Genomic DNA, 56,592 nt, shown 5'->3' with positions numbered 1-56,592 from the left:
TCGGCGGCCGACAGGGCGGGCGAGAACAGGTACCCCTGCGCGACACGATAGCCTTGCGCAACGAGCAAATCTCGCTGGGCTTCGTCTTCCACCCCTTCCGCCACCACGGTGAGATGCAGATTGCGGCCGATGCTGATGATGGCGTTGGTCAGTGCCTGCACCGTTTCGTCGCGCGTGACGTCATGCACGAAACTGCGGTCGAGCTTCAGTTCCGAGACCGGCAGGCGGCGCAAATAGCCCAGACTCGAGTAGCCGGTGCCGAAATCGTCCATCGACAGGCGCACCCCCATGCCCTGGACCTCGTCGATGATGCGTAGCGTGCTCGGATTGTGATCCATCAACACGCTTTCCGTGATCTCGATGGCCAGGCAGGACGGCGGCAGTTCGTGATCGGACAATGCCTCGGCAATCATGCGCGGCAGATTGTGATCGTGGAAGTTGGTCGGCGAGAGGTTGACCGACACATTGCTGATACCTACACCGCGCCGCCGCCAATCCGCGAGTTGACCGCACGCTTCGCGCAACGTCCAGATTCCTAGTTCGCCGATCAGACCGCATTCCTCGGCCAGCGCAATGAAGCGCGACGGCGGTATGTCGCCATACTGTGGATGTGTCCACCGCGCCAGCGCCTCGGCACCGTATACCGACTCGTCGGGCAGATTGATCTGTGGCTGATAGAAGAGCTGGAGCTTGCCGCACAGCAGGGCGTCGCGCATGGCGGTCTCCAGCTCGAGCCGCTCCTGCGCGCGGATGTTCAGGTCTTCGCTATAGAAGCGCACACTGCCTGGGCTGGTCATCTTCGCCTGATACATCGCCATGTCGGCACGTTGCAGCAAGATGTCGAATTCCGTGCCGTGCGCCGGATACAGGCTGATGCCGAAGCTGCCCGACGGCACCAGCGTCACGCCATCGACCTGGCATGGCGCGCGCAACGCGCCGCGCATGCGCTCCAGGGCAATATCGAGCCGTTCGGGGTCGCATTCGGTGAGCATGGCCACGAACTCGTCCCCCGACAGACGCGCAACGATATCTGCGCCGCGCAGCGAGCGCCGCAGACGCTGGGCGATCGTGCGCAGCAGCGCGTCGCCGGCCTGATGGCCGAGCGAGTCGTTGACCTGTTTGAAGCGATCCAGATCGATGAAGATGACAGCCATGCGCGTGTTCAGCTCTGCGGCGCTGGCGATGGCCTGCGCCGCGAGCACGCTCAGCATGCTTCGATTGGGCAGGCCGGTGAGGTTATCGGAGAAAGCCAGTTGACGGATGCGCGTGCGCGACTCGTCGCGCTCGAAGGCCAGCTTGCACAAGTGCACGCACACGTCGACGAGTCGCTTATGCAGGGCGTCCGGACCGCGTGCCGTGCGGTAATAGAAGCCGAGCACACCGAGTACGCGTCCATCGTTTGCGATGATCGGCATGCCCCACGATCCGGCCAGTCCGAACTCGGCTGCCATGTCGCGGAAATCGGCCCAGCGCGGGTCGTGCGCAATGTCGGTCACGATGACCGGCCGGGCCAGGAAGGCCGCCGTGCCGCACGTGCCCACGTTCGGGCCGATGGCCAAGCCGTCGATGGCCTTGTGGTATTGCGCCGGCAGGCTCGGCCCTGCCTGCGGGCGCAGCCGGCCTTCGGCGTCGATGCGCACGACCGAGGCCACGACCTCGGGGGCGATCTGCTCGAGCTCGCGGCAGATGAGCGTGAGCACTTCCACGAGGGGCGCATCGCGCACCATTGCGGCGAGCGCCTTGTGCTGGAGCACTTCCTGAATCTTCGATTGCGTGATGTCCGTGAACAGCACCACGGCATTGATGAGTTTGCCGTTCGCGTCGAGGATCGGGTTCGTCACGACAGACACCCAAAGCGGCTGATGCTGCGCTGTGCGAACGAGCACTTCGCAATGGCAGCTCCGGCCGTCGCGCGCGGAAACGAGGCAACCCTTGAGGGCCTCGTTGACGTCGACCGCCGATGCGCTCTCGGCGAAGTGGCCGACCGACGCCTCGCCCGATACGGTGTGTGCAGACGGATCGACGACCTCGTTCGCGGTGTAGCCGAGCATGCGCGTGAAGCCTGCATTGACGTAGCACACGCTTCCGTGTGCGTCCGTGATGAGCACGGCGTTGTCGGTCTCGTCGACGCCGAGCGAGAGCAGGTGCATGCGCGCGTCATCGGCCGCCTGACGCTCCACATGGGCAGTCACGTCGACCGCGAGCTTGATGATGAAGGCGAGCGCGCCGTTGTCGTCGAAAACCGGGTTGTAGGTGGCTTCAAGCCAGACCGGGTGACCGTCGCGCCGACGGCGGCGGACTTGTCGGGTGTTCGGACTTCGGGTGTTCGCGACATCCGCGAGGGCGTCGCCGCAGGTGGGATCGCCGGGCTCGCACAACACGCCGTGCGACTCGCCGAGCAGGTCGGCGCGCGCGTAACCGAACATGCCGAGCAACTTGTCGTTGACATCGACGATGATGCCGTCCGGCGTGAGCGTGAGCATGCCCAGCGAGCGGTCGAGCGCCGCCAGCAACGCGTCGCGCCCCAGCGCCGGCGTGGCACCGGCGGCAGTCGGTGAACCGGGCACGACCATTGCGAGGGCCTCCTCGGACGTCCTGCGGACATTGTCGGGTGTGACTTGGGCTAACACACTAGAAAGCGCTTTCAAGTATAGCGACCTGCGGCCGCGCGAGGCGTCACGCTGCCTTGACGCGAATGCGCACCCCATCGACCGACACCGTCTGCCCGACGCGGATTTTGCATGTCTTGCGTGTTTCGAGCCGGCCATCGACGCTGACCGCGCCGCTTGCCACCATGGCTTTGCCTGCGCCGCCCGAATCCACGAGGCCGGTGAGCTTGAGCAAGTCGTTCAGGGCGACGAATTCGCCCGTCAGTTCAAAGATTACGTTTTGCATGATGGGGCGGATACTACGTAAAAACCCGTTGCGCGTCGACTGTCAGCGCGTGTTGCTCTGCGCGCCCGCCGACGTCTTATTGTGAAATCACGTGCTCGATCCGGCGATCCGGAATCAGCCATACGGCGGCGACCAGGGCGTACAGCGCGAGCGAGGCCGCCGGCATCACGAACGCCAGCCCGATGGCCAGCGCATAGGCCACCACCGACAGCTTGCCTTTGATGTCGCGCCCCACGGCTGCGGCAAGCTTCCCGTTACCGCCTTCGCCATGCACGGCGAGCAGCGCACGCGTGAGGATGTAATACGCCACGGCCGCCATGAACAGTACCGCGCCGTAGAGCGCCGTCGGCCAGGCGGTGAAATGGTTCTCGCCCAGCCAGAGCGTGACGAACGGGACCAGCGACAACCAGAACAGAAGATGCAGGTTGGCCCAGAGCACGCCGCCCGAGACGCGCTGAACGACATGGAAAAGATGGTGATGATTGTTCCAGTACAAGCCGACGTAGACGTAGCTCAGGACGTAGGTAAGGAACGTCGGTGCGACCGGCAGGAGATCCGCCAGTTCGCTGCCGTGCGGCGCTTTCATCTCCAGCACCATGATCGTGATGATGATGGCGATCACACCATCACTGAAGGCTTCCAGTCGACTTTTGCCCATTATGTTCTTTGCTTTCGTCAGTCGCGGGTGAAGGGTTACATGACGGCCACGCGGTTGCGGCCGGCCTGCTTGGCCGAATACAACGCCCGGTCGGCGCGTTGAAGCAAGGTGCCGAAATCGGTGTCCTCCGGGGCGAGGCTGCCGATGCCGATGCTCGCGGTAAAACGCACCGGCCCGTTGGGGCCGGGCACGCTGGCGCCACCGATCGCGACGAGCAGGCGCTCGGCGGCCTGTATGGCGCGTTGTGCGTCGGCTTCGGGCAGCAGCACGGCGAACTCCTCGCCGCCCAGCCGGCCGATCACCGTGCCTTTGCGCAGCGTCGCCCGCAAGACCAGCGTCAACGCCACGATGACCCGATCGCCAATTGCATGGCCCCACGTGTCGTTGACCCGCTTGAAGTGGTCGATGTCGAGCATCAGCACGGAAAGGCGACGCTGTTGAGCGCGGATGCTCGAAAACAGCCGTTCGGCTTGCATGAGGAACGCGCGGCGATTGAGTGCGCCGGTCAGACCGTCGCGCATGGCCATGTCGCCGAGCACCTGATTGACGCGCCGCAGCTCGAGGGCGTCCACGACCAGCGCCGACAGATCTGCGAGCAGGGCGCGTTTCTCGTCGTCGAGCGTATGGGGGCGGCGATCGAGCACACACAGCGTGCCCAACCGATGACCTTCCGGCGTGCGCAGCGGGGCACCCGCGTAGAAGCGAATATTCGGTGCGCCGGTGACCAGCGGGTTATCGGCGAAGCGCCGGTCGGCACGGGCGTCGGGCACGACGAGTACGTCGTCGCCGAGAATCGCGTGTGCGCAGAAGGCGATCGAGCGCGGGGTCTGCGAGACCTCGAGGCCCTGACGCGCCTTGAACCACTGGCGGGATTCGTCAATGAGCGAGACGAGCGAGATCGGCGCGCCGAGCAAGTGGGACGCCAGCCGCACGATGCGATCGAACGCGGGCTCGGGGGGCGTATCGAGAATGGCGTAACGCCGCAGCGCCGCGAGACGTTCGGCCTCGTCGGGGCGCGCGCTGGACGTCGGGGCCTGACTCGATGAGGGCATGGGCACGTGCGGTGAGGAGGATTCGACGCCGGATGCGGTCATGTCGCAACGGGTGGGCGAGGCCCAGCGGGTGGACGATTGCAGTGCCGGTAGCGCGGGAACTGGCCGCGAGTCCGGCAACTGCCCGAAAGGGTTTGCTGAGTTTGCAAACTGTTCGGCGGGCGCTGGCGACCGGGGAGGCGCCAAAGGCGACTCGTGATCGATAACGTTCGCAACGGCGTCAATTCTGCCGTGCCTGCCGTCACTTGGCAAATGCGGTAGCGTCGATCGGTTTGTGCGGTCCGTGCCTTTCAAGCGCCAAAGGGCGCGAGCGGCCTGCGCGATCTCGTGGGCGCTGTCGTGCACGGTGTCGGGGTGACGCGAATCGGGCGGCGCGTGGTTCATGATTTGACGTCGAACGCTTCGCCCGTTTCGAAGAAGTTGCCACCGGCAATGTAGTGAAGACTGCGCGACGCGCCGGGCTCGAACTGCCAGTGCCCATCGCGAAACGCGCGCGGATCGGCCCAGGCCGCCACGACCTCACCGAGAAACAGATCGTAGCGATCCTGGGTGTGAGGCTCCGGAATCACGCGGCACTCGAGCCATGCGAGGCATCCACCGATAAGCGGTGCAGCGATATGCGAGCCCTCGAAGGCCTGCAGCCCGACGCCCTCGGCAAACTTGTCGGCATCGCGTCCCGAGACCGAGCCTGCAGCCAGCGTTTCACGGGCGATGGTGCGCGCGGGCACGCTCAGCGAAAACTCGCCCGAGGCCTGCACCAATTCGCGCGTGAGCGTGTTGCGGTCGATGACGACGGCAACCTTCGGCGGCGAGAAGTCCAGCGGCATCGACCAGGCGGCGGCCATGACGTTGCGGCGTCCGTCGTGGGCGCTTCCCACGAGAACGGTCGGGCCGTGGTTGAGCAGGCGGTACGCTTTGGGGAGTTCGACGGGCAGGCGTTCGGTCATGGCGGGCACTTGGCAGGCGTGGCGTTATATCGGGCGGCCCATGATAGCGCGGCAGGCGAGATGCCGGCGACACCCATGTCGAAGGTCGACATCCGAAAAAGCGGCCCGCAGGGTGAGCCGCGGGCCGTGCAAACGGCACGGCGCGGGGACGCGCGTGCCGGATCAGATGTGCATGCAGTGTGCCATGCGTTCGTCCCAGTCCGGTCCCCATACGATGCCTGCCCGCGCCCTCTATACTGGTGCAGAACCCTCCAACGACTGCCGTTACGGGAGACCTTCGGATGCACGAATCGCGATCGTCAATCACGAGCGACACCGATCGGGCGACGAACGATGCGCCCGGCGTCGCAGCGAGCGCGGAAGCAGTTGGCCGCAACGTGTATGTCGGCACCGCGTCGTGGACGGACAAGTCGCTCATTGCCTGTAAGCGTTTCTATCCGGCGGGGCATACGTCGGCCGAGGCGCGCCTTCGATACTACGCGAGCCGGTTTCCGATGGTGGAGGTCGACAGCAGTTACTACGCCATGCCGTCGGCCGCCAACGCGCAGCTTTGGGTCGAGCGCACACCGGGCCCATTCGTCTTCAACGTCAAGGCATTCCGTTTGCTCACCGGGCACCCGACGCCTCGCATTGCGCTGCCCAGGGATCTGCAGCCCGAGCTTGCGCCGGGACCGCGCGCGAACGTCTACTACAAGGACATTCCCGAGGCGCTCAGAGACGAGATCTGGCGGCGCTATCTCGACGCGCTCGCACCGCTGCGTCGGGCGGGCAAGCTCGGACTGGTGCATTTTCAGTTCCCCCCGTGGTTGACGGGAGATCGTGCAAGCCGCGCGCACGTCGAGGCCTGTGCGCAGCGGATGCGGGGCTACGGCGTGGCCGCGGAGTTTCGCCATCGCGGATGGTTCGATGGGGCGCACGGCGACGCAACGCTGGCGTGGCTGCGTGGGTTGGGCTGGGTCAACACCGTCGTCGACGAGCCGCAGGGTTTCGCGAACAGCATTCCTCAGGTCTGGGCGACGACCACGCCGCTTGCGGCCGTCGTGCGACTGCATGGGCGCAATCACGCGACGTGGAATGTGCGTGAGATGACGGCTGCGTCGGACCGCTTCAATTACGACTATCGCGACGCGGAACTGGCGGCGCTCGTCGATCCGATTCGCGTCATCGCCAGGGAAGTCGCCCGGGTGTATGTGGTGTTCAACAACAACTACGAGGATCAGGGACAGCGCAATGCGCTCACGTTGATGCGGATGCTCGGCGATGCCGGGGTCTCGATGGCGCATCTCGACCGGTAAGCGATCTGTGCGGGCCGGGTGCGATGAAGTAACATTTTCGGTGACCCGACGACGATGGCCGAAAAACGGTTCAGGACATATCGATGTCCTTGCCGCCCGACGGGCTCTTGACTGGAGACACCCCGATGACGACTGACCGACGCATCACGTTCTATCACGCCCCCAATACGCGCTCCTCGGGCGTGCTGGTGCTGCTCGACGAGTTGCAGGCCGAGCACGAGCTTCGCCTGCTGCGTTTCGCCACGGGCGAGCAACGCGGCTCCGAGTATCTGGACGTCAATCCGATGGGCAAGGTGCCGGCCCTGCGCCATGGCGATGCGATCGTGACCGAGCAGGCGGCCGTCTATATGTATCTCGCCGAGCTGTACCCGGAGAAAGGGCTCGCGCCGATGCCGGGCGATGTGCGTCGGGGTCCCTATCTGCGCTGGATGGTCTACTACGGCTCGTGCGTCGAGCCGGCCGTGGTCGACAAGTCCCTGGGGCGCGAAAGTGCCGAGCGCTCACGCTCGCCGTATGGCGACTACGATTCGGTGATGTGGACACTGGAGCGGCATCTTTCGCGGGACGCCGGGCCGTGGTGGCTGGGCGAGTCGTTCACGGCGGCCGACGCCCTGTGGGGCAATGCCATGCACTTTCTCACCCAGTTCAAGCTCGTACCGGAGACGCCGGCCGTGAAGGCCTATGTGGAGCGCTTTCGCGCGCGCGACTCGTTCGTGCGCGCGCAGCACCGCGATGCCGAACTGGCGAAGCAACTCGCCGCGTAATGTGACGCTTAAGTAACGCTTAAATAACGCTTAACTCGTAACTCGCGACCTGCCGTCGCTCGATCGCCCCGTCAGCCCGGCAGCACCTCGATGCGTGGCTCGCAGTCGATGGGGAAGTTGACCGAGTTGGCGATGTAGCATTTCGCGTGCGCCTGGTGATGCAGCGCTGCCGCCAGCGCGGCGTCGCTGCCCGCGCGGATCGTCACGTGCGGGCGCAGCACGATGCGCGTGAAGCGGCCTTGCTGCGCGGTATCGACCATGGTGCCGAGGGCGTTGTCGGCATACTGGTCGACGACCACGCCCGCTTCGGCGCACAGGTGCAGATACCAGAGCTTGTGGCAGGCGCTTGCCGACGCCACCAGCAGGTCTTCGGGATTCCAGCGCGCCGCGTCGCCGCGAAAGGCGGGGTCGGCCGAGCCGGGGATGGTCGGCTTGCCGTCGACACGGATGACGTGATTGCGCCCGTACTCGCGATAGCCCGACGTACCGCTGCCCTGATTGCCGGTCCACTCGACGCTGACCGTGTACTGATGTTCGCCTGATGCCATGCCATCTCTCCACAAAGGGCCGGTAGCCAATGAGGTTGGGGAACTGGGGATTGCGCGCGCTGCCGGACCCGCTCGCGATTTTCGCAGAGCTGCGCCTTCGGGGCTGGCCATTTTCGGCCATCGCTAGCGATGCCGACCGTGAGGGAACGACTCCGACTACTCCGACGATTCCAGCGACTCCAGCGACTCCAGCGACTCCAGCGACTCCAGCGACTCCAGCGATTCCGGTCCGGCGCCACCGGTCGATAGCCGTCAGGCCAGCGGCTCGGTCGTGAGCGCGCGGGTGAGGCCGTGCATCGGACGGCGCATGGCGACGTCGAACGGATTGGTCTGCGGGCCGATCAACTCGGCCTGACGCCGCAGCAATTCCACCACCATCGGCAGGCGGTCCTGAGACAGGCGCGCCGCCAGCGTGCCCACGCTCAGCGCGGCCACCGCGTGCCCAGTGCGATCGAATACCGGTACGGCGACCCCGGCCATGCCGTCGAGCACGCCGCTGTTGCTGCCCGCATAGCCCAGTTGGCGCACGCGCTCGATCTCGGTGCGCAGGTACACCTCGTCGAGCACGCCGTAACCGCGCAGACGCGGCACGTTGAAGCGAATGATCTCCTCGCGCTCAGCCTCCGGCAGGAAGGCGAGAATCGCCAGACTTCCCTGACCGACCCCCAGCGCGACGCGTCCGCCGATGTCGCCGGTAAACGAGCGAATCGGAAAGGGGCCTTCGCACATGTCGAGACAGACGGCGTCGAAGCTGCTGCGGACCAGCAGGAAAATGGTGTCGCCGAGGCTTGCGCAAAGGCGCAGCAGCGACGGACGGCACAGCGTGCGCATGCCGCTCGGATTGCCGGCCTGCGCAGCCATCGCGAAGAAGTCGATGCTCAGCCGGTAGAGCTTGGACGTCTCGTCCTGCTCCACAACCTGTTCGGCGATGAGCGCATGCAGGATTCGGTGCACCGTCGCCTGACTCAGGCCGACGGCTTTGGCGATGTGCGTGACACGCTCGCCTTCGGGCTTCGCGTCGCCCAGCGCGCGGATGACGGCAAAGGTGCGTTGCAGAATGCCCGTGCCAGCGGTTTCCAGCGTCGACGACTTCAACGTGCGCGGTGAATCGGAGATGATCATTGGAGGCTCTAATATTCCGTCAAATGAAATACTACAGTAAGCCGACATCGATTGGAAACTGGCGAAGTTCATCGGACCAGGCAAAAACAACCAATGCTTATTGCATGTTAGGGATTGTCCCGACACGTCGACACGAAACGAAATCGAATGCCCATTCGCCAAACATTCCGTCAATTGAAATAATTGGAATATTTATCTCGTTTCGTGGAATCGTTGTCTTGCGACAAGCAATTTGGCTCGCTACTGTTCGATGCAATTGCATTTCTTGCGGCGCGCATGTGCCCGAAGGTCGTGATCATGTCTTTTCTGACTTTGACGGATGTTTCCAAGACGTTTGGCGAGTTGAGCGCTGTCTCGAACGTCAATCTCTCGGTGGAGAAGGGCGAGTTTGTCTCACTGCTCGGCCCCTCGGGCTGCGGCAAGACCACCACGTTGCAGATGATCGCGGGGTTTGTCGACACCACGACCGGGCGTATCACGCTCGACGGGCGCGACATCACTCGCATGCGTCCGAACAAGCGCGGCCTGGGCATTGTTTTCCAGAGCTACGCGCTGTTCCCGCATATGACGGTGGCGGACAACGTCGGTTTCGGTCTGGAGATGCGTGGCATCGATAAAGCCGAGCGTCAGGCACGTATTCGCGAGGCGCTCGCCCTCGTGCGCCTCGACGCGCTCGGTCATCGCTTTCCGCGCGAACTCTCGGGCGGTCAGCGTCAGCGCGTGGCGATTGCCCGTGCGGTGGTGATCGCGCCGCCGGTGCTCCTGCTCGACGAGCCGATGTCCAACCTCGACGCCAAGCTGCGCGAAGACATGCAGTTCGAGCTACGCGCCATTCAACGCAAGATCGGCACGACCACGATCATGGTCACGCACGATCAGTCCGAAGCGCTGTCGATCAGCGATCGTGTGGTGGTGATGGAGGCCGGTCGCATCACGCAGGTCGATACACCGTACCGTGCCTACGAGCGTCCGCAGACGCCGTTCGTCTCGAAGTTCATCGGCAAGGCCAACATGCTGGCCGGCCGTGTGGCGGCGCGCGACGGCGAGCATCTGCACGTCGAGCTGGGCGCCCAGCTAACCCAGCGGGCGTTGCTGTCCGATCTCTCGCCGAGCGAGCGCAACATGGCCGTGGGCGACGCGATCACGATTTGCCTGCGTCCCGAAAAGGTCCGTCTTTGCGCGCCGTCGGCCGGTCGCGTATCGGCCACGGTAACGAGCCGCTTCTTCCTCGGCAGCCAGTGGCTGTACCGCGTGGAGAGTCCGCTCGGAGAGGTGCTCGTGTGCTGTCAGAACGAAGGCGGCGAGCCGCTTGCCGAAGGTGCGCCGGTCGGCCTCGATTGGCAGGCCGAGGCGGTGCGCTTCATTACCCCGAACGCAGGAGAGCACGCGCATGGCTGAGACGCTGCAAGTCGCGCCCACAGAGACTGCGCGCGTCACGCGAGCCCCCTGGCATGCGTATCTGCCAATGTGGGTAATGAGCGCTCCGGCCTTGCTGCTGTTCGTGGCGCTCGTGCTGATCCCGCTGCTCATGACGCTCGCGCTCACGTTCTATCGGTTCGATCCCGCGAGCGGACCGATTGCGGCGTTCCAGCTCCAAAACTACGCCGACGTGCTGTTCGATCCGTACTTCCACACGATCTTCCTGCGCACGTTCGGCATCTCGCTCACTGTCACGGCGGTGTGCGCCGTCGTTGGCACGTTCGAAGCCTATGTGCTCTCGCGCATGGGCGATCCATGGCGTTCGCTCTTTCTGTTGGTGATTCTCTCGCCGTTGCTCGTGTCCATCGTGGTGCGTGCGTTCGGCTGGAGCATGCTGCTCAGCGCGGGCGGCCTGATCAATCAGACGTTCGGCCTGCTCGGCATGGGACCGTACAAGCTCGAATACACCAACTTCGCGATTGTCATTGCACTCGTGCACGTGATGCTGCCGTTCATGGTCATTCCCGTGTGGACGTCACTGCAACGGCTCGATCCGCAAACGGAGAACGCTGCCCTGTCGCTCATGGCGTCGCCCGCGACAACGCTGCGTCGCATCGTGTTGCCGCAACTGGTGCCGGGCATTCTGTCGGGCAGCCTGATGGTGTTTGGGCTTTCCGCGAGCGCGTTCGCGATTCCGAGTCTGCTGGGCGGACGCCGCCTCAAGGTGGCCGCCACCGCCGTGTACGACCAGTTCCTGAGTTCGCTGAACTGGCCGCTGGGCGCGACCATCGCCATGCTGCTGCTCGCGGCGAACCTCATCGTGATGCTGACGTACTATCGCCTGCTCGAGCGCCGCTATTCGCGCAGCATGGGTTAAGGCCAGGGCACGTCTTCCGCAGAACAGAACCCACTCGCCATCATGCGTAAAAACAGTCCTCTGGCCCTTGCGTTCCATACGCTCGTTATCCTCTTCGTGCTCGCGCCGATGATCATCGTCGTGCTGGTCGCATTCACGCCGGAACAAACGCTTTCGCTGCCCACACGCGGGGTATCGCTGCGTTGGTTCCGCGCGATTCTCGACTACCCCGATTTCATCGACTCGTTCTTCACGAGTCTGAAGCTGGCGTTCCTGTCGGCAACGTTCTCGCTCGTGATCGCGTTGCCCGCAGCGCTCGCCATCGGCCGCTCGCGCTTTCCGGGGCGTAACTTCCTCAACGGCTTGCTGCTCTCGCCGCTGGTGATTCCGGGCCTTGTGCTTGGCATTGCGCTGCTGCGCTTTTTTGCCATGATCGGCGTGACCGGTTCGTTCGCGGCGCTCATCTTCGCGCACATGATTGTTGTGACGCCGTTCATCATGCGCCTCGTGCTGGCGTCGATCAGCGGGCTCGACCGCAGTGTCGAACACGCGGCGGAGTCGCTCGGCGCGGGCGCATGGACGACCTTCCGGCGCGTGACGATGCCGATGATTCTGCCCGGCATCACCGGTGGCTGGCTGCTCGCATTCATCAACAGTTTCGACGAACTGACGATGTCGGTCTTCATCACCTCGCCGCAGACCGTCACGCTGCCCGTGCGCATGTACATGTACGCGACCGAATCGATTGATCCGATGATGGCATCGGTCTCGGCGCTGGTCATTGCCGTGACGCTGGGGGCCATGCTGCTGCTCGACCGCATCTACGGCCTGAACCGCATTCTGATCGGCCAGCATTGAACGTGCGCTCAAAGACGATTCTCATGTCCCGTTCTTCCTCTGCTTCGCAAGACCCGCGCGCACCCGTTCATCCGCAACTGGTGCGACTGGCCGAGACGGCACGCTCGCCCGTCACGTTCTATCTCGACGGCGAGCCGGTGCAGGCGCTCGCGGGCGACACGCTGCTCACCGCGATCCTCACGCATCAACGCCACGTGCGTGTGAGCGAATTCAGCGGTGCGCCGCGCGCGGGCTTTTGTTTGATCGGCGCGTGTCAGGACTGCTGGGTACGTTGCGAGACCGAGCCTGCGCCCGAGGGTGACGCACAACTCACGCGTTTGCGTGCCTGCTCGACCCTGGTGCGTGCCGGCATGCGCGTTCTGACGCACGCGGCCGACGTTGACGAATGTCACGGAGGCTCGCATGTCTGAGCGCGCCGAGATCGTGATCGTGGGGGCCGGTCCTGCCGGCGTTCGCGCCGCGCAGACGCTCGTGGCAGCCGGCCTGCGCCCGATCGTGGTGGATGAGAACGTTCGGTGGGGCGGGCAGATTTATCGTCAGCCGCCGGCCGGCGACGGGTTCACGCGGACCAAGCAAGCGCTGTACGGCTTCGAGGCGGCCAAGGCCGACGCCATTCACCGCACGATGGCCGCGTTGCTGCCGCAGATCGACTATCGGCCCGAGACCCTCGTGTGGGCGTGCGATCCGAAGCGGCTCCACACGCTGCACGGCGGCTGCGAAATGCCGGTGCCGTTCACGCATTTGATTATTGCGAGCGGCGCGACCGATCGCGTTTTCCCCCTGCCGGGCTGGACATTGCCGGGCGTCTACACCTTGGGCGGTGCGCAAGTGGCCCTCAAGGCGCAGGGGTGCGCGATTGGCGAGCAAGTGGTGTTCGCGGGCACGGGGCCGCTGCTGTACCTCGTGGCGTACCAGTACGCCAAAGCCGGCGCGAACGTGGCGGCCGTGCTCGATACGAGTGCGTTCGCACGTCAGGCCAAGGCCATGCCGCGTATGTTGAATCAACCGGCCACGCTCGCCAAGGGACTCTATTACGTGGGATGGCTGCGCGCGCATGGCGTGCGCATCGAGCATGGCGTGACGCTCGATGGCATCGAGGGCATCGAGGGCATCGAGGGCATCGAGGGCATCGAGGGCGCGGCGGGGGTGAGCGCCATTCGCTGGCAGCGTGACGGCCGCCGGCAGACGCTCGAGTGCAGTGCCGTGGGACTGGGCTTCGGCCTGCGTCCCGAGACACAACTGGCCGATCTGGCGGGTTGCCGGTTCGTCTTCGACGACCTCAACCAGTGCTGGTTGCCTGAGCGCGATGCCGCTGGCCGCAGCTCGCAGCCCGGCATCTATCTGGCCGGTGACGGCGCCGGTATTGCCGGGGCAGACGCGGCGGAACTCGCCGGCCGCCGCGCGGCACTCGCCTTGCTCGACGATCTCGGTAGTGTGGCGCCAACCCTGCCTGAAGGGCCCGGCGCCGCGCGCATTGAACGCAAGCTGGCGAGCATTCAGCGCTTTCGCGTGGGGATCGAGCAGGCGTTTGCCTTGCCCGACAATCCGGCGGCGCGTTGGCCGGGCGACATGCTCGTGTGTCGATGCGAGGAAATCGACGCGCAGACGTTACGCGATTGCGTGCGTCACGACGGCGTGACCGAAATCAATCGCCTCAAGGCGCTCACGCGCGTCGGTATGGGCCGCTGTCAGGGGCGCATGTGTGGCGAAGCCGCATGCCATCTTCTGGCGCAGGCGAGCGGGCAGACGCTCGCCGAGGTGGGGCGTCTGCGCGCGCAGGCGCCGATCAAACCGATTCCGATTGCCCCGATGTTGTTCGACCAGGACGTTGCGGCCATTCCCGAGGAGGCGCGCGATGAGTGATGCATTGCATTACGACGTCGTCGTCGCCGGTGGCGGGCTCGTCGGTGCGTCGGCTGCGCGCGCGCTGGCCGAGCGGGGCTTGCGCGTCGCGTTGTTCGAGCGGCGCTATTGCGGCGCGCAGGCCAGCGGCGTGAACTACGGTGGCGTGCGTTGCCAGGGTCGCCCGGAAGAACAACTGCCGCTCGCCATGCGCGCGCGCAGCCTTTGGGACCGCCTGCCGGCGTTGATCGGCATCGACGGCGAATTCGTGCGCTCGGGACATCTGCGCCTCGCGCGTCGCGAGAGCGATCTCGAACCGCTCGACACCTGGTCGGCGATGGCAAGCGGTTACGGTCTCGCGACTGTCGTGCTGCGTGGCGCCGAATTCCGCCAGCGTTTTCCGTGGTTGGGCGAGGGCGCCGTTGGCGGCTCGCTGTGCTTGAGCGATGGGCATGCCAATCCGCGTCTCGTGTCGCCTGCGTTTGCTCGGGCCGCCCGCGCGCTCGGTGCGCACGTGCACGAGTGCACACCTGTCGCGTCGGTGGCCCACGACGGCGTGCGCTTCCAACTCACCGCGCAGCCCGCCGAAGGCGAGGCGTTGCACGTGAGCGCGGACTGGCTGCTCAATACGTCGGGCGCTTGGGCGAATCACATCGCGGACACGTTCGGCGAGCGAGTGCCGATGCATGCCATCTACCCGAACATGTGGGTCACCGAACCGCTGCCCAAATTCATTGGCCACAACCTGGGCGTGTATGGGGGCGGTGTTTATGCGCGGCAGGTGGCGCGCGGCAACTGCGTGATCGGCGGCGGGCGCGGAACCGGCGACGGCGAGTATGCGCAGGCATCGGCCGACACCACGCGCGCGGTGATGCGCGAAGCCTGCGCGTTGCTGCCGGCGCTGCGCCACGCCTTGCTCATTCGTACCTGGAGCGGCGTGGAAGGCGAGACCCCCGACGGCAACCCGATCATCGGCATGAGCCGCACGACACCGCGCCTGGTGCACGCCTTCGGCTTCTCGGGGGGCGGCTTCCTGCTCGCCCCCGGCGTTGGCGAAGTGCTGGCGGATCTGGTCACGCACGGCGAGAGCGCGACACCGATCGCGGCGTTTGCCGTCGACCGGTTCGCGCCCGCCATGGCCGAGGCCCGGTAGGCAAACGACTTCCCTGAATTCTGAGTCCGTCCCGAAACAACCTTCCTTACACCCTGGAAACGCAAGGAGAACCACGATGAAGCTATCCCGAAAGGTCGTCATGTGCGCTGCGGCGCTGGCATTGGGCACAAGCGGCGCGGCCTGGTCGCAATCGAAAACGCTCTACATCGGCATGAACGGCGGCCCGATGGAGAAGGCCTACACGAGTCAGGTCTTCCCCGAGTTCGAGAAGGCCAACAATGTGAAGGTTGTGGTGGTGCCCGGTACGTCGTCCGACGTGCTCGCCAAACTGCTCGCCAACCGTAACAGCCCGCAGATGCACGTGGTGTTTCTGGACGACGGCGTGATGGCGCGTGCCATCAGCATGGGGGTGTGCCAGAAGCTCGACGATTCGCCCGCGCTCAAGGAGCTGTATCCGTTCGCGCGCGTGAAGGATGACATGAGCGCCGGGGTCCAACTGGGCATGACCGGTATCGGCTACAACACGAAGATCTTCAAGGAAAAGGGCTGGGCGCCGCCGACGTCGTGGAGCGATTTCGCCGATCCGAAGTACAAGGGCAAGGTTGTCTTCCAGTCGGCCTCGAGCAGCACGTTCGGATTGCATGCTTTTTTGGCGCTGAACCGGATCTGGGGCGGCAGCGAGACCAATGTCGAGCCGGGCTTCACCAAGTGGGCGACTACCGTGGGTCCGAACGTTGTCGAGTACATTCCGAACTCGGCGAAGCTCTCCGAAATGATTCAGACGGGTGAGGCGGCGATCTTCCCGCTGACCCCGACGGCCGTGAGCGAGCTGCAGGACAAGGGCATTCCGGTGGCGTATGTGGCACCCAAGGAAGGTGCCGTGCAACTGCTGGTCGACTTGTGCGTTGTGAAGAACAGCCCGGATAACGCCATGGCGCAGAAGCTCGCGCAGTACCTGCTGTCGGCCCGAGGGCAGACGCTGGCCGCCGCTGCAGGCGCGTACATTCCGACCAACCCGCAAGCCACCGTGCCGCCCGCGATGCAAAAGCGTCTGGGCAAGATCGACGATCTGGTGAAAAACATCAAGACCGTGGATTGGGACGCCATCAACCAGCGTCGCGCGCAGTGGGATCAGCGCTGGAACCGTCAGATCGAGCAGTAAGCGACCGGGCAGTCAGCTCGACGCCGTTGCCCTCGCGCGTGTCTCTCATGCGCGGGCACGATGGATAGCGCCGGGTGCCTCGGGGCGCCCGGCGTTGCGCTTGTTGAGGCCGACGGGCTGTGACTTGGCGCGAGATTGACGTCGACGTCAGGTCAGCGCGCATTAGAATATCGATGTGCGACGCTCGAGACCTATGCGACATGCCAATCAAATATCTCCGTGGATTCACCCAGCCGGTGCGCACTGACGCGGCGAACCGGCGTCTGGGCTGCTCGCTCGCCTTTGTGGCGGGGGCGGCCAATGCCGGCGGCTTTCTCGCTGTTGGGCAATACACGTCGCACATGTCGGGCATTGTGGCTTCGCTCTCCGATAACCTGGCGCTCGGGCAACTCGTGTTGGTGTTGGCCGGGTTCAGCGCCTTGCTGGCGTTTCTGCTCGGCGCGGCGACCTCGGCCGTACTGATTCATTGGGGGCGGCGCCATCGCACGCATAGCGAATACGCCGTGCCCTTGATGCTCGAAGCGCTGCTCTTGCTGATGTTCGGCGTGATGGGCGCCAATCTCGAAGACCATCGGTTGTTATATGTCCCGGCGACCGTCGGCTTGCTTTGCTATGTGATGGGGCTGCAGAACGCCATCATCACCAAGATCTCGCGGGCCGAGATTCGGACGACGCACGTCACCGGTCTGGTGACGGACATCGGTATCGAGCTGGGCAAGCTGGGCTATTGGAACCGGCCCGGGGTCGCGGGCGATCTGCTGCGCGTGGAGGGGGATCGTCAAAAGCTGCGGTTGCTCAGCATGTTGCTGGGCATGTTTTTTCTGGGGGGGCTGACGGGGGCGCTCGGATTCAAGCATCTGGGCTTCGTTGCGACGGTTCCGCTCGCGGTGGTACTCATTGTGCTGGCCATTGTGCCGCTGCTCGACGATATCGCACCGAAGCGCTGAGACACGGCGGCGACGCGAGCGCAGCGAAAAGCCCCCCCGAAGGGCATCGCGCAAGCGCGCACCCCGTCGCGTCGAAACATCAGCCACGTCCACCGCGTCAAGGGTCAACCGCGTCGAACACGTCGGACACGTCGAACACGTCGAACACGTCGAACACGTCGAACACGTCGAACATGTCGAACGTGTCGAACAATTCAACAGGGAGAACTATGCGTCAAAGCCAATGCGTTGCAGCCTGCCTTTGCATGACGGGCGCATTGATAGTCGGTCACGCGAATGCGCAGTCGTATCTGGGCGCCGGGGAGCTCAAGAGTCTCCGCCAGTCGAATCAATCGCCAACGCTTGGCCCGGCGGCGTCGGCGCTCGGCGTACCGAAGGCCAGCGTGACGGATGCCCAGAGCGCGAGCGACACCATCAACCGCACGGCAGGTGAGCGTAATGGGCCGGCCAAGGGGCCGAGCGACCCGGGGCTCGCAGCAACGCGCCGCGCGCTCGACACACGAGATCTTGAACATCCGCGTCAGACGCGGACGTTCGACAGCCTCCAGCGGCCGTCGAAGCCGCAATAGCGGGCGGGTCAGCGCAAGCGCACTGAGTCGGTCATTAATCGGCCATTACTTGGCCACTCAGCCACTCAGCCACTCAGCCACTCAGCCACTCGGCTACTCGGCTACTCGGCTACTCGGCTACTCGGCTATTACTCGGCCATGGCGGGAATAGCGCCTTCCTGGAAGAGAATGCGCGGCGCATCCATCGTGCCGTCTTCTTCGTCGACCAGGACCTCATACGCCGCAACGCCGGCAAACCCGGACGCCATGGATTGGGCAATGCGTACCGCGCCGAACTCGGTGCTTGCCTGACGCAACTCGCCGGGCTGCAATACGCCGTTCTGATTCTTCCGATACGGTACGACGATGAATTTGATGGATTTTGCGTCGCTCATGGTGTCACTCACGAAGAAGTTGCATGATCGGGAATGTAGCATGAGTACTGTATAAAAATACAGTTATTTTTGACGGCGACATGAGGCGGTGTCGCGGCCGGCGGGTCCAAACAACATCGCGTAATGCCTACATAACTACTAAATGGTCGTATATTCCCGCGCCACTTGATAGCCTGCCGGTCGACTCGCGACTTGCGACCCAGACTACAAGTATTGAGAGCGTGGAATGAATGCAGGCAACCTGATTTCGGCAAACCGGCTGCAAGACGGCTTGGTCGTCTGGCTGGACAAGCAACACAACTGGGTGGATGACCTGGCCAATGCGCATGTGTTCGACGCGCAGGAACTCGATCAGGCGCAAACGGCTGCGCAGCGCGCCCAGGCGGCCAACCTGATCGTCGATCCGATGCCGCGCCCGGCGCACGCAGGCGAGGCCGGCCCGGTCCCGGTGGATTTTCGTGAGCAACTGCGCGCGCGCGGGCCGTCGGTTCGAGAAGACCTGGGCAAGCAGGCCGCGCAAAGCACGGTTCAGGGCGCGCTGGCGCATGCGCCGGCGCTGAACGTCGCACCGGAGCATGCCGGTATCTATCGCTATGACCCGGCCGAGCGCGCGTTTCTCAAGGATCGCGCGAACGAGTTCGGGCAGCAGGTGGCCCGTCGGCTGTCCGGCGAGCTCAGCGAGGACGCGTTCAAGGTCTATCGTCTGATGAACGGCCTGTACTTGCAATTGCATGGCTATATGCTGCGCGTTGCCATTCCGTACGGGACGCTGAGCGCGATTCAACTGCGTCAGCTCGCCTATGTGGCGACCCGTTACGACAAGGGCTATGGCCACTTCACCACGCGCCAGAACCTTCAGTTCAATTGGCCGACGCTTGCGGCGTCGCCCGAGATCCTTTCGGTGCTCGCCGATGTGGATCTGCACGCCATTCAGACGAGCGGCAACTGCATTCGGAACGTGACGACCGATCAGTTCGCGGGGGCGGCGGAGGATGAAGTCGTCGACCCGCGCGTGTATGCCGAGATTCTGCGTCAATGGTCGACCGACCATCCGGAATTCACGTACCTGCCCCGCAAGTTCAAGATCGCGATCACCGGCGCTCAGACGGACCGAGCCGCTGTGCGCTTTCACGACATTGGCATTCTCGCGCGCACGAACGAGCGTGGCGAGGTGGGCTTCCGGATTTACGCGGGGGGTGGCCTGGGGCGCACGCCGATCGTCGGCACGCTCGTGCGCGAGTGGTTGCCCGAGGCGGATCTGTTGCGCTTCGTCGAGGCCATTCTTCGCGTGTACAACGCGCTGGGGCGGCGCGACAACATTTACAAGGCGCGTATCAAGATCCTCATCAAGGAGATGCAGCCCGCGAAGTTCATCGAGATGATCGAGGCGGAGTTTGCGCGCATTGCGCTCTCGCACCGGCCGCTGGGCGACGAAGTCGTCGAGGCGATTCGCGCGCGTTTCGTCGTGCCCGAGTTCGAGACGTTGCCGGGCGAGTCCGCAGCGTTTGCACAGGCGTGTGAGCGCGAGCTCGAATTTCGCCACTGGGTCGATACCTGCACGCACGCGCACAAGGTGCCCGGTTATATCAGTGCGGTCGTCTCGCTCAAGCCGGCTGGCGGTATTCCGGGCGACGCCAGCGCGCAGGAGATGTTGCTGCTGGCCGATCTGGCGGAGCGTTACTCATTCAATGAACTGCGTGTTACGCACGAACAGAATCTGGTGCTGCCACACGTGAAGCGCGACGAACTGCATGCGTTATGGTTGCGCTTGAAAGAAGCCGGTCTGGCGACGGCCAACATTGGGCTGATATCGGACGCGATCGCTTGCCCGGGCCTGGACTATTGCGCGCTCGCCAATGCGCGCTCGGTGCCGGTGGCGCAACGCATCGCGCTGCGTTTTTCCGAGGCGCAGCAACGCGATATCGGGCCGGTCACGCTTAACGTGTCTGGGTGCATCAACGCGTGCGCCCATCATCACGTCGCGCATATCGGCATTCTCGGTGTGGACAAGGCGGGCAAGGAAAATTATCAGATCACCCTGGGCGGATCGGCCGACGAGAACGCGGCCGTCGGCAAGATTCTCGGCCCGGGCGTCACCTACGAGGCGGTGCCACAAGTGATCGAGAACATTCTCGAGCGATACCGCTCGCTGCGAAACGAGGGCGAGCGCTTCATCGACACGCTTGGACGCGTCGGCGCGGAAGAATTCAAGGGAGCTTTGCATGTTGATTGATCGGAACGGATTGCCTGTGGCCGACGTGTGGACGTATCTCGGTGCGGACGTGCCGGAAGCACCGGCACAGCAAAGCAACAAAGGTGTACTGCCGCTCGATGCGTGGCTCGCTGCGGACGAGCGGGGCGTGGCGCCGGCCGGTATTCACGTGCAGGGGCACGACGAACCGGCGCGCATTGCGCCGTTATTGCCGCGGCTTGAACTCATCGTGATCGAATTTCCGAAGACGCGCGACGGGCGCGGTTTCACGCTGGCGAAGATTCTGCGCGAAACGTGGCATTTCGAAGGGGCGATTCGCGCCTCGGGTCCGTTGTTGCCCGATCAGTTGGCGATGCTGTGGGCGTGCGGCTTTGATAGCCTGCTCTCGCCGTTGGACGTGCCCACGGCACGCTGGCACGAGGCGGCGCTTGCCGCGGCCGGTCGCGCTGGGCGTCCGAGGACGCTGCTCGAGCGCCTGACGGCCTGAGCGCCGAGTGTGACGGGGCGGGGCGCCAGGGGGGGCTGGATGGTCCCGGCGAAACGCGCCGAGATTTCACGCTTGCGTAGCATTCCTACGCGGTGCCTCGAACATTGGGTGACACCCGATGTCGGGGTATTCGGTGCCATCACCCACGCCATACGAAAAAACCCGCACAGCCAATGACTGTGCGGGTTTAATTCTGGTCGGGGCGAGAGGATTTGAACCTCCGACCACCTGCACCCCATGCAGGTACGCTACCAGGCTGCGCTACGCCCCGTGAGAAATGCGTCGTCTAGAAGCATTGCTCGAAAGACCGCGATTATAGCAGAGCTTTTCGCAGAAAAGAAAGAGGACGCGCGCATTCGACGCACATTTTTTGTGGTCGGCCGGCCTTCCATCGCCGCATCGATCGTCGGTCTCGCGACCACTGCTCGCCGCGCGCTTTCCCGCCTCGCCTCGTGATGGTTATCCCGAATGTCGCATTCGGGAGGGGCCACGATAATGGAATTCTGCCCAATCCTGTCCATTGGGGCTCGGAGACAAGCGATGCCGCAGATCCAGGGATTCGAGGCCGCACGCGATCTTTTGCTCGCGCAGCGCGCCCACTACGATGTGGCGTACCGTGATTTCCGTTGGCCCGTGCTCACCCGCTTCAACTGGGCGCTGGATTTCTTCGATCCGCAGGCCCGCGGCAACAATCATCCGGCCCTCTGGGTCGTCGAGGAAGATGGGCGTGAAGTGCGTCTGTCATTCGACGCCATGTCCACCCGCTCCAATCGCGTCGCCAATTTCCTGCGCGAGCAGGGCGTCTCGCGCGGTGAGCGCGTGCTGCTCATGCTGCCCAATCAGGTCGAACTCTGGGACCTCATGCTCGCCTGCATGAAGCTCGGCGCCGTCATGATTCCCGCCACCACGTTGCTCGCCGCAAGCGACCTCGCCGACCGGCTCGAACGCGGTCGTGTGCGCCATGTCGTCACCACCGCACGCGACGCCGACAAATTCGCCGACTTGCCCGGCGACTATAGACGCATCGCCGTCGGCGATCAGCCGCCCGACGGATGGACGCCGCTCGCGCCAGCCTACGATGCCTCGGATCAATTCATCCCCGACGGCGCCACGCTCGCGACCGATCCGCTGCTGCTCTACTTCACCTCGGGCACCACGTCGCGTCCGAAGCTCGTGCTGCACACGCACCAAAGCTACCCCGTCGGCCATCTCGCCACCATGTACTGGCTCGGCCTGCAACCCGGTGACATCCACTGGAACATCAGTTCGCCAGGCTGGGCGAAGCACGCATGGAGTTGCTTCTTCGCGCCGTGGAACGCCGGCGCAACCATTTTCATCTACAACTTCTCGCGCTTCGACGCCCGTGCCGCCCTGGAGACGGCCGCGCGCTGCGGCGTTACAACGCTGTGCGCGCCCCCCACCGTCTGGCGCATGATGATTCAGGAAGATCTCTCGCGCCACGCGGTGAAGTTCCGAGAATTGATCGGCGCGGGGGAGCCGCTCAATCCCGAAGTGATCGATCAGGTCCGGCGCGCCTGGAACATCACGATTCGCGATGGCTACGGCCAGACCGAGACCTGCTGCCAGATCGGCAACTCGCCGGGGCAGACCGTCAAGGCCGGGGCGATGGGGCGTCCGATGCCAGGGTATCGCGTAGTGCTGCTCGATCACGGCGGCGCCGAAGCCGACGAGGGGGAAATCGCCCTCGTGTTGGCATCGCGTCCGACCGGCCTGATGCAAGGGTACGAGGACGACCGGGAGAAGACCGTCGAGGTCATGCGCAATGGGTACTACCATACGGGCGACGTGGCCATGCGCGACGAGCGCGGCTACTTCACGTACATCGGACGCGCCGACGATGTCTTCAAGGCGTCCGACTATCGCATCAGCCCGTTCGAGCTCGAAAGCGAACTCATCAAACATCCCGCCGTGGCCGAAGCGGGTGTCGTGCCGAGTCCCGATCCGGTACGGCTGGCCGTGCCAAAGGCATTCATCACCCTGCGCGCGGGTTTTCACGCCGACCACGAACTCGCACTCGACATTCTGCGCTTCTGCCGCGATCACCTCGCGCCCTACAAGCGCATCCGGCGCATCGAATTCTGCGATCTGCCGAAGACGATCTCCGGCAAGATTCGTCGCGTTGAATTGCGTCGCACAGAAGCGGGGCGCAACCTGGAAAGCCGCCGCGAGAGCGAGTTCTGGGACGTCGATTTCGCCGAACTCAAGTGACGTCGCCGGAGCGAGCCGATCGCGTCGCGCCCGCGCTCAGCGCATGTGCTGAATCACCAGCTCTGCCCCGAGCATGGCGAGCCCCACGAAGAAGCACCGCCGAAAGGCGGACGCACTCACGCGTGCACGTACCCACTGCCCGATGCACATGCCGCCCAGCGCGGGGACCAGCGCCAGCAGTGAAGCGCCGATGGCATGCGCGTGGAAGATGCCGTCGTGCGCCAGCCCGGCGGCGAGCGCCACGGTCGACACCGTGAACGACAGACCGAGCGCTTGCACCAGATCGTCGCTGTCCAGATCGAGCGCCTGCAGGAACGGCACGGCGGGAATGACGAACACGCCGGTCGCCGCCGTGACCAGCCCGGTGATCACACCAATGCCGCCGCCCAGCGCGCTCACGCCTGCGGCGGGCCAGCGGGGCGGCACACGCAGGCGAACCGCTGCGAGTCCCAGCACTGCATAAGCGAGAAGTGCCACGCCCAACGCTATTCCGGCAAGATGGCCGCCGCCGGCCAGCCATCCGCTGCCCGCCCACGTACCGGCGCAAATGCCCGTCAACATTGGCCACAGACGTCTCGCGAGCGCGGCAAAGCGCGGACCCGCCAGCAACTGCCAGACATTGGTCACGAGCGACGGCACGATGAGCAGCGCAGCGGCCTCGGCCGTGGGCATGGCCAGCCCGAGTAGTCCGACGGCTACCGTCGGCAGGCCCAGCCCGATTACGCCTTTGACGAAGCCGGCGAGCAAAAATGTCACGAGCCCCAGCGCGAGCAGGGGGATGAGGCCGGTCAGGTGTTGGGTATGCATCATGGCGCCAGTATCGACGCGGCGCACCGGGCCGCCAATGCGGCATTCGCGCAGGCGGGCTCAGGCAGCGCCTGAGGCTGCGACGGCGTCCGACGCGCTTTGGCGTTTTCAGTTATGCTCAGGCCAAATTCGCGCGGTGCCACGTATCGAGCGTTCAAGCATTGCGCCTGCCCAGAGGGATGGAAGTTGGAAAAACAGAATCGTCAACACGAACACACCGAACACACCGGAGAGCATGCCGCTCACGAGCCGCTCGACCGGCGCCTGGCCCTCATCATGCAGCCCGCCCACCGTGGGCTGCTCGGCGAGGGCTTGTCGGGCATCGAGCGCGAAACCCTGCGCGTCGAAGCCAATGGCGCGCTCGCCCTGACGCCGCATCCGCGCGCGCTCGGCTCGGCGCTGACCAACGACGAGATCACGACCGATTACTCCGAGTCGTTGCTCGAGTTCATTACGCCGCCCCAACGCGACGCCGCCGATGTCATCGCGCGTCTCGACGAAATCCATCAGTTCGCCTATCGCAAGCTCGGCGAAGAATTGCTGTGGAGCGATTCGATGCCGCCTGCGCTGCCGCCGGAAGACGTGATTCCGATTGCCGACTACGGCACGTCGAACATCGGCATGCTCAAGCATGTCTACCGACGTGGCCTCGCGCTGCGATATGGCAAGCCGATGCAATGCATCGCCGGCATTCACTACAATTTTTCGCTGGCCGAGCCGCTGTGGGAACTGCTGCGAGCGCGTGAAGGCGCCACGCAGTCCGCGCGCGACTATCAGTCGGCCCGCTACGTCGCCCTCATTCGCAATTTCCGTCGCTATAGCTGGCTGCTGATGTATCTGTTCGGCGCGTCGCCAGTGCTCCACGCCGAGTTCCTGCGCGGACGTGCCCATGGACTCGATGCGTTCGACGAAGGCACGCTCGGCCTGCCGTATGCGACCAGCCTGCGCATGAGCGACCTCGGCTACCAGAACAGCGCGCAGTCCGAAGTCTCGCCTTGCTACGACTGCCTGCCCAGCTATATCGACGCGCTCACCCAAGCCGTGAGCCAGCCGCATCCGGCCTATGAGGCGCTCGGCACCCATCGCAACGGCGAATGGATTCAGCTCTCGACCAATCTCCTGCAAATCGAGAACGAGTTCTACGCGACCATTCGTCCCAAGCGTGTAACGCACAGCGGCGAGCGGCCGGTGCAGGCGCTTGCGCGTCGCGGGGTGCAGTACGTCGAAGTCCGTTGCATCGACATCGATCCCTTCGAGCCCGTCGGCATCGATGTCGACACCGCACGTTTCATCGACGCCTTCCTGCTGTTCTGCGCGCTCGAAGACAGCCCGTCATGCTCCAACGCCGAGAACATGGAGAATCGCGATAATTTCGCCCACGTCGTCAAGGAAGGTCGAAAGCCGGCCCTCGTGCTGCATCGCGGGGGCGCAGAGATCACGCTGTTCGATTGGGCCGAGACATTGCTCGATCGCATCGACCGCACGGCAGCCGCATTCGACGCACAGCGCGGCGGTGCGCACTACGCGCATACCATGTCGCTGCAGCGCGCGAAGGTGCAGGACGTGTCGCTCACGCCGTCCGCACGGGTGATGGCCGCGCTCGAACCGCTGCGTGGCACGGAAGGCGGCGCGTTCCAGGCGTTCGCGCTCGAACAGAGCAAGCGGCATGCCCAGACACTGCGCGACAGGCCGCTCGCGGCGAGCGTTGTCGAGCACTTCGAAACGCTGGCGCGCAAGTCGCTCGATGCCCAGGCAGAACTCGAACGCACGCAGGTCGGTGACTTCGATGCTTTTGTCACCGCTTATCGCGCAGGGACGCTCGACACCGCAGCCCTCTGACACGCTGTACGCCGTTGCATGGCAGATGCACCAAGCGCCACGCGTCTCACGCGAGGCGCTTTTTTTTGATGCATGACGCGGACGATGCGAATGACGCGAATGACGCGAGCCAAGCGCTTTAGCGCTTCGGCGCTTTAGCCCAGCACCCCGAACTGCCACGCGAAGAAGACGGCCAGCCCGGCGCCGATGGTGAGCAACTGGTGACGCGTCGCCGCGCATACGGCAATCGCCACAAGCGCCGCGACGAGTTGCGGATTGCGCCACGTCAACTCGAGTCCGTTGCCGTGCGGGGCAAGCGTCATCGGCACGATGATTGCCGTGAGCACGGTCACCGGGACGAACGACAACGCTTCGCGCAGCCACTCGGGAAACCGCACGCGGTCGCCCAGCACGAAGATGCCGGCCTTGACGGCGAACGTCACCGTCGCCATGCCGAGAATCGCCAGCGCAAAGTTCATTGTGCGCCTCCCGCAGAGGTGTCCTGCGAGCGCGCGCCGGTACGCTTGTCCGACCGGTTCGTGGCGACGCTGCCGTCTCGCGCCGGGCGCGACGGCCGCGCACCGTCGCGGCGCTTTGCATGCAGCGCCAACATGCCGGCCGCAATGCCGAGCGCCACGGCGACGAGCAAGCCGAGCTTGTACGGCAAGTCGTGACACAGATACGAGGCCGCACCTGCAACGACGGTCGCGATGGCCCACGGCGCGCGAGCCATCTGCGGCACGATGATCGCGATGAACGTGGCGACCATTGCGAAGTCGAGGCCCAGCGTTTGCAAGCGCGGGAACGCGGCGCCGAACAGCAGTCCGGCAAGCGTCCAGACTTGCCAGTTCATGTACATCGACAGCCCCGAGCCAAGGAAATACCAGTGGCCCATGGGGTCGTCCGGATGACGGTGAAAATGGCTGCTGGTGACGGCGAACGTTTCGTCCGTCAACAGGAACCCCAGCAAGACGCGCCAGCGCAAATTCAGATGCCCCACGTGCGGCAACAGGTTGGCCGCGTACAGCATATGCCGCAGATTGACGATCAGCGTCGTCGCCCAGAGCACGAGATAGCCCACGCCGGTGGCGAACAGCCCGGCGGCGATGAACTGACTCGATCCGGCAAAAACGGTGAGCGACATGAGTTGCCCATGCCACATCGCCAGCGGTGTGGTGGCGACCAGCGCACCGAAGATCAGGCCGAACGGGGCTGCGCCGACGATCATCGGCAAGGTGTCACGGGCGCCTGCGGCAAAACTTGCCGCACGGGTCGGAGCCGGCATGGTGAGACTTTCCTGAGGAGGGACGGTTGAAGGTGGACGCCGTGAGCATAGCGTGCGCGCCGGGCCGCGCGCTTGTACGTTCTTGCGCTTGTGGCAGGGAACGGGCGTCCTTGTGAAAAACGGCCACCCGTCAGGTGGCCGTGCCTTGTGCGCGTCGCGATGACACCGGGCGGACGTCAGGTCGCGATCACGGACGCTTGAACATATCGAGAATGCGCGCTTTCTCGCTGGCATCGACCCCGCCCGGCGACGGAGGCTGTGCAGCCGCAGGCGGCGGGGCGGCGGGTGAAGGCGAGGGCGCATTGTTGCCGAAGAACGGCAACGAGAAGCCGCCGCTGTTGTCGTCGATACCAATGCTTGCAACAAACCCATTGCCCGGCATCTTGTCGCTCTCGTAAAGCTCGCCGTTCACGACGCTGACCCCATCGGGCATGGCCATTTGCTGCTGCGGCACGCCATTGAGCGCCACGCCCATGTACTTGATCCACACCGGCAACGCCAGTTGCGCACCGAATTCGCGGCTGCCGAGCGTTTTAGGCTGGTCGAAGCCGAGCCACGCCACGGCGACGAGCGAATGTTGATAGCCGGCGAACCAGCCGTCGAGTGCGTCGTTGGTGGTTCCGGTCTTGCCTGCCAGATCGGTGCGCTTGAGTACGTTCGTGCCCGAGCCGGTACCGCGCTGCGCCACCGTTTGCAGCAAACTGTTCATGATGTACGCATTCGGCGCGGAAATGGCGCGAGCGGCGTTCACGCCTGCAACCACCGGCGTAGCCTTGTTAAGCACGTTGCCGTGCGCGTCGCGGATCTCGCTGATCAGATACGGCGCGACACGGTAGCCCCCATTCGCAAACACCGCGTACGCGCCGGCCAGTTGCAACGGCGTGGTCTGCCCGGCGCCGAGGGCCATCGGCAGATACGGTGGCACCTTGTCGGCGTCGAAGCCGAAGCGCGTGGCGTAGCTCTGCGTATATTGCGTGCCGGCAAATTGCAGCAGACGAATCGCCACGAGGTTCTTCGAGCGTTGCAGACCTTCGCGCACGGTCATTGGACCGCTGAAGGCGTCGTCGTCATGCGGATCCCACGCCTGACCGCCGGTCTGGGCGGGTGGCAGATTGAGCGGGCCGTCCATGACCATCGTCGCCGGGCTCACGCCTTTCTCGATGGCCGCCGAGTACACGACCGGCTTGAAGGTCGAGCCTGGCTGACGCCATGCCTGCGTCGCACGGTTGAACTTGCTCTGATTGAAATCGAAGCCGCCGACCAGCGCACGAATCGCACCGTCGTCCGGCGAGAGCGAGACGAGCGAGCCTTGCACCTCCGGCAACTGCGTAATGCGCCACTTGCCGCGCGCATCTTTCATCACGCGGATGACCGAGCCCGGACGGATGCGCACCTTTTCGCTGGCCCTGGCCGAGAGCGCGGGGGCGGCAAAACCGATGCCGTCGCCGCTCACGACCACCGCGTCGCCCGAAAGCGGCACCGCGGTGACCTGCGACGTACTGGCGGACACCACCACCGCCGCAATCAAATCGCCATTGTCGGGATGCTCCAGCAGCGTGTCTTCGATCACCTGCTGGCGATCGGGCATTGCGGCCGGCAGCTCGACGAAGTCCTCAGGGCCGCGGTATGCGTGGCGGCGCTCGTAGTCGAGCACGCCCATGCGCACGGCGTCATACGCCGCTTCCTGCTTTTTGGAGTCGAGCGTCGTGATGACCGTCAGGCCGCGTGTGTAGGCGTCTTCCTTGTACTCGTCGTACACGGCTTGGCGCACCATCTCGGCGACGTACTCGGCATGCACGTTGTACTCGTTGCCGGAGGTACGGGTGCGGATCGACTCGTGCAACGCGTCTTCGTATTGACTGCGCGAGATGTAACCCAGATCGAGCATGCGCTTGAGGATGTATTCCTGACGAATCTTCGCGCGTTTCGGGTTGACGATCGGATTGTAGGCGGACGGCGCCTTGGGCAATCCGGCAAGCATGGCCGCCTCGCCGAGCGTGATGTCCTTCAGGTCCTTGCCGAAGTAAATGCGCGCGGCGCTCGCGAAACCATAGGCGCGTTGCCCCAGATAGATCTGGTTCATATACAGCTCGAGGATCTTGTCCTTGGACAGGGCCGACTCGATCTTGTAGGCGAGCAGCATTTCGTAGATCTTGCGCGTCGCTGTCTTTTCCCGCGAGAGGAAGAAGTTGCGCGCGACCTGCATCGTGATCGTGCTGGCCCCCTGCGCCGCACCGCCGTGCAGCACGTCCGACACGCCGGCACGCAGAATGCCGATGAAGTCGACGCCGCCGTGATCGTAGAAACGATAGTCCTCGATCGCGAGCACGGCCTTCTTCATGACGTCCGGAATCTGATCGATGGTGACCAGATGGCGGCGCTCTTCACCGAATTCGCCAATCAGCACGTTATCGGACGTATAGACGCGCAGCGGCACCTTGGGCCGGTAATCGGTAATGACGTCCAGCGAGGGCAGGTTCGGACGCATGACGATCAGCGCGTAACCGACGAGCAGGGCACCCACGACCGCCAGGCCTACCAACGTGGCAAGGACGGCGGCGAGCGTGCCGAAGCCGCGTTGCCCACCGGGAGCGGAGGGCGAGGCGGCGTGCGGCGACAGCGCCTGGGGCGTAACGACGGGAGACTTGCGGTGCGCCGGATGAGACGGTGCACGAGGCGGCAAACAATGCTTCAAGGACATACCCAACGAAAATTGCAGGATGGGAACAGGCCAGCCGGCCAGCGGTAAGTGGAACCCCGCCGAGCGGCGAAATCGGAGCAGTATGCCACGCTTCGGGGCGAACACGCGCGATTGGCGCTCGGACAATGGCTCGGCCGTCGCCCGGTTTGTGCGCCTGCCAGGCAAGCCAAGTCGAGGTTGCAGGCATGTCGATGGCATCTCAACAGGGCAAGCCGCACGATACCACGTCAGCAACGTACACGCCGGTTGAGTGAATTTCGCACGTCGATCGAGACGGCGTCAGCCCAGCCGCTTGAGAAAGACGGTCATTTCTTTCTCGGCCTGCCGGTCGCCGTGCGCCTGCGCGGTCGCGATTCCTTGTGTCCATGCCTCACGCGCGCCGTCCCGATCGCCTGCGCCCTGCCGCGCTTTGCCCAGCAACTTCCAGGCGGCCGTGTACGCCGGATCGAACGCCACGCAACGGGTCAGATGATCGGCCGCGACCGGGAAGTCGTGCGCGTCCAGATAGGCCTTGCCGAGTCCGAAGCGCAGCAACGCGTTGTCTTTACCGGCGGCCAGCAGTTTTTCCAATCCTTCGATCATGATTCGAATATATCGCAGGTATCTATAAAAATGACATAAGATCGAGCCCACTCCCCGTTGTCATCGGCGGTGACGCGTCGCCGCTCATCGACACTGACTGTTTCGAGGTGCGAGACGGGCGGCGCGTGGTGCATCGCTCGCCATCGCTCGACATTGCTCGATCGCGGTCGCTCGATTCGCACCGAACGCCTGTGGATCGATGCCTTGGCGCATGGGCACGTAAACCCGCACGATGCTCAAGTCTGGCGTCCGACGCGCCGATGTGACACATAGTACCGGCCCGACAGAGGCCGGGCAGGGGATGGAACCCACTACGTACGACGGAGACAACAGCATGTTGCGTAGCTTCTCGATCAAGGCACGCCTGGGCATGACGATGGCGTTGCTGGCTGCATTACTGATTCTATTGGGCGCACTGGGGATTGCCGGCATGACACGCACCGGCGACGCGCTTCGCGAAACCTATGCCCATCACCTCGCCGCCACCGTCGAGCTGGGCAAAGACAACGCGACGCTTGCACGCACGCGGGCCATTCTCGATCGCGTGGTGCTTCATCCCGAATCGCCCGATGGGGACAAGATCGCCGCGCGTGCACGCGGCATGATCAAGGACGCGAACGCGGCATGGCTCGCCTATCAGGCGTTGCCGCGTGGCGCCGAGGAGCAGCGCATGGCCGACGAAGTTGCCGCCCGGCGCACGCGATTCTTCGACCAGGGCATGACGCCGATGCTCGCCGCCATCGACGCGCGCGATCGAACGGCCATGGATCACCTTACGATGGACGTGCTGCCCAAGCGTTACGCGGAACTCACGGCGGCCAGCGATGCGCTCGCCGCGTACAAGCTGAAGCTCGGTCACGATACCTACGACGCGTCGATGGCGACGCTGGCGGCGTTTCGCTGGTTGAGCATCGGCGCGACGGCGCTCGGCGTACTCATGGCCATCGCCTGCTACTTCTCGTTGCGTGGTGCGATCATGCGCCCGCTGAGCGAGGCGCTGGCGCACTTCGAGCACATTTCGGCGGGCCGGCTGGACAATGCGGTACAGGTGCGCGGCAAGGACGAAATGTCGATGCTCATGCGCGGACTCGAAGCGATGCAGGCGCGTCTCGCGGACACGATTCGCGGCGTGCGCCGCAGTTGCGATGCGATGGCGACGGCCACGGCGGAAATCTCGGCGGGCAATACCGACCTTTCGGCGCGCACGGAGCAGCAGGCTGCGTCGCTGGAGGAGACGGCTTCGTCGATGGAAGAACTGACGGCGACGGTCAAGCAGAACGCCGACAACGCGCGTCAGGCGAGCCAACTGGCCGTCAACGCCTCGGATATCGCGTCGCGCGGCGGTCAGGTCGTGGCCCGCGTGGTCGACACGATGCAAGGCATCTCGGCCAGTTCGTCGCAGGTGGTCGACATCATTGGCGTGATCGACGGGATTGCCTTCCAGACCAACATTCTCGCGCTCAACGCCGCCGTGGAGGCCGCGCGCGCAGGCGAGCAGGGACGGGGTTTCGCCGTGGTGGCGGGTGAAGTGCGCACGCTGGCGCAGCGCAGTGCGACCGCTGCACGCGAGATCAAGGCGCTGATCGAGACCTCGGCGCAGAAGGTCGCCGATGGTTCCACGCTGGTGGCGGAGGCCGGGCGCACGATGGACGACATTCTCCAGGCGGTGCAACGGGTGACCGACATCATGGGGGAGATTTCTGCGGCGTCCGACGAGCAGAGCGGCGGCATCGAGCAAGTGAATCAGGCGGTCACGCAAATGGATACCGTCACGCAGCAGAATGCGGCGCTTGTGGAGCAGGCCGCCGCCGCCGCCGCGTCGCTGGAGGACCAGACGAACGTGCTGCGCGAGGAGATGGCGCGATTCCGCTTGGGCGACGACGCGCCGGCATCGGGCGGCGCGAGACGGCCCGCATTGCGTGCCGTGCCGCTGTCCCTGGCAGCTTGAGGCAGGCAAGGCGCGGCGTCGCAAAACGGCGGCGGGACGGGCGTGTTCATGGCGGCGGCGCGCCGAACCGGGTAACATTGCCCATCTTTTGCTCAGTTTAGGGTGTCGAAGTATGAAGCGAGTGGCGCTGATGGCGGCAGTGGCGGTTCTGGCCGGCGGAGTGGCAGGATGTGGCCCGATCAACCAGATGAGCCGGCCCGATCCGGCAGCGGGGCGACTGCTCGACCAGGGAACCGGCGCTGACCGGTTCATGGTGCTCAACTGCGTCTATCACGGCTGGAGCGAGCTGTCGCCGAACGTCGACTCGACGTCGTATGCCCGTCAAGGGGCCGATCGCGTGCGCGTGTATCGCGGTCAGAACGCCGAGGGCAAAGCCATCTACAACCCGTACGTCGACATCATGCAAGGTGGCTACGGCGCACGGGTGCAGTACTTCGAGATTCCCGGCAGCCATTTGTCGCGCGACTACGAGGCGACCGTCAAGCACTGCATGGTGCCGTATTCGGGCAGCAGCGACTGAGTGCCAGCGAGGGGCAGCGAGGGTCAGCGGGCCGAACGCGCGAACGTCCGCACGTTCGCTCATCCGCTCGTTCTACGCACGCTCACCGATCGCGTAGCGACTCCGGCGCGCGCAAGTGTTCAACCGTGGAAGTCCTCGCGGGCTTCGATCACTTCCTTGACCACGCCCTCCCGCACGAGGAAATCGCCGAACTTCTCGCCGGCATTACGTTCCTTCGCGTAACGCTGGAAGAGCGGCGTGAGTTCCGTGACGATCTGGTCTTCGCTCACCGACTCTTTGTACAGCTTGTTCAGACGCTGGCCATGGAAGCCTGCGCCAAGGTACAGGTTGTACTTGCCGGCCGATTTGCCGACCAGACCGATTTCCGCAATGTACGGTCGGGCGCAGCCATTCGGACAGCCTGTGGCGCGCAGCGTGATCGGCTCGCCCGCAAGACCCGCGTCGTCGAGCACTTTCTCTAGCCGTGTGACCAGGCCGGGCAGGGCACGCTCGCTCTCGGCCAGCGCCAGCCCGCACGTCGGGAAGCCGACGCAGGCCATCGAGTTGACGCGCAGCGCGCTTTGGTGTTTGCCGTCGAGCAGGCCGAACTGCTTCACCAGCGCGTCGATTTGCGGCTTCTGCGCCTCGCTCACGCGGGCGACGATCAGGTTCTGATTGCCGGTGATGCGGATGTCGCCGTCATGCACCTTGGCGATTTCGCGCAGCCCCGTCATCAGGCGGTAATCCTCCCAATCCTTCACACGGCCGTTCTGGATGAAGAGCGTGAGATGCCACAGATCGTCCGCGCCCTTGAGCCAGCCATACTGATCGCCGTTCGTCGTGAACGCGAAGGCTCGCTCGGGCGCCAGATCCCAGCCGAGATAACGGTTGAGCGTTTCCTTGAACCACGCCACGCCGCGGTCATCGATGGTGTATTTCAGTCGGGCATGCTTGCGGTTCGTGCGGTCGCCGAAGTCGCGTTGCACGAGCAGCACTTTCTCGGCCACGTCGACGATGCGATCGGCCGGCGTATAGCCGATGACCGTCGCCGTACGCGGGTAGGTTGCGGCGTCGCCGTGGGTCATGCCCATGCCTCCGCCGACCGTCACGTTGAAGCCTTCGAGCCTGCCGTCGCTGCCCACGATGGCGATAAAGCCCAGATCGTTGGCGTAAAGGTCGACGTCGTTGTTCGGCGGAATCGCAATCGCGATCTTGAACTTGCGCGGCAAATAGTGCTTGCCGTAGATCGGTTCGTGATCTTCCTTGCCCGCGCCCAGGCGCTTGTCGCCCAGCCAGATTTCGCGATACGCCGTGGTCTGCGGCAGCAGGTGCTGGTCGATCTTCAGGCACCAATCGAGCGCCTCGGCATGCGCAGGCGAGCGGTGCGGGTTGTTCGAGACGAGCGTGTTGCGATTGACGTCGCCGCATGCGGCAATGCTCGTCATCGCCACTTCGTCGATCCCCCGGATGAGCGGGCGCAGTTGGTGCTTGAGCACGTTGTGGTACTGCACCGTCTGACGTGTCGTCAGCCGGATCGTGTTGCCGCCATATTTCTGCGCAAGGTCGTCGAGCTTGAGCCATTGCGCGGGCGTGCACACCCCGCCGGGCATGCGCAGGCGGATCATGAACTGGTATGCGGGCTCGAGTTTCTGCTTCTGACGTTCGCCGCGCAGGTCACGGTCGTCCTGCATGTACGAGCCGTGGAACTTGAGCAGTTGTGCGTCCTTCTCGAAGATCGCACCCGTGAGCGGATCGGCAAGACCCTCGGCAATCGTGCCGCGCAGGTAATTGCTGACGTCCTTGATCTTCTCGACTTCGGAGCGCGCCGCCGATGGGGCGGCGCTGGCTTGCGTAGTTTGCGTCATGAGGTCTGCTGTATCGGTGAGCGCGGGCGGAGCGCGCAGGTCTTGTCGGGAGGACCGTTGATCGGTGAGCCGGTCGGCAATCAGTACACGTCACGCTGGTAGCGCTTTTCGCGTTGCAGCGTCTTCACATACTCGGCGGCGGCGTCCGAGGGCACCCCCCCGTGCTCCGCAATGATGTCGATGAGCGCGGTGTTCACGTCGCGCGCCATCTGATCGGCATCGCCGCAGACGTATAGATGGGCGCCTTCCTGCAACCATGCATAGAGTTCCTTGCCCTGTTCGCGCATGCGGTGCTGCACGTAGACCTTGTCTTCGGTGTCACGCGAGAACGCGAGGTCGATCTTCGTGAGCGCGCCGTCCTTCACGTAGCGCTGCCATTCGCGCTGGTAGAGAAAGTCGGTGCGGAAGTTGCGATCGCCGAAGAAGAGCCAGTTCTTGCCCGGCGCGTCGAGTGCCTGGCGTTCCTCCACGAACGCGCGGAACGGCGCGATGCCGGTGCCCGGGCCAATCATGATGACCGGCGCGTGGCTATCCGAGGGCAGCTTGAAGTTGCGGTTCGCTTCGATGTAGACGGGCACCGTCTCGCCTTCGCGGGCGATGTCGGCGAGGTACGTCGACGCCACGCCCCGACGCGAACGGCCGTGGCTCTCGTAGCGCACGGCGCCCACGGTCATGTGCACGGCGTCCGGATTCGCGGCCAGACTCGATGCAATTGAGTACAGGCGGGGTTGGAGCGTGCGCAGCGTGCCGACGAACTCGGCCGCCTTCACCTTGCGGGCGGGGAACTGGCGTACCACGTCGATCACGTCGCGCCCATGGAGGTAGTCGCGCAAGGCCGTTTCGTTGCCAGCGCCAAGCAGCGCCTTGAGTTCCGTCGATTCCGCCAGCGCGGCGTACTTCTCGAGGAACGCGCGCGAGAGTGTCGTGATGTCGTACGCGCGCAGGAAGGCGTCTCGCAACGACAGTGTGCTGTCGTGCGTGGTCGTCGTGGCCTGCGGGTCGAGCGCGAGCGTATCGATGAGCGTGTCGACGAGTGTTGCGTCGTTCTGCACGACCACACCCAGTGCGTCGCCCGGCTCGTACGTGAGGCCCGAGCCTTCGAGCGAGAGTTCGATGTGATGGACTTCCTTCGACGAGCCGCGCCCGGAGAGCGTGATGTTCTCGATTACGGTGGCGTCGAAAGGGTGCTTGCGACTGTATTGACTCGACGCGGCGGCCGGCGCGACACTGCTCGCGAACGAGGCGAGGGTGAACCCCTCCGTGACGCCTGTGCCCCGGCCGGCCTCGGCCGGTGCCGCCACGCGTTTGACGGCCTCGACGGTCTCTTCGATCCAGCGCTCGGCGGGGGCGTCGTAGTCGACGTCGCTATCGACGCGCGCGACGAGCCGTTCGGCGCCCAGTGCGTTCAGCCGGGCATCGAAGTCCTTGCCCGCCTGGCAGAACTTCTCGTAGCTGGAATCCCCCAGTCCGAGCACTGCAAAGCGGGTGCCTTCGAGCCTGGGCGCCTTTTCACCGTGCAGGAAATCGTAGAAATCGCGGGCATCGTCGGGCGGCTCGCCTTCGCCTTGCGTCGACACGGCAACGAGCAGCAGCTTGTCGTTCTTCAGACGCGACGCCTTGTAATCGCCCATCGCAAACAGATCGACCTTGAAGCCAGCGGCGACTGCACGCGCTTTGGCATGCTCGGCCACTTCCTGCGCATGACCCGTTTGCGACCCGTACAGAATCGTCAACTGCGGTGCGGCTGCACCGGACGCTGCCGCGACGGGCGCCGCCTGAGCGCCGGCCTGGCGCACCGAGTGATTGATACCCGCGAGGAAGCCTCGCACCCAGGCGAGTTGCTCGGTGGAAAGACCGTCGACCAGTTGGCTGAGTAACTGGGCCTGCTGGGCGGAAAGGGGCGTCGTCTCGTGCATGTCGTTCTTGGCTCCAAGGGCCGGGCCCGCGCGGCAGCTCGGGCGGGTCGAACCCGTCGAGCCACCCCCAGACGGACCGGCAAGGGGATACTCAACACGATATCGGCGAGTTCTTAGAAATTAAAATAATAAAATTTAATTTCTATATTCCCAATTGACATATGGACGTGAGGCGCGTGCCGTAGGGGGTTCGTTTGACGACGTTTGGCGTCCGTTTGCGTCGTTTTGCGCCGCGTGGACGCCCACGCGATGACGGCATGTTCGCAGCCCATTCGATGGCAGGCGATGGGGAATCGGGGGCGGATGCGAGCACGATGCGTGCGTCCTGTGCGGGCTTTGGGTCGCTCGGGACGCCCAGATGGGGACCCATGCGGCGGGCACGCCGCAAGGCCCCGTGCGACGGCTTTCCGGCTCGGTGGCGGCGCGCAAAACGTGCTATGCTCCTCGCCGTGATTGATCAGGTCCTTCCAAGCACCACTTGATTCTCGCAATCCGCTAATCGGTCAGGCCGTGTCGCGGAAGGTTTCGTAACCCGCTATTTCTCGAGACACTCGTAGAAAAGGTGAGCGCAAAATGAGTTTGATGGAACAATTCCAAGCGAACTCGTACCTCTTCGGCGGCAATGCCCCCTACGTCGAAGAACTGTACGAATCGTATCTTGATAATCCGGCTTCCGTGCCGGACAACTGGCGCCAGTATTTCGACGCGCTGCAAAACGTTCCCGCTGTTGATGGTTCCAACGCCAACGACGTGGCCCACGCCCCGATCGTGGAGTCGTTCGCCCAGCGCGCCAAGGCCAACGCCTTCGTGTCGCACGCCGGTGCCTCCGATCTGGCCGTGGCCCGCAAGCAGGTGCATGTGCAGTCGCTCGTCGCAGCCTACCGCTTTCTGGGGGCACGCTGGGCCAACCTGGACCCGCTCAAGCGTCAGGAACGTCAGGCCATTCCGGAACTGGAACCCGCGTTCTACGACCTGACCGAAGCCGACATGGATAGCGTGTACTCGGCCGAGAACACGTACTTCGGTTTCGAACAGGCCAGCCTGCGCGACCTGCTCAAGTCGCTTCGCGATACGTACTGCGGCTCGATCGGCGCCGAGTACATGTATATCAGCGATCCGGTGCAAAAGCGCTGGTGGCAAGAGCGTCTGGAGAAGGTGCGTGCAACGCCCAACTTCACCGCCGAGAAGAAGAAGCACATCCTGGAGCGCCTGACGGCCGCCGAAGGTCTCGAGCGTTACCTGCACACCAAGTTCGTCGGCCAGAAGCGCTTCTCGCTCGAAGGCGGCGAATCGTTCATCGTGGCGATGGACGAACTCGTCCACCACGCCGGCGCCAAGGGCGTGCAGGAAATCGTGATCGGCATGGCCCACCGTGGCCGCCTGAACGTGCTGGTCAACACCCTCGGCAAGATGCCGTCGGATCTGTTCGCCGAATTCGAAGGCAAGCATGTCGACGATCTGCCTGCGGGCGACGTGAAGTACCACAAGGGCTTCTCGAGCGACGTCTCGACGAGTGGCGGTCCGGTGCACTTGTCGCTGGCGTTCAATCCGTCGCACCTGGAAATCGTGAACCCGGTGGTCGAAGGCTCGGCCAAGGCCCGCATGGACCGTCGCGGCGACGCCGACGCGGCCAGCGTACTGCCGGTGCAGGTTCACGGTGACGCCGCTTTCGCGGGGCAGGGCGTCGTGATGGAAACGCTGAACCTCGCACAAACGCGCGGATACGGCACGTACGGCACGGTGCACATCGTCATCAACAACCAGATCGGCTTCACCACGTCGGACCCGCGTGACGCGCGTTCGACGACGTACTGCTCGGACGTGGTCAAGATGATCGAGGCCCCGGTGCTGCACGTGAATGGCGACGATCCGGAAGCGGTCGTGCTGGCGATGCAACTGGCGCTGGACTTCCGTCAGGAGTTCAAGAAAGACGCCGTCGTGGACATCGTTTGCTACCGCAAGCTGGGCCACAACGAGCAGGACACCCCGGCGGTCACGCAGCCGCTGATGTACAAGAAGATTGCTCAACACCCGGGCACGCGCGCGCTATACGTCGAGAAGCTGGTCACGCAGGGCGTGATCACCGCCGAAGAGGGCGAGGGCTTCGTCAAGGCCTATCGCTCGGCGATGGACGACGGCCATCACACCATCGACCCGGTGCTCTCGAACTACAAGAGCAAGTACGCGGTTGACTGGGTGCCGTTCCTGAACAAGAAGTGGACCGATGCCGGCGACACGGCCGTGCCGCTGAACGAACTCAAGCGCCTGGCCGAGCGTATCACCACGATCCCGGCGAACTTCAAGGTGCACCCGCTCGTCGAGAAGGTGATCAACGACCGCCGCAAGATGGGCGCGGGCGAACAGCCGCTCGACTGGGGGATGGGTGAACATCTGGCGTTCGCATCGCTGGTCTCGTCGGGCTTCGCTGTGCGCCTGACCGGTCAGGATTCGGGTCGCGGTACGTTCACGCACCGCCACTCCGTGCTGCACGACCAGAACCGCGAGCGTTGGAACGACGGTACGTACGTGCCGCTGCAACACGTGGCCGACGGCCAGGCCAGCTTCACGGTGATCGACTCGGTGCTCTCCGAAGAGGCCGTGCTGGGCTTCGAATACGGTTACTCGACTGCCGAGCCGAACACGATGGTGTTGTGGGAAGGCCAGTTTGGCGATTTCGCCAACGGTGCGCAGGTCGTGATCGACCAGTTCATCTCGAGCGGCGAAGTGAAGTGGGGCCGTGTCTCCGGCCTGACGATGCTGCTGCCGCACGGCTACGAAGGTCAGGGCCCGGAACACTCGTCGGCACGTATCGAGCGCTATCTGCAACTGTGCGCCGACACGAACATGCAAGTGGTTCAGCCGACCACGCCGGCGCAGATCTTCCACCTGCTGCGTCGTCAGATGATTCGTCAACTGCGCAAGCCGTTGATCGTGTTCACGCCGAAGTCGCTGCTGCGCCACAAGGAAGCCGTGAGCGACCTGTCGGAACTCGCCAAGGGCGGTTTCCAGACGGTCATCGGCGAAACCGATGCGTCGATCGACGCCAAGAAGGTCAAGCGCGTTGTCGCCTGCTCGGGCCGCCTGTACTACGACCTGATCGCCCGCCGTCGCGAAGACAAGTCGAACGACGTCGCGATCGTGCGTGTGGAGCAGCTCTACCCGTTCCCGCACAAGGCGTTCGAGAACGAGTTGAAGAAATACGAAAACCTCACCGAAGTGGTGTGGGCCCAGGACGAGCCGCAAAACCAGGGTCCGTGGTTCTACATCGAACACCACCTGATCGAGAGCATGAGCGCCGGTCAGAAACTGGCTTACGCGGGTCGCGCGGCTTCGGCCTCGCCTGCCGTGGGCTACTACGCCAAGCACTACGAACAGCTCAAGCAGTTGCTCGATACGGCTTTCGGTCGCCTCAAGGGCGCGACCGTGGTGCAGTAACCGGTTAGGTCTTACAGCGGTCGTCCTCCCCCAGGGACGGCCGCTGCCGTATTTCCGAATTGAACGTTTATCGAATCCAGGATCCAGAAATGGCCATTGTTGAAATCAAAGTCCCCCAGTTTTCAGAGTCCGTTTCCGAAGGCACGCTGCTCGACTGGAAGAAGAAAGTCGGCGAAGCCTTCGCCCAAGATGAAACCGTGATCGAAGTCGAGACCGACAAGGTCGTGCTCGAAGTGCCGGCACCCGCCGCCGGTGTGCTCGTCGAAGTGAGTGCCGCCGCTGGCGACACCGTGACCTCCGAGCAGATCATCGCCAAGATCGACACCGAAGCCAAGGCAGGCGCCGCTGCGCCGGTCGCCGCCAAGCCGGCGGAAGCCGCCGCGCCGGCAGCCGTCGCCACGGCCGCTGCACCCGCCGCCGGTGGGGCTTCGGGTGGCATCGCCAGCCCGGCCGCCGCCAAGGTGCTGGCCGAGAAGAACCTGTCGGCCACCGACGTGGCCGGCTCGGGCCGTGACGGTCGCGTGACCAAGGGCGACGCCCTGTCGGCCGGTAGCAAGCCGGCAGCAGTCGCTGCGCCGATTCCGGCGCCGGCACCGCGCGCTGCGCTGCCGTCGGTGGCCGCTTCGGTGGGCCGCGACACGTCGCTCGAAGGCCGTCCGGAACAGCGCGTGCCGATGTCGCGCCTGCGCGCTCGCATCGCCGAGCGCCTGCTGCAATCGCAACAGACCAACGCCATTCTGACCACGTTCAACGAGGTCAACATGAAGCCGGTGATGGATCTGCGCAACAAGTACAAGGACAAGTTCGAGAAGGAACACGGCGTGAAGCTGGGCTTCATGTCGTTCTTCGTGAAGGCTGCTGTCCACGCCCTCAAGAAGTACCCGGCCGTCAACGCCTCGATCGACGGTAACGACATCGTCTACCACGGCTACTTCGATATCGGTATCGCCGTCGGTTCGCCGCGCGGTCTGGTCGTGCCGATCCTGCGCAATGCCGACCAGATGAGCCTGGCCGACATCGAGAAGAAGATCGCCGAGTATGGCAAGAAGGCTGCCGACGGCAAGCTGTCGATCGAAGAAATGACCGGCGGTACATTCTCGATCTCCAACGGCGGTGTGTTCGGCTCGATGCTGTCGACCCCGATCATCAACCCGCCGCAGTCGGCCATTCTGGGCGTGCACGCCACGAAGGATCGCGCTGTCGTGGAGAACGGCGAGATCGTCATTCGCCCGATGAACTACCTGGCCATGAGCTACGACCACCGCATCATCGACGGCCGAGAAGCCGTGCTGAGCCTCGTCGCCATGAAGGAAGCGCTGGAAGATCCGGCGCGTCTGCTGCTCGACCTGTAAGCGTTAGCGCGCACTGCGCGGTGCCCGGCCATGCATGGCGTGGCCGGCACATTGCGCCTCCCCCTGCCGTCTACCTTCAGTGAGTCACAATCAAAATGGCAAAAGAATTTGATGTAGTCGTTATCGGCGCCGGCCCTGGTGGTTATATTGCCGCCATCCGCGCCGCACAACTCGGTTTCTCGGTCGCTTGCGTCGAGGAGTGGATCAACCCGGCCGGCAAGAAGGTGCTGGGCGGCACTTGCCTGAACGTCGGTTGCATTCCGTCGAAGGCGCTGCTCGCCTCGTCGGAAGAGTTCGAGAAAGTCGGTCATCATCTGGCCGATCACGGTATCACCACGTCGGACGTCAAGATCGACATTGCGACGATGCTCGCGCGCAAGCAGGGCATCGTCGACAAGATGACGGGCGGTATCGAATACCTGTTCAAGAAAAACAAGATCACTTGGCTCCAGGGCCACGGCAAGATCGTCGCCAAGAACGACGGCGGCTATCAGATCGATGTGTCGGGCGCCGCGCCCGAGTCGGTCACCGCCAGGAACGTCATCATCGCCACGGGGTCGAAGGCCCGTCACTTGCCGGGCATACCGGTCGACAACAAGCTCATCTCGGATAACGAAGGGGCGCTCTCGTTCGATACCGTGCCGAAGAAGTTGGGTGTGATCGGCGCTGGCGTGATCGGTCTGGAGCTGGGTTCGGTGTGGCGCCGTCTGGGTGCCGAAGTCACCGTGCTCGAAGCCATGTCCGAATTCCTGGGTGCCGCCGATGCCGGCGTCGCCAAGGAAGCGGCCAAGCAATTCAAGAAGCAGGGCCTGGACATCAATGTCGGCGTGAAGGTCACTGACGTGAAGACCGGCAAGAACAACGTCACGATCAACTATACGGACAAGGACGGCAACGCCAAGACGCTCGACGTCGACCGCCTGATCGTGTCGGTCGGCCGCGTGCCGAACACCGACGAACTGGGCCTGAACAACATCGGTCTGGCGACCGACGAGCGCGGCTTCATTCCGGTGGACGACCACTGCCGCACCAAGCTGCCGAACGTGTACGCAATCGGTGACGTGGTGCGTGGCCCGATGCTCGCCCACAAGGCGGAAGACGAAGGCGTGCTGGTGGCCGAAGTCATTGCGGGACAAAAGCCGCACATCGACTACAACTGCATTCCGTGGGTCATCTACACGTCGCCCGAGATCGCCTGGGTCGGCAAGACCGAGCAGCAGTTGAAGGCGGAAGGCCGTGCGTTCAAGCCGGGGCAATTCCCGTTCGCGGCGAACGGCCGTGCGCTGGGCATGGGGTCGTCGGATGGCTTCGTGAAGGTGTTGGCCGATGCCACGACCGACGAAATCCTCGGCGTGCACGTGATCGGTCTGAACGCCTCCGATCTGATCGCCGAAGCCGTGGTGGCGATGGAGTTCAAGGCCGCGTCGGAAGACATCGGCCGTATCTGCCATCCGCACCCGTCGTTGTCGGAAGTGATGCGCGAAGCCGCCCTCGATGTCGAGAAGCGCGCGCTGAACAAGTAAGCTGCTTTTCGCTGACGCGTACGAACAAAGGCGAGGCGACTCGCCTTTGTTTTTTCCCGATTCCATCTGCCCCCCGGCCGGTCGCCGCACCGCATGAACGTTCGCGAATACTACCAACAGGAACTGGCCGCGCGCGGCTACGAGCCCGACGAGGCGCAGGAGCGCGCGGTCGAGCGTTTGCAACAGTGCTACGACGAATGGGCGGCATACAAGGCCAAGCGTTCGAACACGCTCAAGAAGTGGCTGGTGCGCCCTGATCTGCCCAAGGGGGTCTATCTCTGGGGCGGGGTGGGCCGGGGCAAGAGCTTCCTGATGGACAGCTTCTACTCGGTGGTGCCGCTACAGCGTAAAACGCGCTTGCACTTCCATGAGTTCATGCGCGAGGTGCATCACCAGTTGCAGGCGCTCAAGGGGTTGCCCGATCCGCTTGACGAACTGGCCAAGCGCATCGCCAGGCGGTATCGGCTGATCTGCTTCGACGAATTCCACGTCTCCGATGTGGCCGATGCGATGATTCTGCATCGGCTGCTGTCCGAGTTGTTCAAGAACGGTGTGCAGTTCGTGATGACGTCGAACTACCGTCCCGATACGCTATACCCGGACGGCTTGCATCGTGACCGTGTCCTGCCCGCCATCCGGCTGCTCGAAGAACAGCTCGACGTGCTCAACGTCGACGCCGGCATCGACTATCGTCGGCGCACGATGGCGCAGGTGCAGGTTTATCATTACCCCCTGGGGAACGAAGCGAATCGCGCATTGCGCTCGGCGTTTGCCGAGATCGCCGGTGTGCCCGACGAGAGTCCGCTGTTGCATATCGAGCAGCGTGAGCTCAAGGCGTTGCGTCGTGCCGGTGGCGTGGTGTGGTTCGATTTCCGCACGCTGTGCGGCGGCCCGCGCTCGCAGAACGACTATCTGGAATTGGCCAACCGTTTCCATACCGTCGTGTTGTCGGACGTGCCGAAAATGACGCCGCGCATGGCCTCGGAAGCGCGCCGTTTCACATGGCTCGTCGACGTCTTCTACGACCACAAGGTCAAGCTGTTGATGTCCGCCGAAGTACCGCCCGAGGGGTTGTACACGGAAGGCACGCTGGCCAACGAGTTTGCGCGCACGGTGTCCCGTCTCGTGGAGATGCAGTCGCGCGAGTATCTGGAAGCCCCGCGTCGCGTGGTGGATACTTCGCTGACCTGAGTGTGCAGCACGCTGATCCCGGCGCTTCAACTATCGTTCGCTCAGCGGTTCGCTCAGCGCGTGTGTGCGCCGCGATCGCGCTGGCGCGGGTCGGAGGCAGGTGGTGACGCTGGCGGTCGGCGCTGCTCGCGGAGATGGTTGTAGATGTCGCCGCGCAGGTCGCCCTGCGGCCGCACTTCTTGCGGTTGCGGCTGGGGTTGCTGCGGCCGTGCCGAGCCGGGCTGCGCGCCGCCCTGGCGATCGCCGCGTCCGCCCGGACGTTCGGCGCCTTGCGCAAACCAGCCGTGAAAAAAGCGGCTGCTCGACGGCGGTTGGGCCGCTGCACCCAACGAAGCGCCGGCCAGCATGATGCAACACATTATCCGGACAAGTCGGACGTGACGCATGGTGCCACCTCCTTGTCGGTTGAACTGCCGCGTGCCGTGCATGTCGTGCCCGGCGGGATCGGCGGACGACGGAGCGTGTCGCGGAATTGCGGCTACGCTTTGAGAGTACGAGGGTGACGGGCCGCGTGCTGTAATGATTTGTAAAGCAATGTAAGCCGGCAGGCGTGCATTGCGATACGTCGCCTACCATGCCTTGTTTGATCGACGGAGTTTTGCAATGCGTAAGGTGTCAATTGCCGCGATTTCCATGGGGACGCTGGTTGTCGTGCTGGGTCTGCTCTTCGGCACGCCGTATTACACGTTGTGGCGCGCGCGCGATGCCGCCAACGCGCGCGACGCCAATGCGCTCTCGTCGTATGTCGATTATCCGGCCGTACGCGAAAGCCTGAAAACGAGTCTTCACGACCAACTCGCACGTCAGATGGATAAGCAGCGGGGCAACGCCTTCGGGGCGCTGGCGCTCGCGCTGGGCGGCTGGGTGTCCGATCGTGTCGTCGAAGCGTTGCTGACGCCGGAAGCCGTGGCTGCCATGCTGCGCGGCGACAGCACCGGACTGCCGCCTGTGCCGGGCGCACCGGCGCCGCGCGATTCGGTGCCTCAGCCGCCGCAGGTCGACGGCAACACGCCGACGGCCCCAGCAGCGCCTCCGGCAGCGGCTGCGTCCTCGGGCAGTGGCGAGTCGCTCGCACCGGACAATGCGCGTGCGCGCACCACCACGCGCACCGAGTTTCAAGACTTCAGCCATTTTCTCGTGCACGTCTCGCGCAGCGATCGTCCGGCGCGCGTGGTGACGTTCACGCTGACACGACGCAATCTCGTGCAGTGGCGTCTGACCGCGATTGCCTTGCCACCGCTTTAATTAATCGTCGACATCGTTCTTGCATTGGGTACGAAGACACACTGGCGTGCGATGCTGAGTGCAGCGTCATGGCGGCGATTGTGCGTCGCAGGCGTCTTGTCGGCCAGCACCATTGTCGCGACCGCCGCCGCGGCTGCGGCCGGGGACGTGCCGACGCCCGTCGGCGTCTGGCGCATCGTCGACGACAGCGGCGATTCGAAAGCGCTCATCACCATCACCGAGAACGACGGCGAATACGTGGGATCGCTGACCAAGAGCCTGGGCAGGCGCGACGCGCTCGAGCGTCGCTGTACCCAATGCAGCGATGGGCGCAAAGGCAGGAAGCTCCAGGGGCTGGAGATCATTCGCGGCTTGCGCCGCGACGCGCAGCGCGACGAGTACACCGGCGGAAAGATTCTCGATCCGGAAAGCGGGATCGAATACGGCTGCAACGTGAAGGTTGTCGATGGCGGCAAGAAGCTCGAAGTGCGAGGCTACTTCGGCATTTCGTTGCTGGGTCGTACGCAGACCTGGATACGCGAGAACCCTAGCGCCGCTTCCCCATGATTCCCCGCGCTTCCCTGCGCTTCCCGGCGATGTTGTCGACGCCTGACACCGGCGGAGGATCGCCTTTGGGCTAGAGGACTTCCTCAGCACGGCGTAACGCCTTTGGCGTAATCTTCAAAGCGACTCACGCGCGTGGCGGAGCTTCGGTGACGTCCATCGTGAGTCCTACGACAATCAATTCCGTATCCGGGAGGATGACAATCATGAAGCAGATTTCGAACGCGACGTCGTGGCGGCGTCTGGGCGCACATGCGCTCGTCGCAGTGGCGTTGCTGGGCGGTGTAGCCAAGGCGGCGATTGCCGCCGACAACCTGTCGCCGGTCGGTGTCTGGAAGACCATCGACGACAAGACCGGCAAGCCGAAGGCACTCGTGACGATTTCGGAGCAAGACGGTCAATACATCGGCACGATCACCAAGGGCCTAGGCGAAAACGACGATCCGGAGCGCGTCTGCACAGCTTGCACGGACGCACGCAAGGGCCAGAAGATGCTGGGCATGCAGATCATTCACGGCGTGCGCAAGGACGGCGACGTGTACGACGGCGGCAGGATTCTCGATCCGGAGAACGGCATGGAGTACAGCTGCAAAATGAAGGTGGTCGACGGCGGCAAGAAGCTCGACGTTCGCGGCTTCCTCGGGATTTCGCTGCTCGGCCGCACGCAGACCTGGATTCGCGAGCAGTAAGCCGTTTAGGCACGGCATGGCACGCGTTTGCGCGTGCCGTCGGACAAAAGACTCGGACGTGCATTCGTCCGAGTCTTTTGTTTTCATCCGTGCGCTCCCGACGATGCTGCGGCGTGGGCATGCGCGACACACATCAGGCCGACATTTGTGCGATCTGCGGAGCACGACGGATCGTCGGACGATCGACACGGCAACGCCCGGCCAGTGTCGCTTCACTGTCCGGGCGTGACCGTCGTCGTTGGGTGCTACGGCCCCGCAGACGTTCCCCTCTCGCGATCTCTCGGCGACTCGATACCGATGCGTGGCGTCTTACTTGCCCAATCCACTCAGTCCGCTCAGTCCGCCGAGCAGGCCGGTCACCGGTGCGAGCGCACCGCCTGCGCCATTCCCGCTACCCGATCCGGCACTGGCCAGCGTCGTGAGCGGCGCGGTGACGGTGCTCAGAAGCGTCGTGAGGGGTGCCAGCGCACCGCCTGCGCCACCGCCGCTCCCACCCGCCGTATTCGTAATGCCGCTCAACAGGCCGGTCACCGCCCCCAACGGATTGCTACCCGAGGAGCCCGTTGCACTCGTGAGCCCGCCGAGAAGTCCGGTGACGGCGCCCAGCGGGTTGTTGCCGCTCGCTGCGGTAGGTGTCACCGTGGTGTTGCCCACGTTGGCGAGCACGTTACCCAGCGCATTCGCGCCGGTCGCACTGGTGGTGCCCGAGAGTAGGCCGCCTGCACTCGTGACGGTATTGCCCAGTGCCATGAGCGGATTGCCCAGGCTCGCTGCGGCAGCGTTCGGTGCCGAGGCCTTGACCTGCGCACCTGCCGAGCTCAATGCGCCGCCTAGCGTGCCGAGCAGACCCGCCACTGGCGTGCCCAGGCCGGTCGTATTGCCGACGCTCTGCGTGGCTGAGACAACCGTGTTCGTGATCGGTGAGATCGCGGACGAGAGTGCGGACGTTGCCTGGACGACCGGGGCGCTCGTCAGTGCCTGGGTGAGAGCTGCGCCGCCTTGCACACCGCCTTGACCGACGGTGGCGACGGCCGTGCCGAGCACACCGGTCAGCGTGTCGAGCGGCGTGTTCGCGAGCGGGCCGCTCTTGCCGATGCCGGCGATGCCGCTACCGAGCGATACGCCCGCGTTGCCGAGATCGGAAACGACACCGCCGGTACTGGCGAGAGACGTGCCGACCGGGTTGGCGCTGGTGTTGCCGAGTTGGCCGAGTCCGTCGCCCACGCCCTTGCCGAGATCCGTGACCGCGTTGCCGGTTTGCGTGAGCGCGCCGCCGAAACCTTGCGTGGCTTGCGGGGACACACCCGGAATCGTTGTGCTCGCGACTTGATTGCCCAGGGCGCTCACCACCGAGCCGACCGAACTGACGACGCCGGTGCTGCTGGTGGTCGGATTCGTGGGCGGGGTCGGCCCGTTCGGATTCGTTGGGTTGGTGGGGTTCGTCGGTGTGTTGGCAGTGGCACCGCTGCCGCCGCCATCGCTGGAACACCCGGTGACACCGACGACGCCCGCCACCAGCACGGCGAGCATTGTGGGACGCAGAATCTTCGACATGACGTTTCTCCTCGTTGGGGCAGCCGTCGCGTGCGCTCAGACCTTGGTGCGGCTTTGGGAAACCAGGCCCGCGATGTCTTGATCGGCCTCGAAGCGAAGGCGGAAAGTCTCGCTCTTGAGGGTCCGAATGCTCTGCACCAGAAAGTCGTGAATGGCGGCGAGTTCGCTGTGATCGTATGCGGCGCTGACTGCCGTGAGTTCGCGCGAGACCGACGACAGGAACTGTTCGATCTGCGCGCAGCGCTCTTCGATGGGATGAATCATCACCATGCGGCGATCGTGGGGGTTCTTCTCCCGTTCGACGAAGCCCGCGCGCTCGAGCCGGTCGATGACCGTGGTGATGCCACCGGAGCTGACCCCCATGAGTTCGGCGAGTTGGCCTGCGGTAATCGATTCCAGTTCGAGGATCAGATCGAGTGCGTTCAAATCGGTGACGTTCAGACCGAGCTGTTCGGCGAGCGCCGAGTGATAGAGCGCGGTGTACACGGCGAGCCGGCGTCCGAGCGAGCGGACGATGCCGGCGACGAGATCGTTACGGTTCGTATGTCGGTCGCTCATGGTGCCGTGCGTTGCGTTGAGCGGGGAGGCCGTCGGCGTCGCCCCGGAGGGGGCACCGGTATCGGTGCCGTACGTGTTATCGCTGTGGCCGTTGGCGAAACCGTTGCCGGTCTCGCGCATGGCCACGGGTTCGGAAACTTGCGGGGCGGATTCGCCACGACCGCGCATCAGAACGCCGGTGTCGGAAATGAAGCGGGCCATGGCATCTCCTTATCGATGAATCGAGTCGTGTACGCGCGATGTGCGCGACACGACACTGGGCTGACAATTACTTGCCGACGCTGGCCAGGCTGCCGAGCAGGTTGGTCACCGGCGTGAGCAGACCCGTGAGACCGCTCGTGGCGCCGCCCGAACTACCGCCGGCCGCGCTCGTGACACCCGAGAGCAGGTTCGTGACCGGCGCGAGCGGGCTGCTGCTGCCACCCGACGTGGCGCCGCTCAGACCTCCCAACAGGCCCGTGACCGGTGCGAGCGGGCTGCTGCCACCCGAGCCGCCGAGTCCGCCGAGTCCGCCAAGCAGGCCGGTGACCGAGCCGAGCGGGTTCGACGACCCGCCGGCTGCCGTCGTGCCGAGGTTACCCAGCAGCGAGCCGATCGGATTGGCCGAGCCAGAGGAAGTGCTGCCGTTCAGGAGCGAACCGGCATCGGTAACCGTGTTGCCCGTGGCAATCACCGTGTTACCCAGCGCCGTCACGACCGGATTCGACGAGGTCCCCTGCATCGTCTTGCCGACCGTGCCGACCGCGTTGCCGATCGTTCCCAGCAGACCTTGCAGCGGGCCGCCCAAGCCGGTCGTCGTGCCGACCGTGCGGGTGGTGTCGGACACCACGTTGGTGATCGGCGTAATGGCCGACGAGAGCGCGGTGGTGGCCTGAACGACCGGGCCGCCCGTGAAGGCCTGCTTCAGGATGGCGCCGCCGGCAATGCCGCCTTGGCCGACCGTGGCGACCACGTTGCCCAGCGCGCCGGTCAACGTATCGACCGGGGTGCCGGCGAGCGGGCCGCTCTTGCCGATGCCTGCGATGCCGCTGCCCAGCGAGACACCTGCGTGGCCCAGATCCGTCACCACGTTGCCCGTACTGGCGAGCGTGGTGCCGACCGGGTCGCTCGAGGCGCCGACTTGCCCCAGGCCGCTGCTCACGCCATTGCCGAGATCGGTGACGGCGTTACCGGTCTGCGTGAGCGCGCCGCCGAAGCCTTGCGACGCTTGTGACGACACGAGCGGCAGTTGGGTGTTGGCGACCTGATCGCCCAGTGCGCTGACGACGTTGCCCGCAGAGCTCACGATCCCGCCTGCGCCGGTGGCCGTCGTGCCGACGCCATTCGGGGCACTCGACGTGCCGGGCGCAGCGCCACTGCCGCCGCCGCCGCTGGAGCAACCCGTGAGGGCGATGAGGCCGATGGCGGCCGAAGCGAGGAGGGTGCGTTGAAGTGCGTTGGACATGATGTGTATCTCCCTTGATCGTTCTTGATCGTTCTGAATGTGTGCCGGCGAAGCGCCGCGCGGCGATGTCGTTACTTCCATTTGAGGAACCGGGGCCGCTCGCTGTGGTGCCGGTGCGCACCGTCAGCGTGGGGCGTGAGCCGGACCCGGGTCAGCCCGTCCCGATGCGTGAGCCTTGGGGCAAGGGCCGGGTCGCGGCGATCACAGGTGGGCGGAGGAATCGCGCGGGTCATGATCGATCTGCCTTTGGTTGACGTCGTCGATGCAGGGGGGGCCGGTTACTTCTTCGCACCGAGCAGCCCGCCCAGCAGGCTGGTCACCGGAGCGAGCGGACCGCTGGTGCTGCTTCCCGAGCCCGTAGCACCGCCGACGGCACCCGTCACGGAACTCAGCAGTGTGGTGACCGGCGCGAGTGCGCCGCCCGCCGTCGAACCGCCCGCTGCCCCGCCGAGCGCACCGGTCAGACCGGAGACGAGGTTGGTGACCGGGGCAAGCGGATTGCTGCCCGAAGCGCCGCCAGCGGCGCCGCCGAGGGCACCCGTCAGACCGGAGACGAGGTTGGTGACCGGAGCGAGCGGATTGCTGCCCGAAGCGCCACCGGTGGCGCCGCCGAGGGCGCCCGTCAGACCGGAGACGAGGCTGGTGACCGGAGCGAGCGGATTGCTGCCCGAAGCGCCGCCGGTGGCGCCGCCGAGGGCGCCCGTCAGGCCGGAGACGAGGTTGGTGACGGGGGCAAGCGGATTGCTGCCCGAAGCGCCGCCAGTGGCGCCGCCGAGGGTACCCGTCAGGCCGGAGACGAGGCTGGTGATCGGCGCGAGCGGGCCCGAGCCGGCACCGCCACCGAGGCCGCCGGTGAGTCCACCAAGGACCGAGGTAAGCGGGGCGAGCGGATTGGTGCTCGTCGGGGTGCCATGGACCGCGCCGCCAAGGCTGGCCACCGTGTTACCGACGCCTGCCACGATGCCACCGACGTCATTCGCTACCGGGTTGTTGATCTGGCCGCCGATCTTGGTGCCGATGCCGGCCAGACCGCCGCCGATTTGGGCCAGCAGGCCGGCGAGCGGCGTACCGAGGCCCGTCGTGTTGCCCACCGTTTGCGTGGTGTCCGTCACGACGTTCGTGATCGGGGTGATCGCCGACGACAGCGAGGCGGTCAGTTGTTGGACGGGACCGCTCGTGATGGTTTGTGTCAGACCGCCACCGAGCGCTTGACCGGCCTTGCCTACCGAAGTCACAACGCCGCCGAGCAGCGTAGTGACACCGTTGACCGGCGTATTGGCGAGCGGACCGGTCTGGCCGAGGCCGGCAACGGCGCTCCCCAGTTGCGTGCCTGCCGTGCCGAGGTCGGTGACGGCGCCGCCTACGCTCGCGAGGGTCGGATTGAGCGGATCGCTCACCGAGCCGAGTTTGCCGAGACCGTTCGTAAGGCCGTTGCCGAGGGTCTGCACGGCATTGCCGGTGGAGACGGCGGCGCCGGCCAGACCGCTTTGCGTTTGCGAACTGACCAGCGGCAGTTGCGTGCCGGCGAGCGTGGTGCCGAGATCGCTGACGGTCTTGCCGACCTGCGTCACGATGCCCGTGCTGGCGGTGGCGGTCACGGTGCCGATCGGGTTGGTCGCGGCACTGCTGCCGGAGCCGCCATTCCCGCCGCCGCCATTGTCGCCCCCGCCGCCGCTTCCGTTGCTGCCGGAGCCCGAACCGTCGGAGACCGTACCGGTGCCCGTGCCGCCGCCACCACCGGTCCCGGCGCTGGTGCCACTGGTGCCACTGGTGCCGCTGTCGCCGAGCGAGCCGCTGGTGCCGCCCGAGCCGGAGCTGGCGCAGCCGGTCATCGTGATGATGGCGAGCAGGCAGGCGGAAGCGAGAAGGTTGCGTTGGATATTTTTCATGATGGTGTCCTCTGGTCTGTAGTGGTGTTCAAGCGGGCAGTTCTTGCGCTGCCAGCCGGGCGTTCATGCGTTGAGCGATGAGTGCGAACAGGAGCGCGTTCACGACGGCGCTATCGGGGCCCGTCATCGCGTGGGCCGAGTTCGTATTGCTGGCGCTGCCGGTGTGGGTTGCATCGGCCGGTGTGGCGGTGGCGCGTACGCCACCGCCTTCTGCACCGCCCCTCCCTGGGCTTTCGCCTCTACGATCGTTCTCGGCAACAGCACTGCGCTGTACTGCCGTGATGCGTTGTTGCCCGGCCGGGATGGCTGCGGTGCGTTGCATCATTTGTTTGGTATTGCCAATGATCATGGTGTCCCCCGGTGATCGTTAGCGTTGCGATGCAGGGATATGCGCAAGACCCATGCCAAGCGTTAAGCCAGGGATTGAATAAACCCTCTAGTTTTTCCTGTGACGGGCTGAAAAGCCTGTATTTACTTGCGTTTAGGAAAACAAGAATCTTTGTGATCGAGAGATCGAGAATTGAAAAGCGGGGTGTGAGCGAGGGTTAACGCCATCGAGAAACCGCGAAAATCGAGCGAAATTCCGTTCCCGTTACGGGGTGCGTTACGGGTAACGTTACGTAACGCAATCGCGGAAATGGCACGTCGAAATCGGTGGATATGACGACGTGTGAGCGATCCGGAAAATGCCCGATTGGCAGCCATGCCGTACGCGCCGATATTTCACGCAATGGCGTGTTCGGCTTGGGCGAGCGCGATGTCGCCGCCGGGTGTGGAAATATGAATGAGGACCGGGGCGCCATGCGTGGCGCGAAACGCAAATCGACTTGAAATCGAGGGTGCTGTGGTCCTGCGGCGCAGGCGAGCTGGACTTGGTCTTATGGCCGATGGTGTGCGGCCGATCGTCTAGGCGGGAGGCGACTTGAATGGAGGAATGCGGGGGTCGTCGGCCTGAACGAGATCGCGCGAAGTCGCTGAATCGGATGAATCATTCTTTAAGTTGGCGCTGCAGATATTGCGTGAGCGCATGTGGCGCGACGCCAATCATGGTTTTCCCTCGCGGGCGTTCCATTAACTGGTTTTGGAGTATTGTTCGATCAACGGAGGTAACGTTTTCTTACATTCTCCGGGCCGATTGGAAGCAAGGCTCTAGTTTTTATCTTTTAGTTTAAATTAGCATCGAAAACAATAGTACGCCGCCGCATACGCCGTACCCATCGGCATAGAAATGTAGGCGTACAAGGTAAAAGAGGTTCGTCAGCCTGACGGCGCAACGAACCCGAGGCCGAAGTCAAGAGTTGATCTGCGATATGGCGCGCGTGCGTCGGCGGCCGAGAGGCCGACGATGTCCCGCTGTATGCCAATGGGCGCTTGGCGCTTTTTTGAGGGAGGGTGATATGAAACTCGGCAATCGTATTCGACTGTTCGCTCGCGACGAGCGCGGTGTAACTGCTTTGGAGTACGGCATTCTTGCCGCTATCGTGGCCGTGGTGATCGGCGGCACTGTCTATGGGAGCCTCACGAGTGCGTTCACTCAGGTCTTCTCGAAGATCACTTCGGCGGTGACCGCAGCGGGCTCCTCATCGGGTTCCTGACCCACGGTAGCGCGCGCCCTGCGACGTCAGTCGGAAGTTCTGCGCGTTCGCGCCTGACGATCGACATCCGTGGACACCCGTGCGCGACTCGCGCGCATGGCGCCGAGCTTCTGGCTGGCGAACGGGGCAACGATTGATCGCTTGATGTGCGGCGTCGTTCGGGCGGGCGAAGTGCTGTGTTCGGGAGGAGGCGGATCATGCGAGCAATGCGAGCAGGTGTGGCCGGTCGGCAGCGCAGACTGTCCCGGCAAAAGGGCGTGACGGCGCTGGAGTACGGGATTCTGGCGGCCATCGTTGCCGTCGTGATCGGCGCAACGGTTTTCACCAACCTGACCGGCGTGCTCACGAGTGCCTTCAGCACGGTGACGTCGGCAGTCACGTCGGCCGCGACGCACTGACGCGAGGCGCATCGTGCTCACGCTGCTGTGGCTGCTGTGCGTGCCGATCGTGATCACCGACCTGATCGCTCGCCGCATTCCGAATGCCTGGCTGCTGTGTATCGGGGCGCTGGCCTCGGTGTGGATCGTGTGGCGGGCGTGGTATGGCGAGCCGCAGGTGTTGTGGGTTCACGGACTCGGCGCGCTGATCGGATTGATCGTATTGCTGCCTTTCTGGTGGCGAGGCGTGATGGGCGCTGGCGACGTCAAGCTCTTTGCGCTGATTGGATGGGTGGCGGGTTATCCGGCGCTGCTGCCGGTCTGGTGTCTGGCCAGTGTGGCGGCAGGCGTGCATGCGCTGGTGTTGTTGAGCGGGCGGTTGAAGTGGCTGGCGCGGTGGCGTGAACGTCTGACGACGTCGGCCGTCTGGCAAAGAATTTTGCAGTGGCGCGCAGGCCGCGCGGGATTGCCCTACGGGGCTTATCTGGCGGTTGCGGCGCTCGTGGTGCGGTAAGGACAGTCAGTGCAGTGGGAACGGCAGCGGCACGTCGAGGGGGGCACCCACGACGGGCGCGATGTCAAGCGGTGACGAGTGCTGCCACAGGCAGTGCCGAGATAACGGGGGGCGCGGGCGATGCCGCGCAAATGGGTAGGGCCAATGCGTCGCCAAACACGGCCACAGAGTGCCGTGCGCGACGGGGAGCATCGTCATGAAGCGGTCTGGGGCACAGGCAGGATCAGGGTTGCGATGCGCGCGCTCACGCGGCGTCGCCGCTCTGGAATTCATGCTCATCCTGATGATCCTGTTGCCGGCGTTTTATGTCGCCGTCGCCTTCTCCATCACCATTCTTGCCCGTCAGATGCTCACGCAGGCCGCTTCCGAAGCCGGCCGTGCGATGCTGCGCGCCGGCACCATGTCGCAGCGCCAGGGCTACGCCACGCAGGCGATCGACACCACGTTGACCTGGCCGTCGGCATCGGCCGTGAGCACCAGCTTCACGCCCGATGCGACGTATCCGTGCCCGGCGTCGGGTGTGGGCGCCAGTTCGCAATGCATCGTTCATGTCACGCTCACCCTCACTCAGCCGATGACCGTCAATTGGCCGGGCCTTGGCGCGCTCGTGCCGCAGAACGTTGTCGGTACCGCCGCGATCACGCTGGACACGTCGACGCTCGGCGGCAGTTAGGCGAGCGCCGCGCCAGTGGGGAAAGTCGTTGTATCGGACGCGAAAAGGGATGTGATGTTTACCCAGTTGTCATGCCGCCGGCTCGCCGGCGTCCCGCAAGTTGTGACTGAGCGGCCGACAGGCCCCAAGCCATGAACAAAGCCACCAAGATTCTCGCTGCTGTGTTGGTTGTCGCCGGTGTGCTGCTGGCACTCTTCGCGTTGCGTCTCGGGACATCCAACGTGCCGGCACCGGCCGCTACGCCTTCTCCGGTGACACAGACGCTCACGCAGCGCTATCCGGCCGTGGTGGCGGCCAAGGCGCTCGCGCCGGGACAGCCCATCGGGGCAGACGGCGTGAAGCTCGTGCAGTTCGATAGCCAGACGGCAGGCGGCTTCGTCAACCCGGCCGATGTCGTGGGGCGCGTGCCGCTCGTTGCCGTCGCGGCCGGTGTGCCTATCACGCAAAACACGCTCGCGCGCGGCCTTGCGTTGCAGCTCGCGCCGGGCGAGCGGGCCGTCGCGATTCCTGTCACCGAAACCGTTGGCGTGAGCAACCGCATCCGCCCGGGCGATTACGTGGATGTTTTCTTCACGATGAAGACCAATCAGCCGGCCGGGCCGGCCGTGGGCCTGGTCGACGACACGCAGGCGCGTTTGCTCGCGTCGCGGGTGCGCGTGTTGAGCTACGGCAATGCGTCGCTCGACGATGTGACGCCGCCACCGACCGCGCCGGGGGTGGCATCCACCGTTCAGGCAGCCACCACGTCAGCCCCGCCACCGCCGCAGCCTGCCGTCAATACGCAGGCGCCCATGCCGGCGACCGCCGCCGTGGTTGCCGTGCCGGTGGCCGACGTCAACCGTGTGGTGTTGGGCACGCAGCAGGGCAAGATCACGCTGGCGCTGCGCAACCCGGCGGACGACGCCACACCCGATACGTCGCTGTTCCCGTCGCCGCCGCCGGTGCTCGTGGGCAAGGCCGGGCTCAAGGGCGAGGACAAGGCGGCGCTCGATACGCCCGAGAACCAGGCCTACGCCGGGATCGCCACGACGGGGCTTGCGGGTGCGCCGCCGCGCCGTCCGGCGATGCCCGGTCGTGCGCCGGGCGCAAGGACTGGCGGCGGTGGCACGATCGAGGTCGTGCGTGGCGCACAACAGACCACCGCCGCTTACTGACGCTCGCGACCGACGCCATGGACGTCCGACCGAATACGCTACGCCACTCAACCGACACCGTGACCGATACAGCCACACCATGATC

49 protein-coding genes, 1 tRNA gene and 2 pseudogenes (1 of these 52 cut by a window edge) are annotated in these 56,592 nt (G+C 64.6%); 30 read left to right on the top strand and 22 right to left on the bottom strand.

Annotated elements, in window-relative coordinates:
• From ACE3UG_RS08560 to ACE3UG_RS08540, 5 genes are all read right to left on the bottom strand, one after another.
• Window positions 1–2,573, bottom strand: partial view of an EAL domain-containing protein gene (locus ACE3UG_RS08560; RefSeq protein ID WP_374622303.1) — the 5' portion only. 64 nt of this gene lie to the left of the window's left edge; the window shows 2,573 of its 2,637 coding nt (coding positions 1–2,573); it begins with the start codon at window positions 2,571–2,573; the stop codon falls past the left edge of the window.
• Window positions 2,574–2,676: 103 nt separating this feature from the next.
• A complete protein-coding gene (locus tag ACE3UG_RS08555) occupies window positions 2,677–2,895 on the bottom strand; it encodes an RNA-binding S4 domain-containing protein (RefSeq protein WP_374622300.1) in 219 nt (72 codons plus the stop codon).
• A 76-nt stretch (window positions 2,896–2,971) separates the two neighbouring features.
• Entirely contained in the window at window positions 2,972–3,553 is a 582-nt protein-coding gene (locus ACE3UG_RS08550; protein WP_374622297.1) for a TMEM175 family protein, read from the bottom strand.
• 35 nt (window positions 3,554–3,588) lie between these two features.
• Window positions 3,589–4,605: a GGDEF domain-containing protein gene (locus ACE3UG_RS08545; protein ID WP_374622295.1), complete on the bottom strand. Its 1,017-nt coding sequence runs from the start codon at window positions 4,603–4,605 to the stop codon at window positions 3,589–3,591.
• A gap of 380 nt (window positions 4,606–4,985) precedes the next feature.
• Window positions 4,986–5,552 carry a flavin reductase family protein gene (locus tag ACE3UG_RS08540; RefSeq protein ID WP_374622292.1) on the bottom strand — a complete coding sequence of 189 codons (567 nt, stop codon included), beginning with the start codon at window positions 5,550–5,552 and terminating at the stop codon, window positions 4,986–4,988.
• A 281-nt stretch (window positions 5,553–5,833) separates the two neighbouring features.
• Here ACE3UG_RS08540 and ACE3UG_RS08535 point away from each other — a divergent pair, with 281 nt between their 5' ends.
• Together ACE3UG_RS08535 and ACE3UG_RS08530 are read left to right on the top strand one after the other, a co-directional pair.
• On the top strand, window positions 5,834–6,847 hold the full coding sequence (locus tag ACE3UG_RS08535) for a DUF72 domain-containing protein (protein ID WP_374622290.1): 1,014 nt from the start codon (window positions 5,834–5,836) through the stop codon (window positions 6,845–6,847).
• A 125-nt stretch (window positions 6,848–6,972) separates the two neighbouring features.
• Complete coding sequence (locus ACE3UG_RS08530) at window positions 6,973–7,611, top strand: glutathione S-transferase family protein (RefSeq protein WP_374622288.1); 639 nt, start codon at window positions 6,973–6,975, stop codon at window positions 7,609–7,611.
• Between the two features lie 71 nt (window positions 7,612–7,682).
• Here ACE3UG_RS08530 and ACE3UG_RS08525 read toward each other — a convergent pair whose 3' ends face one another.
• Complete coding sequence (locus ACE3UG_RS08525; protein ID WP_374622285.1) at window positions 7,683–8,159, bottom strand: OsmC family protein; 477 nt, start codon at window positions 8,157–8,159, stop codon at window positions 7,683–7,685.
• Window positions 8,160–8,411: 252 nt separating this feature from the next.
• Window positions 8,412–9,281, bottom strand: a complete 870-nt coding sequence (locus tag ACE3UG_RS08520) for an IclR family transcriptional regulator (RefSeq protein ID WP_374622283.1) — start codon at window positions 9,279–9,281, stop codon at window positions 8,412–8,414.
• A 297-nt stretch (window positions 9,282–9,578) separates the two neighbouring features.
• Here ACE3UG_RS08520 and ACE3UG_RS08515 point away from each other — a divergent pair.
• From ACE3UG_RS08515 to ACE3UG_RS08470, 10 genes and pseudogenes are all read left to right on the top strand, one after another.
• Window positions 9,579–10,305, top strand: a pseudogene (locus tag ACE3UG_RS08515) (ABC transporter ATP-binding protein); the annotation flags it as partial.
• Between the two features lie 89 nt (window positions 10,306–10,394).
• Window positions 10,395–10,679, top strand: a pseudogene (locus tag ACE3UG_RS08510) (TOBE domain-containing protein); the annotation flags it as partial.
• Window positions 10,672–11,577 (top strand): ABC transporter permease, encoded by a 906-nt coding sequence (locus ACE3UG_RS08505; protein ID WP_374622280.1) that lies wholly within the window; start codon window positions 10,672–10,674, stop codon window positions 11,575–11,577. The pseudogene ACE3UG_RS08510 and the gene ACE3UG_RS08505, both read left to right, overlap by 8 nt.
• A 42-nt stretch (window positions 11,578–11,619) precedes the next feature.
• Window positions 11,620–12,414, top strand: coding sequence for an ABC transporter permease (locus ACE3UG_RS08500; RefSeq protein WP_374622277.1), 795 nt, complete (start codon window positions 11,620–11,622; stop codon window positions 12,412–12,414).
• A gap of 23 nt (window positions 12,415–12,437) precedes the next feature.
• On the top strand, window positions 12,438–12,824 hold the full coding sequence (locus ACE3UG_RS08495) for a (2Fe-2S)-binding protein (RefSeq protein ID WP_374622275.1): 387 nt from the start codon (window positions 12,438–12,440) through the stop codon (window positions 12,822–12,824).
• Complete coding sequence (locus tag ACE3UG_RS08490; protein WP_374622272.1) at window positions 12,817–14,277, top strand: FAD-dependent oxidoreductase; 1,461 nt, start codon at window positions 12,817–12,819, stop codon at window positions 14,275–14,277. Before ACE3UG_RS08495 ends, ACE3UG_RS08490 begins: the two co-directional genes overlap by 8 nt.
• Window positions 14,270–15,409 (top strand): NAD(P)/FAD-dependent oxidoreductase, encoded by a 1,140-nt coding sequence (locus ACE3UG_RS08485; protein WP_374622270.1) that lies wholly within the window; start codon window positions 14,270–14,272, stop codon window positions 15,407–15,409. The genes ACE3UG_RS08490 and ACE3UG_RS08485 overlap by 8 nt, the downstream gene beginning before the upstream one ends.
• Before the next feature lie 76 nt (window positions 15,410–15,485).
• Window positions 15,486–16,532, top strand: a complete 1,047-nt coding sequence (locus tag ACE3UG_RS08480; RefSeq protein ID WP_374622267.1) for an ABC transporter substrate-binding protein — start codon at window positions 15,486–15,488, stop codon at window positions 16,530–16,532.
• A gap of 200 nt (window positions 16,533–16,732) precedes the next feature.
• Complete coding sequence (locus ACE3UG_RS08475; RefSeq protein WP_374622265.1) at window positions 16,733–17,479, top strand: YoaK family protein; 747 nt, start codon at window positions 16,733–16,735, stop codon at window positions 17,477–17,479.
• 209 nt (window positions 17,480–17,688) lie between these two features.
• Complete coding sequence (locus tag ACE3UG_RS08470; RefSeq protein ID WP_374622262.1) at window positions 17,689–18,048, top strand: hypothetical protein; 360 nt, start codon at window positions 17,689–17,691, stop codon at window positions 18,046–18,048.
• Between the two features lie 128 nt (window positions 18,049–18,176).
• Here the strand turns inward: ACE3UG_RS08470 and ACE3UG_RS08465 are convergent, their stop codons facing one another.
• A complete protein-coding gene (locus ACE3UG_RS08465; RefSeq protein WP_374622259.1) occupies window positions 18,177–18,422 on the bottom strand; it encodes a hypothetical protein in 246 nt (81 codons plus the stop codon).
• A gap of 226 nt (window positions 18,423–18,648) precedes the next feature.
• Between ACE3UG_RS08465 and ACE3UG_RS08460 the strand changes: the two genes are divergently transcribed.
• Together ACE3UG_RS08460 and ACE3UG_RS08455 are read left to right on the top strand one after the other, a co-directional pair.
• Entirely contained in the window at window positions 18,649–20,655 is a 2,007-nt protein-coding gene (locus ACE3UG_RS08460; RefSeq protein ID WP_374622256.1) for a DUF2849 domain-containing protein, read from the top strand.
• Window positions 20,645–21,121, top strand: coding sequence for a DUF934 domain-containing protein (locus ACE3UG_RS08455; protein ID WP_374622253.1), 477 nt, complete (start codon window positions 20,645–20,647; stop codon window positions 21,119–21,121). The genes ACE3UG_RS08460 and ACE3UG_RS08455 overlap by 11 nt, the downstream gene beginning before the upstream one ends.
• A gap of 194 nt (window positions 21,122–21,315) precedes the next feature.
• On the opposite strand, the gene ACE3UG_RS08450 is transcribed toward ACE3UG_RS08455, so the two are convergent.
• Window positions 21,316–21,392: transfer RNA gene (locus tag ACE3UG_RS08450), tRNA-Pro, on the bottom strand.
• Window positions 21,393–21,661: 269 nt separating this feature from the next.
• Here ACE3UG_RS08450 and ACE3UG_RS08445 point away from each other — a divergent pair.
• Window positions 21,662–23,350 carry an AMP-binding protein gene (locus ACE3UG_RS08445; protein WP_374622250.1) on the top strand — a complete coding sequence of 563 codons (1,689 nt, stop codon included), beginning with the start codon at window positions 21,662–21,664 and terminating at the stop codon, window positions 23,348–23,350.
• A gap of 36 nt (window positions 23,351–23,386) precedes the next feature.
• Here the strand turns inward: ACE3UG_RS08445 and ACE3UG_RS08440 are convergent, their stop codons facing one another.
• Window positions 23,387–24,160 carry a sulfite exporter TauE/SafE family protein gene (locus ACE3UG_RS08440; protein ID WP_374622247.1) on the bottom strand — a complete coding sequence of 258 codons (774 nt, stop codon included), beginning with the start codon at window positions 24,158–24,160 and terminating at the stop codon, window positions 23,387–23,389.
• A 273-nt stretch (window positions 24,161–24,433) separates the two neighbouring features.
• Between ACE3UG_RS08440 and gshA the strand changes: the two genes are divergently transcribed.
• Window positions 24,434–25,996 carry a glutamate--cysteine ligase gene (gene gshA / locus ACE3UG_RS08435; protein WP_374622506.1) on the top strand — a complete coding sequence of 521 codons (1,563 nt, stop codon included), beginning with the start codon at window positions 24,434–24,436 and terminating at the stop codon, window positions 25,994–25,996.
• A 134-nt stretch (window positions 25,997–26,130) separates the two neighbouring features.
• On the opposite strand, the gene ACE3UG_RS08430 is transcribed toward gshA, so the two are convergent.
• From ACE3UG_RS08430 to ACE3UG_RS08415, 4 genes are all read right to left on the bottom strand, one after another.
• Window positions 26,131–26,454 (bottom strand): AzlD domain-containing protein, encoded by a 324-nt coding sequence (locus tag ACE3UG_RS08430; protein WP_374622245.1) that lies wholly within the window; start codon window positions 26,452–26,454, stop codon window positions 26,131–26,133.
• Window positions 26,451–27,260, bottom strand: a complete 810-nt coding sequence (locus tag ACE3UG_RS08425; protein ID WP_374622242.1) for an AzlC family ABC transporter permease — start codon at window positions 27,258–27,260, stop codon at window positions 26,451–26,453. The genes ACE3UG_RS08430 and ACE3UG_RS08425 overlap by 4 nt, the downstream gene beginning before the upstream one ends.
• Before the next feature lie 187 nt (window positions 27,261–27,447).
• A complete protein-coding gene (locus tag ACE3UG_RS08420; RefSeq protein WP_374622240.1) occupies window positions 27,448–29,943 on the bottom strand; it encodes a penicillin-binding protein 1A in 2,496 nt (831 codons plus the stop codon).
• 297 nt (window positions 29,944–30,240) lie between these two features.
• Window positions 30,241–30,543 (bottom strand): hypothetical protein, encoded by a 303-nt coding sequence (locus tag ACE3UG_RS08415; protein WP_374622238.1) that lies wholly within the window; start codon window positions 30,541–30,543, stop codon window positions 30,241–30,243.
• Window positions 30,544–30,877: 334 nt separating this feature from the next.
• On the opposite strand from ACE3UG_RS08415, the gene ACE3UG_RS08410 reads away from it, so the two are divergent.
• Window positions 30,878–32,491, top strand: a complete 1,614-nt coding sequence (locus ACE3UG_RS08410) for a methyl-accepting chemotaxis protein (protein WP_374622236.1) — start codon at window positions 30,878–30,880, stop codon at window positions 32,489–32,491.
• A 112-nt stretch (window positions 32,492–32,603) separates the two neighbouring features.
• On the top strand, window positions 32,604–33,011 hold the full coding sequence (locus ACE3UG_RS08405; protein ID WP_374622233.1) for a hypothetical protein: 408 nt from the start codon (window positions 32,604–32,606) through the stop codon (window positions 33,009–33,011).
• Window positions 33,012–33,130: 119 nt separating this feature from the next.
• Here ACE3UG_RS08405 and ACE3UG_RS08400 read toward each other — a convergent pair whose 3' ends face one another.
• Both ACE3UG_RS08400 and ACE3UG_RS08395 read right to left on the bottom strand, forming a co-directional pair.
• Window positions 33,131–34,855, bottom strand: a complete 1,725-nt coding sequence (locus tag ACE3UG_RS08400; protein WP_374622230.1) for an NADPH-dependent assimilatory sulfite reductase hemoprotein subunit — start codon at window positions 34,853–34,855, stop codon at window positions 33,131–33,133.
• Between the two features lie 80 nt (window positions 34,856–34,935).
• On the bottom strand, window positions 34,936–36,771 hold the full coding sequence (locus ACE3UG_RS08395) for an assimilatory sulfite reductase (NADPH) flavoprotein subunit (RefSeq protein WP_374622228.1): 1,836 nt from the start codon (window positions 36,769–36,771) through the stop codon (window positions 34,936–34,938).
• A gap of 573 nt (window positions 36,772–37,344) precedes the next feature.
• Between ACE3UG_RS08395 and ACE3UG_RS08390 the strand changes: the two genes are divergently transcribed.
• The 4 genes from ACE3UG_RS08390 to zapE all read left to right on the top strand — a co-directional run bounded on the left by ACE3UG_RS08390 (window position 37,345) and on the right by zapE (window position 44,272).
• Window positions 37,345–40,206, top strand: coding sequence for a 2-oxoglutarate dehydrogenase E1 component (locus ACE3UG_RS08390; RefSeq protein WP_374622226.1), 2,862 nt, complete (start codon window positions 37,345–37,347; stop codon window positions 40,204–40,206).
• An 89-nt stretch (window positions 40,207–40,295) separates the two neighbouring features.
• Window positions 40,296–41,558: a 2-oxoglutarate dehydrogenase complex dihydrolipoyllysine-residue succinyltransferase gene (gene odhB / locus ACE3UG_RS08385; RefSeq protein WP_374622224.1), complete on the top strand. Its 1,263-nt coding sequence runs from the start codon at window positions 40,296–40,298 to the stop codon at window positions 41,556–41,558.
• A 95-nt stretch (window positions 41,559–41,653) separates the two neighbouring features.
• Window positions 41,654–43,081 carry a dihydrolipoyl dehydrogenase gene (gene lpdA, locus ACE3UG_RS08380; RefSeq protein WP_374622221.1) on the top strand — a complete coding sequence of 476 codons (1,428 nt, stop codon included), beginning with the start codon at window positions 41,654–41,656 and terminating at the stop codon, window positions 43,079–43,081.
• Window positions 43,082–43,174: 93 nt separating this feature from the next.
• Window positions 43,175–44,272, top strand: a complete 1,098-nt coding sequence (zapE, locus tag ACE3UG_RS08375) for a cell division protein ZapE (RefSeq protein WP_374622218.1) — start codon at window positions 43,175–43,177, stop codon at window positions 44,270–44,272.
• Window positions 44,273–44,325: 53 nt separating this feature from the next.
• Here the strand turns inward: zapE and ACE3UG_RS08370 are convergent, their stop codons facing one another.
• Complete coding sequence (locus ACE3UG_RS08370; RefSeq protein ID WP_374622216.1) at window positions 44,326–44,619, bottom strand: hypothetical protein; 294 nt, start codon at window positions 44,617–44,619, stop codon at window positions 44,326–44,328.
• Window positions 44,620–44,875: 256 nt separating this feature from the next.
• Between ACE3UG_RS08370 and ACE3UG_RS08365 the strand changes: the two genes are divergently transcribed.
• From ACE3UG_RS08365 to ACE3UG_RS08355, 3 genes are all read left to right on the top strand, one after another.
• Window positions 44,876–45,517 (top strand): DUF2939 domain-containing protein, encoded by a 642-nt coding sequence (locus tag ACE3UG_RS08365; protein WP_374622213.1) that lies wholly within the window; start codon window positions 44,876–44,878, stop codon window positions 45,515–45,517.
• Window positions 45,518–45,613: 96 nt separating this feature from the next.
• The gene (locus ACE3UG_RS08360; protein ID WP_374622210.1) at window positions 45,614–46,063 is read left to right on the top strand and encodes a DUF2147 domain-containing protein; all 450 of its coding nucleotides are present in this window, start codon (window positions 45,614–45,616) and stop codon (window positions 46,061–46,063) included.
• 203 nt (window positions 46,064–46,266) lie between these two features.
• Window positions 46,267–46,749, top strand: a complete 483-nt coding sequence (locus ACE3UG_RS08355; RefSeq protein WP_374622207.1) for a DUF2147 domain-containing protein — start codon at window positions 46,267–46,269, stop codon at window positions 46,747–46,749.
• Between the two features lie 309 nt (window positions 46,750–47,058).
• On the opposite strand, the gene ACE3UG_RS08350 is transcribed toward ACE3UG_RS08355, so the two are convergent.
• From ACE3UG_RS08350 to ACE3UG_RS08330, 5 genes are all read right to left on the bottom strand, one after another.
• Window positions 47,059–48,303, bottom strand: a complete 1,245-nt coding sequence (locus tag ACE3UG_RS08350) for a collagen-like triple helix repeat-containing protein (protein ID WP_374622204.1) — start codon at window positions 48,301–48,303, stop codon at window positions 47,059–47,061.
• Between the two features lie 36 nt (window positions 48,304–48,339).
• Window positions 48,340–49,062 carry a MarR family winged helix-turn-helix transcriptional regulator gene (locus tag ACE3UG_RS08345; RefSeq protein WP_374622202.1) on the bottom strand — a complete coding sequence of 241 codons (723 nt, stop codon included), beginning with the start codon at window positions 49,060–49,062 and terminating at the stop codon, window positions 48,340–48,342.
• 67 nt (window positions 49,063–49,129) lie between these two features.
• The gene (locus tag ACE3UG_RS08340; protein ID WP_374622199.1) at window positions 49,130–50,305 is read right to left on the bottom strand and encodes a collagen-like triple helix repeat-containing protein; all 1,176 of its coding nucleotides are present in this window, start codon (window positions 50,303–50,305) and stop codon (window positions 49,130–49,132) included.
• A 278-nt stretch (window positions 50,306–50,583) separates the two neighbouring features.
• Window positions 50,584–52,194: a collagen-like triple helix repeat-containing protein gene (locus ACE3UG_RS08335; protein WP_374622197.1), complete on the bottom strand. Its 1,611-nt coding sequence runs from the start codon at window positions 52,192–52,194 to the stop codon at window positions 50,584–50,586.
• 28 nt (window positions 52,195–52,222) lie between these two features.
• Window positions 52,223–52,543, bottom strand: coding sequence for a hypothetical protein (locus ACE3UG_RS08330; protein WP_374622194.1), 321 nt, complete (start codon window positions 52,541–52,543; stop codon window positions 52,223–52,225).
• Between the two features lie 1,048 nt (window positions 52,544–53,591).
• Here ACE3UG_RS08330 and ACE3UG_RS08325 point away from each other — a divergent pair.
• The 5 genes from ACE3UG_RS08325 (at window position 53,592) to cpaB (ending at window position 56,507) form a co-directional block, all read left to right on the top strand.
• Window positions 53,592–53,789, top strand: coding sequence for a Flp family type IVb pilin (locus tag ACE3UG_RS08325; protein WP_374622192.1), 198 nt, complete (start codon window positions 53,592–53,594; stop codon window positions 53,787–53,789).
• Between the two features lie 197 nt (window positions 53,790–53,986).
• Window positions 53,987–54,187 carry a Flp family type IVb pilin gene (locus tag ACE3UG_RS08320; protein WP_374622189.1) on the top strand — a complete coding sequence of 67 codons (201 nt, stop codon included), beginning with the start codon at window positions 53,987–53,989 and terminating at the stop codon, window positions 54,185–54,187.
• A gap of 13 nt (window positions 54,188–54,200) precedes the next feature.
• Complete coding sequence (locus ACE3UG_RS08315) at window positions 54,201–54,680, top strand: prepilin peptidase (RefSeq protein ID WP_374622186.1); 480 nt, start codon at window positions 54,201–54,203, stop codon at window positions 54,678–54,680.
• Between the two features lie 196 nt (window positions 54,681–54,876).
• Window positions 54,877–55,353: a TadE/TadG family type IV pilus assembly protein gene (locus ACE3UG_RS08310; RefSeq protein ID WP_374622183.1), complete on the top strand. Its 477-nt coding sequence runs from the start codon at window positions 54,877–54,879 to the stop codon at window positions 55,351–55,353.
• Between the two features lie 131 nt (window positions 55,354–55,484).
• A complete protein-coding gene (gene cpaB, locus ACE3UG_RS08305) occupies window positions 55,485–56,507 on the top strand; it encodes a Flp pilus assembly protein CpaB (protein ID WP_374622181.1) in 1,023 nt (340 codons plus the stop codon).
• Window positions 56,508–56,592: the final 85 nt, after the last annotated feature.

The organism is Pandoraea sp., from assembly GCF_041919235.1.
Classification (GTDB): Bacteria; Pseudomonadota; Gammaproteobacteria; order Burkholderiales; family Burkholderiaceae; genus Pandoraea.
This window is presented reverse-complemented; position numbering and strand designations above follow the sequence as displayed.

Excerpts from the sequence above, each read along its gene's own strand:
- ACE3UG_RS08555 (WP_374622300.1), bottom strand. The coding sequence starts at position 2,895 with ATGCAAAACGTAATCTTTGAACTGACGGGCGAATTCGTCGCCCTGAAC.
- ACE3UG_RS08550 (WP_374622297.1), bottom strand. The coding sequence starts at position 3,553 with ATGGGCAAAAGTCGACTGGAAGCCTTCAGTGATGGTGTGATCGCCATC.
- ACE3UG_RS08545 (WP_374622295.1), bottom strand. The coding sequence starts at position 4,605 with ATGCCCTCATCGAGTCAGGCCCCGACGTCCAGCGCGCGCCCCGACGAG.
- ACE3UG_RS08540 (WP_374622292.1), bottom strand. The coding sequence starts at position 5,552 with ATGACCGAACGCCTGCCCGTCGAACTCCCCAAAGCGTACCGCCTGCTC.
- ACE3UG_RS08535 (WP_374622290.1), top strand. The coding sequence starts at position 5,834 with ATGCACGAATCGCGATCGTCAATCACGAGCGACACCGATCGGGCGACG.
- ACE3UG_RS08530 (WP_374622288.1), top strand. The coding sequence starts at position 6,973 with ATGACGACTGACCGACGCATCACGTTCTATCACGCCCCCAATACGCGC.
- ACE3UG_RS08525 (WP_374622285.1), bottom strand. The coding sequence starts at position 8,159 with ATGGCATCAGGCGAACATCAGTACACGGTCAGCGTCGAGTGGACCGGC.
- ACE3UG_RS08520 (WP_374622283.1), bottom strand. The coding sequence starts at position 9,281 with ATGATCATCTCCGATTCACCGCGCACGTTGAAGTCGTCGACGCTGGAA.
- ACE3UG_RS08505 (WP_374622280.1), top strand. The coding sequence starts at position 10,672 with ATGGCTGAGACGCTGCAAGTCGCGCCCACAGAGACTGCGCGCGTCACG.
- ACE3UG_RS08500 (WP_374622277.1), top strand. The coding sequence starts at position 11,620 with ATGCGTAAAAACAGTCCTCTGGCCCTTGCGTTCCATACGCTCGTTATC.
- ACE3UG_RS08495 (WP_374622275.1), top strand. The coding sequence starts at position 12,438 with ATGTCCCGTTCTTCCTCTGCTTCGCAAGACCCGCGCGCACCCGTTCAT.
- ACE3UG_RS08490 (WP_374622272.1), top strand. The coding sequence starts at position 12,817 with ATGTCTGAGCGCGCCGAGATCGTGATCGTGGGGGCCGGTCCTGCCGGC.
- ACE3UG_RS08485 (WP_374622270.1), top strand. The coding sequence starts at position 14,270 with ATGAGTGATGCATTGCATTACGACGTCGTCGTCGCCGGTGGCGGGCTC.
- ACE3UG_RS08480 (WP_374622267.1), top strand. The coding sequence starts at position 15,486 with ATGAAGCTATCCCGAAAGGTCGTCATGTGCGCTGCGGCGCTGGCATTG.
- ACE3UG_RS08475 (WP_374622265.1), top strand. The coding sequence starts at position 16,733 with ATGCCAATCAAATATCTCCGTGGATTCACCCAGCCGGTGCGCACTGAC.
- ACE3UG_RS08470 (WP_374622262.1), top strand. The coding sequence starts at position 17,689 with ATGCGTCAAAGCCAATGCGTTGCAGCCTGCCTTTGCATGACGGGCGCA.
- ACE3UG_RS08465 (WP_374622259.1), bottom strand. The coding sequence starts at position 18,422 with ATGAGCGACGCAAAATCCATCAAATTCATCGTCGTACCGTATCGGAAG.
- ACE3UG_RS08460 (WP_374622256.1), top strand. The coding sequence starts at position 18,649 with ATGAATGCAGGCAACCTGATTTCGGCAAACCGGCTGCAAGACGGCTTG.
- ACE3UG_RS08455 (WP_374622253.1), top strand. The coding sequence starts at position 20,645 with ATGTTGATTGATCGGAACGGATTGCCTGTGGCCGACGTGTGGACGTAT.
- ACE3UG_RS08445 (WP_374622250.1), top strand. The coding sequence starts at position 21,662 with ATGCCGCAGATCCAGGGATTCGAGGCCGCACGCGATCTTTTGCTCGCG.
- ACE3UG_RS08440 (WP_374622247.1), bottom strand. The coding sequence starts at position 24,160 with ATGATGCATACCCAACACCTGACCGGCCTCATCCCCCTGCTCGCGCTG.
- gshA (WP_374622506.1), top strand. The coding sequence starts at position 24,434 with ATGCAGCCCGCCCACCGTGGGCTGCTCGGCGAGGGCTTGTCGGGCATC.
- ACE3UG_RS08430 (WP_374622245.1), bottom strand. The coding sequence starts at position 26,454 with ATGAACTTTGCGCTGGCGATTCTCGGCATGGCGACGGTGACGTTCGCC.
- ACE3UG_RS08425 (WP_374622242.1), bottom strand. The coding sequence starts at position 27,260 with ATGCCGGCTCCGACCCGTGCGGCAAGTTTTGCCGCAGGCGCCCGTGAC.
- ACE3UG_RS08415 (WP_374622238.1), bottom strand. The coding sequence starts at position 30,543 with ATGATCGAAGGATTGGAAAAACTGCTGGCCGCCGGTAAAGACAACGCG.
- ACE3UG_RS08410 (WP_374622236.1), top strand. The coding sequence starts at position 30,878 with ATGTTGCGTAGCTTCTCGATCAAGGCACGCCTGGGCATGACGATGGCG.
- ACE3UG_RS08405 (WP_374622233.1), top strand. The coding sequence starts at position 32,604 with ATGAAGCGAGTGGCGCTGATGGCGGCAGTGGCGGTTCTGGCCGGCGGA.
- ACE3UG_RS08400 (WP_374622230.1), bottom strand. The coding sequence starts at position 34,855 with ATGACGCAAACTACGCAAGCCAGCGCCGCCCCATCGGCGGCGCGCTCC.
- ACE3UG_RS08395 (WP_374622228.1), bottom strand. The coding sequence starts at position 36,771 with ATGCACGAGACGACGCCCCTTTCCGCCCAGCAGGCCCAGTTACTCAGC.
- ACE3UG_RS08390 (WP_374622226.1), top strand. The coding sequence starts at position 37,345 with ATGAGTTTGATGGAACAATTCCAAGCGAACTCGTACCTCTTCGGCGGC.
- odhB (WP_374622224.1), top strand. The coding sequence starts at position 40,296 with ATGGCCATTGTTGAAATCAAAGTCCCCCAGTTTTCAGAGTCCGTTTCC.
- lpdA (WP_374622221.1), top strand. The coding sequence starts at position 41,654 with ATGGCAAAAGAATTTGATGTAGTCGTTATCGGCGCCGGCCCTGGTGGT.
- zapE (WP_374622218.1), top strand. The coding sequence starts at position 43,175 with ATGAACGTTCGCGAATACTACCAACAGGAACTGGCCGCGCGCGGCTAC.
- ACE3UG_RS08370 (WP_374622216.1), bottom strand. The coding sequence starts at position 44,619 with ATGCTGGCCGGCGCTTCGTTGGGTGCAGCGGCCCAACCGCCGTCGAGC.
- ACE3UG_RS08365 (WP_374622213.1), top strand. The coding sequence starts at position 44,876 with ATGCGTAAGGTGTCAATTGCCGCGATTTCCATGGGGACGCTGGTTGTC.
- ACE3UG_RS08355 (WP_374622207.1), top strand. The coding sequence starts at position 46,267 with ATGAAGCAGATTTCGAACGCGACGTCGTGGCGGCGTCTGGGCGCACAT.
- ACE3UG_RS08350 (WP_374622204.1), bottom strand. The coding sequence starts at position 48,303 with ATGTCGAAGATTCTGCGTCCCACAATGCTCGCCGTGCTGGTGGCGGGC.
- ACE3UG_RS08345 (WP_374622202.1), bottom strand. The coding sequence starts at position 49,062 with ATGGCCCGCTTCATTTCCGACACCGGCGTTCTGATGCGCGGTCGTGGC.
- ACE3UG_RS08340 (WP_374622199.1), bottom strand. The coding sequence starts at position 50,305 with ATGTCCAACGCACTTCAACGCACCCTCCTCGCTTCGGCCGCCATCGGC.
- ACE3UG_RS08335 (WP_374622197.1), bottom strand. The coding sequence starts at position 52,194 with ATGAAAAATATCCAACGCAACCTTCTCGCTTCCGCCTGCCTGCTCGCC.
- ACE3UG_RS08330 (WP_374622194.1), bottom strand. The coding sequence starts at position 52,543 with ATGATCATTGGCAATACCAAACAAATGATGCAACGCACCGCAGCCATC.
- ACE3UG_RS08325 (WP_374622192.1), top strand. The coding sequence starts at position 53,592 with ATGAAACTCGGCAATCGTATTCGACTGTTCGCTCGCGACGAGCGCGGT.
- ACE3UG_RS08320 (WP_374622189.1), top strand. The coding sequence starts at position 53,987 with ATGCGAGCAATGCGAGCAGGTGTGGCCGGTCGGCAGCGCAGACTGTCC.
- ACE3UG_RS08310 (WP_374622183.1), top strand. The coding sequence starts at position 54,877 with ATGAAGCGGTCTGGGGCACAGGCAGGATCAGGGTTGCGATGCGCGCGC.
- cpaB (WP_374622181.1), top strand. The coding sequence starts at position 55,485 with ATGAACAAAGCCACCAAGATTCTCGCTGCTGTGTTGGTTGTCGCCGGT.